This window comes from Streptomyces sp. NPDC059010 (assembly GCF_042740355.1).
Classification (GTDB): Bacteria; Actinomycetota; Actinomycetes; order Streptomycetales; family Streptomycetaceae; genus Streptomyces.
Genome location: NZ_JBHYJA010000047.1, coordinates 1 through 56,589, shown reverse-complemented (window position 1 = coordinate 56,589; position 56,589 = coordinate 1). Strand labels below are relative to the sequence as shown.

Sequence of the window (56,589 nt, the reverse complement as noted above, 5' to 3'; positions counted from 1 at the left end):
GGCGCCGCAAGTCCGACGGGGCGCCGCTGTCCGGGGGCACCGAGACGACCGAGATGGACCTGGAGAAGACCGACAAGGCAGGGAACCTGGTCGTCCCCATCAACGCCCACGCCCGCATCACCCGGCCCGACCAGAACGGCGGGGCGGCCATGCTCCGACGCCCGTTCTCGTACCACGACGGCATCGACACGGACGGCGTGCCCGACGCGGGCCTCCTCTTCATCTGCTGGCAGGCCGACCCGCTGCTCGGCTTCGTCACCGTGCAACGCAAGCTCGACCGGGGCGACGCCCTGTCGAAGTACATCCGGCACGAGGCGAGTGGGTTGTTCGCCGTGCCGGGTGGGGCGACGGAGGGGGAGTACGTGGGGCAGCGGTTGCTGGAGGGGTGAGCCGGCGAGCCGGGGCATCCCTTGCGGTGACCGGGTGAGATGCGTGCCCGCCGTTTCGCAAGGCCCATTAGGGTGAGGTCATGCCAGCGAGCTATGCCTATCTCGGCCCCGAGGGCACCTTCACCGAGGCCGCCCTGCGCACCCTTCCCGAGGCCGCGACCCGGGAGCTGATCCCCTACGTGTCCGTGCAGTCCGCGCTGGACGCGGTGCGCGTCGGCGAGGCCGAGGCCGCGTTCGTGCCGATCGAGAACTCCGTCGAGGGCGGCATCACGACCACGCTCGACGAGCTGGTCGCGGGCGCGCCGTTGATGATCTACCGCGAGGTGCTGCTGTCGATCACCTTCGCGCTGTTGGTCAGGCCGGGCACGAAGCTGTCGGACATCAAGACGGTCTCCGCCCACCCGGCCGCCCAGCCCCAGGTGCGCAACTGGCTCAAGAACAACCTCCCCGACGCCCACTGGGAGTCGGCCGCGTCGAACGCGGACGCCGCCCGTCTGGTCCAGGAGGGCCAGTACGACGCGGCCTTCGCGGGCGAGTTCGCCGCCGCGCTGTACGGCCTGGAGGCCCTGGAGACCGGGATCCACGACGCGGAGAACGCCCAGACCCGGTTCGTCCTGGTGGGCCGGCCCGCACGGCCCGCCGCTCCGTCCGGTGCCGACAAGACGTCCGTCGTGCTGTGGCAGCGCGACGACCATCCCGGCGGGCTGCGCGACCTCCTGGGTGAGTTCGCCACCCGCGGCATCAACCTGATGCTGCTCCAGTCCCGGCCGACCGGCGCGGGCATCGGCAACTACTGCTTCTGCATCGACGCCGAGGGCCATATCTCGGACCGCCGGGTGGCCGAGGCCCTGATGGGGCTGAAGCGGATCTGCCTGGAGGTGCGGTTCCTGGGCTCGTACCCGCGCGCGGACATGAAGCCGGGGGATATGCGGCCCCCGCGCACGGGGACGTCGGACGAGGAGTTCGTGTCGGCGGCGGACTGGGTGGCGCGGTGCCAGGACGGGCGGTTCTGAGTCGGCCCGGTGATGGTTTCGGCCGGTACTACCAGCCGATTATCGTTATCCACAGAGGTTATCCACAGGTCCTCATCTCGACCTGGGGACAAGTCGACAGGGAAGCATGAGTCTGTCGACAAATCGCCCTCCAGGCCCTTCCGGCGTCCACCGTCACGCAAGTCACCCTTCGTCCACTCTTTTCCTTTGAGCAATCCTTTGGAGCGACCGCTTTCCACCCGAAAGCAGGGATGGAGGCGGATTGTCCTGGGAATTCTCAACTTGATCACCGCATTGCGGAGTGATCAATTCCGACATCCACAGTCCATCCACACAGCCTGTGGATAACTCTTCGGGGCCTGGGGATACCTGTGGACAACCGTGACCCAAGTCCCGTTCTCCACAAGGGAATCGAGTCAACCGGCCGCCTCGCGCCTGCCTCGTTCCAGGGAGTGAGACGCCTTTTATTGACACCGCTCGCAATTACCTCATAACGGAACGTAAGCCGCGGCTCGGAATAGTGAGTCGTGGGCTGTCACCCCTCCCCGGTAGCCTTGAGCGTGTGATTGACCTTCGCCTGCTCCGTGAGGACCCCGACCGAGTGCGCGCCTCGCAGCGCGCCCGTGGAGAGGACGTCGCGCTCGTCGACTCCCTCCTGTCTGCCGACGAACGGCGCAGGTCGTCCGGCGTCCGCTTCGACGAGCTGCGTGCCGAGCAGAGGCAGCTCGGCAAGCTCATCCCCAAGGCCTCCGGGGAAGAGAAGGCCGAGCTCCTGAAGAAGGCCGGCCAGCTGGCCGCCGACGTCAAGGCCGCCGACGCCGAGCGCGACGCCGCCGTCGCCGAGACCCAGGAGCTGCTGGTCCAGCTCGGCAACCTCGTGCACCCGGACGTCCCGGTCGGCGGCGAGGAGGACTTCGTCACGCTGGAGACGCACGGCGAGATCCGCGACTTCGCGGCCGAGGGCTTCGAGCCGAAGGACCACCTGGAGCTCGGCGGCCTCCTCGGCGCCATCGACGTCGAGCGTGGCGCGAAGGTCTCCGGCTCCCGCTTCTACTTCCTCACCGGCGTCGGCGCCCTGCTGGAGCTGGCCCTGGTCAACGCCGCGATGGCGCAGGCCACGGCGGCCGGCTTCACCCCGATGCTGACCCCGGCGCTGGTCCGCCCCCAGTCGATGGCGGGCACCGGCTTCCTCGGACAGGCCGCGCAGGACGTCTACCACCTCGACAAGGACGACCTCTACCTGGTCGGCACCTCCGAGGTCGCGCTCGCCGCGTACCACATGGACGAGATCCTCGACGCCGACAAGCTGCCGCTGCGCTACGCGGGCTTCTCGCCCTGCTTCCGCCGCGAGGCCGGCTCGCACGGCAAGGACACCCGCGGCATCTTCCGCGTGCACCAGTTCGACAAGGTCGAGATGTTCTCCTACGTCGCTCCCGAGGACTCGCAGGCCGAGCACCAGCGCCTGCTGGAGTGGGAGAAGCAGTGGCTGACGTCGCTGGAGCTGCCGTTCCGCGTCATCGACGTGGCCTCCGGCGACCTGGGCTCCTCGGCCTCCCGCAAGTTCGACTGCGAGGCGTGGATCCCGACGCAGGGCAAGTACCGCGAGCTGACGTCGACCTCGGACTGCACCGAGTTCCAGTCCCGCCGCCTTTCGATCCGCGTCCGTGACGGCAAGCAGGTCAAGCCGCTGGCCACGCTCAACGGCACCCTGTGCGCCGTACCGCGCACCATCGTGGCGATCCTGGAGAACCACCAGCAGGCCGACGGCTCCGTCCGCGTCCCCGAGGTGCTGCGCCCGTACCTGGGCGGCCGGGAGGTCCTGGAGCCGGTCTCGAAGTGAGCGCCGCGTCTCCCGCTGCAGGGTTCCCCTACAGGCTGATCGCGACCGACCTCGACGGAACGCTCCTGCGCTCCGACGAGTCGGTCTCGCAGCGCACCCGTGACGCCCTCGTCGCGGCCACCGAGGCCGGTGCCGCGCACATCGTGGTGACCGGCCGCGCGGTCCCGTGGACCCGCCACATCCTCGACGACCTCGGCTATCAGGGTCTCGCGGTGTGCGGCCAGGGCGCGCAGGTCTACGACGCCGGAGAGCACCGTCTGCTGACCTCGGTCACTCTGGACCGGCAGCTCGCGGGCGTGGCGCTGGCGAAGATCGAGGCGGAGGTCGGCCCGCTGTTCCTGGCGGCGAGCCGCGACGGCCTGGACGGTGACATCCTGGTCGGCCCGGGCTACGCGGCCACGGGCAAGCTCCCGGCGACGCCGTTCACGGACGTGTCGGATCTGTGGGCCGCCCCGCTGAACAAGATCTACATACAGCACCCGGAGCTCTCGGACGACGAACTGGCAGAGGCCGCCCGCCAGGCCGCGGGCGGCTTCGTCACGGTGGCCATGGCGGGCGAGGGCATCGTGGAGCTCCTCCCCCTCGGCCTGTCCAAGGCCACGGGCCTGTCACTGGCGGCCCGCCGCCTGGGCATGAAGGCAGCGGACACGATCGCCTTCGGCGACATGCCCAACGACATCCCGATGTTCGCCTGGGCGGCGCGGGGCGTGGCCATGGCCAACGCCCACGAGGAGCTGAAGGCGGTGGCGGACGAGGTGACGGCCTCCAGCGAGGAGGACGGGATCGCGGTGGTGCTGGAGCGCTTGCTGGGCGCCTAACGGCGGCGGGCGGCAGCCATGCACCACGGCCGGCCCCGGTGGCAACGTCTTGCGGAGGATGCACGGATCGAACGTGCGCGGGCATTCCTGCCCGACCATGGCTTAGCAAGCCAGTGCCTTACCACTCGGCCAATCCTCCGGGTGGGCGGCCCACGCGAGAGCGACATCGCGTGCTCGAAGCGGCCGCCCCGGGCAGCTCCACGTGCGGAGCGGACTCGACGGTGGCGTAACTACACCGGAGCCCGCCGCAGGCTGCCCTGACGGGAGCTGGACGTACTGCCGTGCATGGACATCGTCCGACTCCTCTCCCAGAACGTGGCGCCGAACTCACCGTCCGGCGATGTGGACACAACCACTGTGCCTGTACGACGAGTTGGGCGCCACTGATTAAAACGCCCGGGAATGGCCGTGAACGCCCGCTACCGGCGCCGCCACTTACGTCGGCGCCCCTTGCTGAAGAACCACCCGGCAGGCGGCTCGTCCGAGCGCCACGGCTGCGGCTCGGGCTCCTCGCGGCGCCAGCGCTCGGCCAGCATCCGGGCCCGGGCGGACGGCTCGGACGTCTCGGCGGACCGTATGAAGTCCTCGTCCAGGACGAGGTCGTCCCAGTCGTCTGCCATCCCCGTCCTCCAGTTCGTGCAGTGCGTCCTGTTTGCCCAGTGTGCCCGGACAGAGGTGAAGCCATCGTCAAGAGCGGGCCCGCTCGGGGGCCCGCTCCTTCACCCCTCTTTACTCCTCACCGGCAAGCGTCAGCGACCGCAGCTTCTGTCCCGCGTACCAGGTCGCGAGGACGGTGACCACCGCCAGCAGCACCGTCGCCGTGGGCAGGGCGACGTCGGACGTCACCATGTCCCCGCCGGCGACCTTCTGCGCCACCGCCAGCGCCCACTGCTGGACGCTCAGCGTGCGCGCGCCGGACACCAGGGAGCCGAACAGGGCCTCCCAGACGAGTGCGTAGACCAGCCCGAAGACCACCGCGTGCCGGGACACCGTGCCCAGCAGCAGGAAGATCGCGGCGTAGGCGATGGAGGCGACCAGCGCGGCCACCGTGTAGGCGACGGCGATCTGCTGGCCGTTGCCGTTGAGGATGAGGCCCGCGATGAAGGTGGGCAGCGCCGAGAAGACCATCGTCACGGCGATCGCCACGATCAGCTTGGTGAAGATGATCGTCGGCCGTTTCACCGGCTTGGACAGCAGGTAGACCACCGAGCCGTCGTCGATCTCCGGCCCGATCGCGCCCGTGCCGGCGATGACGCCGATGATCGGCACCATCGTGGCGAGGGCGAGCCCGCCGAGCAGGTCGGACGCGGTCTGGTCGTCGGCTCCGGCGAGACCGCGCACCAGCGCGGCGATCACGATGAGCAGCAGCGGCAGAGCGCCCAGGATGAGGGCCCGACGGCGGCCGAGCAGGGCCCGGTAGGTGAGCCGGGCGACTGTGGGGTCGTACATCTTTGGCCTCCTACGCCGCGACGAGATACGAGAAGACGGACTCAAGGGACTCGTCGGACGGCGAGACGGTGAGCAGGCGGATGCCGTGGTCGCGCGCCACCCTCGGCAGCAGCGCGGTGAAGCGGCCGAAGTCGACGGCCTGGATGTGCAGCGCGCCTTCGGTCAGGTCGACCTCGATGCCGGACGTCGACGGGTCGGCGATCAGCGCGGCCGCGAGGGTGCGGTCGTCGCTGGAGCGCACCAGGTAGCGGTGCGGGCGGTCGGTCATCAGGCGGCGGATCTTGCGGAAGTCACCGCTGGCCGCGTGCCGCCCGGCGACCACGACCTCGATGTGCCAGGCGAGTTGCTCGACCTCTTCGAGGATGTGGGACGAGAACAGCACCGTGCGTCCCTCGTCGCCCATGCGGCGCAGCAGGTCCATGAGCTGCATGCGCTGGCGCGGGTCCATGCCGTTGAAGGGCTCGTCGAGCAGCAGGAGGGACGGGTTGTGCACCAGGGCGCTCGCCATCTTCACGCGCTGCCGCATGCCCTTGGAGTACGTCGAGATCTTGCGGTCCTGCGCGTACTCCATCTCGACCGTGGCCAGCGCCTTCTGTGCCGCCTTGGCGCCCAGGCCGTGCAACTCGGCGTTGGCGACGACGAATTCACGCCCGGTGAGGAAGTCGTACATCGCCTCGCGCTCGGGGACGATGCCGATGTGCTTGTAGATCGACTCGTTGCGCCACACCTGCTGGCCGTCGAGGGTGACGGTGCCGGTGGAGGGGGCCAGGAAGCCGGCCATCATGTTGATGAGGGTGGACTTTCCGGCGCCGTTGGGGCCGAGGAGGCCGGTGACGCCGGGGCCGATCGTCATGGTGATGTCGTTGACGGCGACCACGTTGCCGAACCAGCGGGAGACGTGGTCGATCTGGAGCGTGGTCACAGTCCCACCTTCTTGTAGCGGCGCAGCAGGAGGCCGTAGCCGGCGGCGATCAGGCCCAGGGTGACGAGGACGTAGACCACACCCACGCCGTTGCTCGGGCCCACCCCGCCGGGGAACGCGGAGCTCGCGCCCAGGAAGGCGGACTGCACCCCGTCGATGAGCGTGACGGGCGAGAAGAGGCCGATCCAGGCGATGGCGCCGCTGCTGCCCCCGCCGTCGCCGAGGGACTGCGCGTCGGCGATGGCCTGGAGCGTGGACACCGCGCCGTAGGAGATGGTCAGTACGGCGATCACGGCGGCGATGCCGAAGCCGCGGCGCGGGGTGATCGAAGCGATGACCAGGCCGATGCCGGCGAACAACAGTGAGAGCAGTGCGACGGACACGAGTCCCTGCGCGAATCCCTTGGTCTGGTCGGCGAAGTCGAGCTTGGCCAGCAGCGCGCCCACATAGAGCACGAGCAGCGGGGCTGCGGTGAGGATGAACAGCGCGGAGGCCAGCGCGGCGAACTTCGCCCTGACGTAGTCGGCGGTCTCGATCGGCCGCGAGAAGTACAGCGGCACGGTCTTGAAGCGCAGGTCGCGCGAGACGGACTGGGGTGCCTGCGAGGCGACGTACAGGCTGATCACGGCCTGCATGATGATCGCGTAGCGCGTGTAGTCGACGGGCAGGTCGTTGGCCTTGGTGGCGACCGCGACGGCGACCATGATGGCCGCGGGCACGCACATCACCACGAACAGCAGCATCGGCAGCACCTTGGACTTCACCGAGCGGCCGAGGCCGTAGGCGCCGCGCAGGGACTGCGAGTACAGCGACCGGGTCGCGTAGGAGCGGCCGAGGCGGGGGCCGTCGTAGGTGCGGTAGCCGATGTTGTGGATACGGGTCTGGTCACCCGACTGTGAGGCCGGTGTCCGCATGGGCTGCTCAACCGCCATGACCGACCGCCTCCTTCCGCTGTGCGTCGGCGCTCTGCTCGCCGTCGGTGAAGACCTCGGAGATGTGGTGCCGGCGCTGTTCCATGCGCACCAGGCCGAGGCCGAGGTCGGCGACCACGTCGCGTACGAGGTCGTAGGTCTCGTCGCCCTGTGCGGTCAGCAGCAGGATGTGTCCGGCGCCCGGGAGGCCACCGCTGCCGTCGAGAACTTCCACCCCGCGCGCGTGGAGCGCGTCGCGCACCGCGCGGGTGCCGTCCGGGTGGTCGTCGGTGTCGGTGACCTCGATGGCGAGGGTCGTCGTGGTCTGGGTGAAGTCGGTGGTGGAGCTGGAGCGCAGGAGCTTGCCGCCGTCGATGACGACGACGTGGTCGCAGGTGCGCTCCAGCTCACCCAGCAGGTGGGAGGTGACCAGGACCGAGATGCCGAAGTCGGTGTGGATACGGCGGATCAGGCCGAGCATGTCGTCGCGGCCGACCGGGTCGAGGCCGTTGGTCGGCTCGTCCAGGAAGACCAGCTGCGGGTCGTGGACGAGGGCCTGCGCCAGCTTCACCCGCTGCTTCATGCCGGTCGAGTAGCCGCCGATGGGGCGGTAGCGCTCCTCGTACAGACCGACGTGGCGCAGGGTGTCCGCGGTGCGCTCGCGGGCGGCGGCGGGCGGGAGGCCGGACATGCGGGCCATGTGCACGACGAACTCGGTGGCCGAGACATCGGGCGGCAGACAGTCGTGCTCCGGCATGTACCCGACCCGCTCGCGGATGGCGGCGCCCTTGGTGGCGACGTCGAGTCCGAGCACTTCGGCACGGCCCTCGGTGGCGGGAGACAGACCCAGCAGGATCTTGATCATGGTGGACTTGCCGGCTCCATTGGCTCCGACGAGTCCGGTCACCCCGGGCCCGATGTCCATGGTCAGCCGGTCAAGCGCGGTCACCCTGGGGAACCGCTTGCTCAGGCTTTCGGTCGCGATCACAGTCACGCTTCGAAGGTAGTGACGCGGACCACGCCGGTCGTCACCCCGCAGAGCTGTCTTGGGGTCAGACTCCAGGACTACGGGACCCTAGGGGTCACCCTGAAGTCGAACAACGGGGGCCTCGGTTTCCACATCGGCGAGGTTTTCCACAGCTCTCGACCGCCCTATTGACGCAGCCTCTAACAACTGTCACATTCACCAGTGTCAAGTTACGGGCACGTACCGCAGTCAGCGTGGACAAAGTGGGGCGGTGGCATGACTACGGCGGCGACAGGCGAACTCCGTACCGAATCCGCGGAATTGCAGGGGTTCAGAAGGGTCCAGCGGCTGGCGTACGAGTGCGCGGAGGCCGTCGCGGCACAGCTGGAGCCCGGCATCACCGAGCGCGAGGCGGCGCGCATGCAGCGCCAGTGGCTGCGTGAGCGCGGGGTGCGGGACTGGTTCCACCTGCCCTTCGCCTGGTTCGGGGACCGCACCGCGTTCGTGAACTTCCGCATCCCGCTGCAGTTCTTCCCCACCAACCGCAGGCTGGAGCCCGGGATGCCGTTCATCCTGGACATGGCCCCGGTGTACGACGGTTACACGGCCGACATCGGCTACTCGGGCTCGCTCGGCATCAACCCGGTGCAGGACAAGCTGATGGCCGATCTGGAGGCACACCGGGAGCTGATCCTGCGCGAAGTGCGCGAACGGCGGCCGCTGCGGGAGATCTACGAGGACGTGGACCGGCTCATGGTCCGCCAGGGCTACGCCAACCGGCACCGCGCCTACCCCTTCGGCGTGATCGCGCACAAGGTCGACCGGGTGGAGCAACACCGCTGGTCAACGCATGTCTTCGGGTTCGGCACCCAGTCCCTGAAGGGCCTGGCGAGCGACGCGCTGCACGGTCACCGCGAGGGCTGGTCCCCGCTGTGGTCGCCGTACCGCTTCTCCGACCACCCGCCGCAGCCGGGCCTGTGGGCGGTCGAACCCCACCTGGGTTTCCGGGGCACGGGCGCCAAGTTCGAGGAGATCCTGGTCGTCACCGACTCCGCGGACCCCGAGCAGAGCGCCTTCTGGCTGGACGACGATCTGCCGCACGTGCGGCGCTGGGCGGAGGAGAAGTGACGGTGCCGGTGACTCTTCAGGGCGCGCGCGAGCGCCTCGTCCGGACCGGCGGCGTCGAGCTGTGCGTCGCCGAGCTGGGCGACCCCGGGCAGCCCACGGTGCTCCTGGTGCACGGCTATCCGGACAGCAAGGAGGTGTGGTCCGAGGTCGCGCCGCGGCTCGCCGACCGCTTCCATGTCGTGCTGTACGACGTCCGGGGCCATGGCCGGTCGACGGCGCCGAAGCCGCTGCGGGGCGGGTTCACTCTGGAGAAGCTGACGGACGACTTCCTGGCCGTCGCGGACGCGGTCAGCCCGGACCGGCCCGTGCATCTGGTGGGGCACGACTGGGGCTCGGTGCAGTCCTGGGAGTTCGCCACGGTCAAGCGCACCGAGGGCCGGATCGCCTCCTTCACCTCGATGTCCGGCCCGTCCCTGGACCACTTCGGCCACTGGATCGACCAGCGCATCAAGCGCCCCACCCCGCGCCGCGTCGGCCAACTCCTCGGCCAGGGCGCCAAGTCCTGGTACGTCTACGCGCTGCACACGCCCGTGCTGCCCGAACTGGCCTGGCGCGGCCCCCTCGGCAAACGCTGGCCGAGGCTGCTGGAGCGCTTCGAGAAGGTGCCCGGCAACGGCTACCCGACGCCGTCACTGCCCACGGACGCGGCACACGGCGCGTGGCTGTACCGCGACAACGTCCGGTCCCGGCTGACCCGTCCGCGCACCGACGCGTACGCCCACGCGCCCGTGCAGCTCATCACGCCTCTGGAAGACGCGTTTCTCTCCGAGAAGCTCTACGACGAACTGGAACTGTGGGTGCCGCAGTTGACGCGGCGCACGCTTCCGGCGAAGCACTGGATACCGCGCACCCGCCCCGACCAACTGGCCTCCTGGATCACCGAGTTCGTCACGTCCGTCGAGGGCGGGCGCCCGGACCAGGTGACGGCGACCGGGAAGTACGCCGACCGCTTCGGCGGGCAGCTCGTCCTGGTCACCGGTGCCGGCAGCGGCATCGGACGGGCGACGGCGTACGCGTTCGCCGAGGCCGGCGCGCGCGTGGTGGCCGTCGACCGAGACGGCGAGGCCGCGGCCCGCACCGCCGAGATGTCCCGGCTGATCGGCGCGCCGGAGGCCTGGGCCGAGACGGTCGACGTCTCGGACGAGCAGGCCATGGAGAAGCTCGCCGCGAGGGTCGCCGCCGAGTACGGCGTGGTGGACGTCCTGGTGAACAACGCCGGGATCGGGCTGTCGGGCTCCTTCTTCGACACCACGCCCGAGGACTGGAAGAAAGTCCTCGACGTCAATCTGTGGGGCGTCATCCACGGCTGCCGGCTCTTCGGCAAGCAGATGGCCGAGCGTGGACAGGGCGGCCACATCGTCAACACCGCGTCGGCGGCGGCGTACCAGCCCTCCAAGGCACTGCCCGCCTACAGCACCTCGAAGGCGGCCGTACTGATGCTGAGCGAGTGCCTGCGCGCGGAGCTGGCCGGGCAGGGCATCGGCGTCACCGCGATCTGCCCGGGCATCGTCAACACCAACATCACCTCGACCGCGCACTTCGCCGGGGTCGACGCCGAGGAGCAGAAGCGGCGCCAGAAGAAGTCCGCGCGGCTGTACGGGCTGCGGAACTATCCTCCGGAGAAGGTCGCCGACGCCATTCTTCGGGCGGTGGTGCGCGGTGAGGCCGTCGTTCCGGTAACGCCGGAGGCACGCGGGGCGTACCTCATGGCGCGGTTCACACCGAAGGCGCTGCGCAGGGTCGCGCGGATGGACCCACCGCTGTGAGTGCGGCTCTCCTGCAGTGAGTTGAGAGTCACCTCCGTGAGTTGGGAGCCACCGCCATGAGCGAGGTCAGACGCTCGGTCGACCGGCGCGGTGAGGTCGGCCACGCGGCCGACGGGCCGGCCTCGTCCGCCTACCGGATCGAGGATCTCGCGCACCTCAGCGGCGCCACCGTCCGCACCATCCGCGCCTACCAGGACCGCGGCCTGCTCCCCCGCCCTGAGCGCCGGGGCCGTGCCAACGTCTACTCCGACGCCCACCTCGTCCGCCTGCGTCAGATCGCCGACCTCCTCGACCGCGGCTACACCCTGGCCTCCATAAAGGAGCTCCTGGAGGCCTGGGACGCCGGTCGCGGCCTCGGCGGGGTGCTCGGGCTGGTCGCCGAGGTGGACGGGCCGTGGACCGACGAGGAGGCGGTACGGATCTCGCGCGCCGAGCTGGACGAGCGCTTCGGCGGAACTCCGGACGACGCGGCGGTAGCCGAGGCCGTGGAACTCGGCGTACTGGAACCCGTCCCCGGCGACGCGGACACCTTCGTCGTGCCGAGCCCTCAAGAGCTCGCGGTGGCAGTCGAGTTGTACGCGGCGGGCGTGCCGCTGTCCGCGATCTCGGGCCACCTACGGGAGTTGAGAGGTCAGGTCGAGCACATCGCCGCCCGTTTCCTGGAGTTCACCACCGAACACGTCTTCGCCCGCTACCTCGACGGACCGCACCGTCCGACGGACTCAGACGCGGCCGAGGCGGCCTCTCTCGTGCGCCGACTGCGCCCGCTCGCGCAGCAGACGGTGGACGCCGAACTCGCTCGCGCAATGCGCCTGTTGGCGGTCCGCCATCTGCGGCAGCAGCTGGCCGGGAACGAGGATCCGGATCTTCGCGAAACCACCCGAAATATTGCGATCCCGACGAAGACAATGCAGGCCGTGGAGGCACTGGTTGGCCCGGAGCGGGCCGCCGAGTTCATCACGCTGGCCGCCGAACGCGAAGTGCGGGCACGTGCTTTGGACGAGCTGACCGCAAATCACAGCTCATCAGCTGATCTTGACGAAACCCTTTGAAGCGACGGCTCGTTGTCCACAGAATCGCCAATTCCCCTGTGGATAACCGCACTTGGTTGTGGACCAAACATCGATAGCGAAATCATTCGCGTGATTCGTGCCGCTCCCGGCAGTCTGATGGCATGGACGAAAGACGCACCGTGAAGGTGTCGAAGTACCTCTCGAAGCACCTGCGCCATCAGCCGGAGCGCATCGGGCTGATCCTCGACGAGGGCGGCTGGGTAGAGATCGACACACTGATCGCCGCCGCGACCGCACACGGATTCCGGTTCACCCGGGAAGAGCTGGACCACGTGGTTGCCGCGAACGACAAGAAGCGCTTCGCGATCGAGGGCACACGCATCCGCGCCAGCCAGGGCCACAGCATCGACGTCGATCTCGGACTGCCCCCGGCCACGCCACCGGCGTATCTCTACCACGGCACCGTGGCGCCCTACCTGGAGGCGATCCGCCGCGAGGGCCTCAGGCCCATGAACAGGCACGATGTGCATCTCTCAGCCGACCGCGAGACCGCGACACGGGTCGGCTCCCGGCGCGGCCGCCCGGTGGTGCTCTCCGTGGACGCCGGCGCCATGCACCGCGACGGCCATGTCTTCCACGTCAGCGCGAACGGGGTGTGGCTGGCAAAGGCGGTACCGCCGGAGTACCTGCGCTTTCCCGAGGCGCGTTGACCCGCCTTCGTCGGCTGTGATCCGAACCTCGGTGTGAGCCTCAGGCTTGATCGGCCTCGGCCTCCCTCTGTGGCTGGGCAGCCGCGTGCGGTGACTGTTTCACGTGAAACCCATTCGGCCGCATAGGCTCGAAACATGAGTCTGCGCCTGAGCACCGTGATCCTCCCGTACCGTCGCTGGTCAGAGGGGGGTCGTGAGACATGGCAGCGCGCCGAGCAGCTCGGCTTCCACGCCGCCTACACCTACGACCATCTGTCCTGGCGCACCTTCCGGGACGGCCCGTGGTTCGGTGCCGTGCCGACGCTGACCGCCGCCGCGGCCGTCACCGACGATCTGCGGCTGGGCACCCTGGTGACCTCGCCGAACTTCCGGCACCCGGTGCCTTTCGCCAAGGAGCTGATCTCCCTCGACGACGTCTCCGGTGGCCGTTTCACCCTCGGTGTCGGTGCCGGTGGCTCCGGGTTCGACGCCACCGTGCTCGGCCAGGACCCTTGGACGCCGCGTGAGCGGGCCGACCGGTTCGCCGAGTTCGTCCAGCTCCTGGACGGGCTGCTGACCGAGGACTCGGTGTCGTACGAGGGCGACTTCTACTCAGCGCACGAGGCGCGCAACATCCCCGGGTGTGTGCAGCGCCCCCGGCTGCCGTTCACGGTCGCCGCGACCGGGCCGCGCGGACTGCGGCTCGCGGCGCGCTACGGACAGGCGTGGGTGACCACGGGCGACCCCAAGCTGTACGAGAACGGCACTCCTGAACAGTCGGTTCAAGCCATTCGCGGGCAGGCCGAGAAACTGGCCGGCGCCTGCGCCGAGATCGGTCGGGACGTGTCCGGGATCGACAAGATCCTGCTCACCGGTTTCACCCCGGACCGCAGCCGTCCGCTGGAGTCGCTGGACGCCTTCGTGGACTTCGCCGGGCGCCACCAGGAGCTCGGTTTCACCGAGATCGTGGTCCACTGGCCGATTCCCGACTCGGACTTCGCGGCCGACGAGAAGATCTTCGAGCAGATCGCCATGGACGCGGTCACTCAGCTCCGATGAGACCGGCACGCACAACAGTCCTGGTGAGGTGGCTTTCGGCGGCGCCGACAGGGACGGTTTCTCCTCAGCTGCCGCCTCAGATGTGCGGACTCACGCACGGTCGTGCAGGCATATGCGGGAGAATGGGCCAGTGACCTCAGCGACTCGACAGCCCCAGACCCCGGCTACCCCCGAGTTCTCGGCCGCGCGGGGGCAGGGCGGTACACCCGCCGTCCGCCCGCGGCTCATCGCCACCGACCTGGACGGCACACTGCTGCGGGACGACAAGTCGGTCTCCCCGCGCACGGTCGCAGCGCTGGCCGCCGCCGAGGAGGCGGGCATCGAGGTGTTCTTCGTCACCGGCCGCCCGGCCCGCTGGATGGACGTCGTCAGCGATCACGTCCACGGTCACGGCCTGGCGATCTGCGGCAACGGCGCCGCGGTGGTCGACCTGCACGGCGGCCCCGGCGCCCACCAGTTCGTGAAGGTGCGCGAGCTGGCACGGGAGAACGCGCTGGACGCCGTACGACTGCTGCGGGACGCGGCGCCGGGCACGGTGTACGCGGTGGAGCAGACGTACGGCTTCCACCAGGAGCCGGACTATCCCAAGCTGCACATGGAGATACCGGACGAGCTCGCGCCGGCCGATGACCTCCTGGCGCCGGACGGCCCCGGTGCCGGCGAACCGGTGCTCAAGATCCTCGCCTACCACCCCACCCTCGACCCCGACGCCTTCCTCACCCTCGCCCGGCTCGCCATCGGCGACCGCGCCAATGTCACCCGCTCCAGCCCCAGCGCCCTGCTGGAGATCAGCGGCCCCGGCGTCTCCAAGGCCAGCACGCTGGCCCTGTGCTGCGCCGAGCGCGGCATCTCGCACGAGGAGGTCGTGGCCTTCGGGGACATGCCCAACGACGTCGAGATGCTGACCTGGGCCGGCCAGTCGTACGCGATGGGCAACGCGCACCCGGATGTCATCGCCGCCGCCTCGGGACGGACCGTCGCCAACAACGAGGACGGTGTGGCGGTCGTGATCGAACAGCTGCTGGCGGAGCGGGAGTAGCCCTAGCCGAGCCGCACTCCCCGCGCCGTCAGCCACGGCACGGGGTCCAGCGCCGAGCCCATCTCCGGGGTGATCCGCACCTCGAAGTGCAGATGAGGGCCGGTGGAGTTGCCGGAGGTGCCCGTCTGGCCGATCCACTGCCCAGTCTCGACCCGCTCGCCCTCGTCGACGGCGACTGCGGCGAGATGGGCGTACTGCGTGTAGTAGCCGTCCGTGTGCCGGAGGACCACCTCCATGCCGAAGGCGCCCCCGCACGACACCCTGACCACTTTCCCGCCCCCGACCGCGCGCACCGGCGTGCCGATCGGCACCGCGAAGTCCTGCCCGGTGTGCAGGTTCGCCCACCGCAGCCCGCCGCTGCCGAACGCCGCGGACAGTTCGTACGACTCCACCGGCGTGACCCACTCGGTCGTGCGGTCCGTCTTCGGCTGGTCGAGCCGGACGGCACCGCGGCAGGAACCGGCGGCCACGGAGGCGTCGGCCCGCCCCTGCAACTGCCAGCGCGCCTCTTCGAGCTTCTGCTCGACGCCCTTCTTCAGTTCGGCGAGTTCGGCGTTGCGGTTCTCCAGGCTCTGCCAGGACGCCGCGGCCTTGGCCTCGTCCTTGCTGAGCCGGGCCTCGGCGCGCCGGCTCTTCTCGACGGCGTTGCCGACGACCAGGTTCGTCTGTGAGAAGACACGCTGGCCTCGCATCAGCTGGTCGGGACTCTTCGCGAGGATGATCTGCGCGGTCAGCGGCATCCCGCCGCTCGTGCGGTACTGGGCACGCGCGATCCGGCCCAGATCCTCGTGCAGGACACCGATCTCCCGACGCTCACGCTCCAGCAGCGCCTCCATCCGCTGTGCCTTGGCCCGCTGCACGTCGGCCTCCCGCCGCCCCGCCTCGTACCGCTGCGTCGCCAGGGCCGCGTCCGCGTACAGCTGCACCACCTGCGTACTGAGGACGGAGTCGCCACCGGTCCCGGTGCCGTTGCGACCGGTCCCCTTCCCGTCGCCCGAGCCGGCGGCGGGCCCGGCCGCCAGCGAGGCGAGCGCGCACAGCAGCGCCGGAACGAGCAGGAGACGGCGACGGTATGAGCGCATGTCAGCGATGGTGACCTGTGGACCGGGAGATGACCCTGTTCAAGTCGTACGCCCGGGGGACGTGTTGCTGCGGACGGGTCAGTACTGATGTTGACGCGGGCGCTACCGCGCCCCCACCAGCAGGTCCGCCGCCTCCTCCCGCGCCACCATCTCCCGCAGCGGCCCCTGCGCCGCGGCCAGCTCCGCGAACGTGCCCCGCTGCACCACCCGCCCCTGGTCCAGGACGACCACCTCGTCCACGGCCTCCAGCCCGGCCAGCCGGTGGGTGATCAGCAGGGTCGTACGGCCCTCGGTGGCGGCCAGGAGATCGGCGGTGAGGGCGTCGGCGGTGGGCAGGTCCAGGTGCTCGGCGGGCTCGTCGAGGACGAGGACGGGGAAATCGGCGAGCAGGGCGCGGGCCAGCGCGAGCCGCTGCCGCTGGCCGCCGGACAGCCGCGCCCCGTGCTCGCCCACGAGCGTGTCGAGGCCGTCGGGCAGCCCGTCGGCCCAGTCGAGCAGCCGGGCGCGCTTCAGGGCGTCACGCAGTTCGTCCTCGGTGGCGTCCTTCTTGGCGAGGAGCAGGTTCTCGCGCACGGAGCTGTCGAAGAGGTGCGCGTCCTGCGCGCACAGCCCGACCAGGCGCCGTACGTCGTCGCCGTCCAGCGCGTACGCGTCCACTCCGCCCAGCGTGTACGAGCCCGCCGCCGGGTCCAGGAAGCGCAGCAGCACCTGCGCCAGTGTGGTCTTGCCGGACCCGGAGGGCCCGACGACGGCGATCCGGCGCCCCTCCTCCAGGCTCAGGTCGAAACCGGCGAGCGCATCCCGGTCCTGCCCTGTGTGGCGGGCGGTCAGGCCCCTGACGGCGACCGGGAACGGCGACGCGGGCGCCTGCCCGGGCCGCTCCGGTTCCCGTACGGGTTCGGGGGCGTCCAGCACCTCGTGGACGCGCTCGGCGCTCTTGCGCACCCGCTGCCGGTACTGCACGGCGAGCGGCAGCCCCAGGACGGCCTCGAACGCGGCCAGCGGGGTCAGGACGACGACGGCCATCGTCACGCCGCCCAGTCGGCCGTCGACGACCGCCTGGGCGCCCACGAGAGCGGTGGCGGCCACGGTGAGCCCCGAGACCAGCGCGGTGAGTCCGTCGCCGAGCGCGGTGGCGGCGGCGGCCCGCGAGGCGATCCGGGTGAGCGCCCCGTCGGCCCGCCGCGCCTCGGCCGTACGGCCGGGCAGGGCGCCGGCGACGGTCAGCTCGGCAGTGCCGCTGAGCAGATCCGTCACGCGCGTCGCGAGCACGCCCCGGGCGGGGGCCAGCCTGCGCTCGGCACGGCGGGCGACGGTACCCGTGACGAGCGGGACCCCGGCGCCGGCCGCGAGCAGCCCGACGGCGAGCACGGCACCGGCCTCGGGCAGCAGCCAGGCGGTGAAGCCGACGGCCCCCGCGGACACCAGGCCCGCGGCAGCCGCGGGCAACAGCCACCGCAGCCAGTAGTCCTGCAACGCGTCCACATCCGCGACGAGCCTCGACAGCAGATCGCCCCGGCGCGTGCGGCGCAGCCCGGCGGGGGCCAGCCGCTCCAGCCGCCGGTAGACGGCGACCCGGGTGTCGGCCAGCATCCTCAGCACCGCGTCGTGCGACACCAGCCGCTCGGCGTAGCGGAACACGGCCCGCCCGATACCGAAGGCGCGCGTCGCCGTCACGGCCACCATCAGATACAGCACGGGCGGCTGCTGCGAGGCCCGCGAGATGAGCCACCCGGACGTGGCCATGAGCCCCACCGCACTGCCGAGCGCGAGACTCCCGAGCGCCAGCGCGAGGGCGAGGCGGCCACGTCGCGGGCCGGACATGGCACGGACGCGGGCGAGGACACCCCGCGCGTCCGCCGCGCGCGGCACAGCCTCGGCCTCGGCGGGAGCAGCCCCGTCGAACGCCTCGCCGCCCTCGCCCGAACGGGCGACGGACGCCACGGCCGACTTCCGGTACGCCCCTTCGGCCGACTCCTCGGCCAGCTCCTTGGCAGACTCCTCGGCCGACTCCTTGGGCAGGGCCTCCGCCCCATCAGGCACCGCGGCCTCGGCGAGCCGCACCACCCGGTCCGCCACCCCCAGCAACGCCGGCCGGTGCACGACCAGCAGCACCGTCCGCCCCGCCGACAACCTCCGTACGGCCTCCACGACCGCGGCCTCGGTGGCCCCGTCGAGCGCGGCCGTCGGCTCGTCCAGCAGCAGCACAGGCCGGTCCGCGAGGAACGCCCGGGCCAGCGCGAGCCGCTGCCGCTGCCCCGCCGACAGCCCGGCCCCGTCCTCACCCAGCACGGTGTCGACGCCCTGCGGCAGCGCGTCCACGAACTCCAGCGCCCCGGCGTCCCCCAGCGCCCGTCCTACGGCGGCGTCGTCCGCGTCGGGACGCGCCAGCCGTACGTTCTCGGCGATCGTCCCGGCGTACAGGTGCGGTCGCTGCGGCACCCAGGCGATCTGCGAGCGCCACTCCGCCAGATCCAGCCCGGCGAGATCGGCTCCGCCGACGAGCACCCGCCCCTCGGCGGGCCGCACGAACCCCAACAGCACGTTCAGCAGGGTCGACTTGCCCGCGCCGCTCGGCCCGACGAGGGCGACTGTCTCGCCGGGTTCGACGGCGAAGGACGCGCCCGTCACGGCGTCGGCGGTCCGTCCGGGGTAGCGGACCGAGACTCCGTCGAACTCGAACGACACCGTCCCCATCGGCACTGCCGCGGTCCCGGAGGCCGGCACCGGAGTCTCCAGCACCTCGAAGATCTCCTCGGCCGCGGACAGTCCCTCGGCCGCCGCGTGGTACTGCGCGCCCACCTGGCGCAGCGGCAGATAAGCCTCGGGGGCCAGCACGAGGATGACCAGGCCGTCGTACAGATGCATCTCGCCGTGGACGAGGCGCATGCCGATCGTGACGGCGACCAGGGCCACCGAGAGCGTCGAGAGCAGCTCCAGCGCGAAGGACGAGATGAAGGCGATCCGCAGGGTCCGCATGGTCGCTCTGCGGTACTCACCGGTGATCCGCCGGATCGACTCGGCCTGCGCCTTGGCCCGTCCGAACACCTTCAGGGTCGGCAGCCCGGCAACGACGTCCAGGAAGTGCCCGGACAGCCGGGACAGCAGCCGCCACTGACGGTCCATCCGGGACTGCGTGGCCCATCCGATCAGCATCATGAAGATCGGGATGAGCGGCAGGGTACCGACGATGATGGCCGCCGAGACCCAGTCCTCGGTCACGATCCGCGCCAGCACGGCCACCGGTACGACGACCGCGAGCCCCAGCTGCGGCAGATAGCGCGAGAAGTAGTCGTCGAGGGCGTCGACGCCTCGTGTGGCGAGGGCGACGAGCGACCCGGTCCGCTGTCCGCTCAGCCAGCCGGGACCCAGCTCGGCCGCCCGCTCCAGCAGCCTCCCCCGCAGCTCCGACTTCACCGCCGCGCTGGCACGGTGCGCGGCGAGCTCGGTGAGCCACGCGACCACCGCCCGGCCGACCGCGACAGCCGCCAACAGCAGCAGGGGAGTGCGCAGTTCAGCGGCGGACATCCCCTGCTGGAACGCACCCACGACCGCCTCGGCGATGAGCATCGCCTGCGCGATGACCAGCCCCGCGCCGACGACACCCAGGCCGACGACTGCGATCAGGAAGAGGCGCGTGGTGCGGGCGTACCGCAGGAGACGCGGGTCGATTGGTTTCACGTGAAACACACCTCAGTGCACGGTTTCAGCGATGTGCTGCGTTCCGATCCGCTTACGGAAGACCCAGTAGGTCCAGCCCTGGTAGAGCATCACGATCGGCGTGGCGATCACCGCGCACCAGGTCATGATCTTCAGGGTGTAAGGGCTCGACGAGGCATTGGTGACCGTGAGGCTCCAGTCCTCATTGAGCGAGGACGGCATGACGTTCGGGAAGAGCGTCAGGAAGAGCATCGCCACGGCGGCCACGATGGTGACACCGGAGAAGGCGAACGACCATCCCTCGCGCCCCGCCTGGTTCGCCGCCAGAGCCGCGACCAGCGCCACAACGGCCACGACGAGAGCAACCAGGCTCTGGCCGTCACCGTTCTCGACCTGCGTCCAGAGCAGGAAGATCACGGCCAGGACGGCCGTCGCGAGGCCGACCCACAGGGCCAGCTTCCGCGCCCGCTCCCGGATCTCGCCGACGGTCTTCAGCGCGGTGAACACCGCACCGTGGAAGGTGAACAGCGTCAGCGTCACCAGACCGCCGAGGAGGGCGTACGGGTTGAGCAGGTCCAGGACGTTGCCGACGTACTCATGGCTTTGGTCGAGCTTCACGCCCCGCACGATGTTGGCGAAGGCCACGCCCCACAGGAACGCCGGGAGCAGCGAGCACCAGAAGATGGCCTGCTCCCAGTTGCGCTGCCAGCTCTCCTCGGGTCGCTTCGCCCGGTACTCGAAGGCGACACCCCGGACGATCAGGCAGACCAGGATGAGCAGCAGGGGCAGATAGAAACCGGAGAAGAGCGTGGCGTACCACTCGGGGAAGGCGGCGAAGGTGGCACCGCCCGCCGAGAGCAGCCACACCTCGTTGCCGTCCCAGACGGGGCCGATGGTGTTGATCAGCACCCGCCGCTCGGGCCGGTTGCGGGCGAGCAGCTTGGTGAGGACGCCGACCCCGAAGTCGAACCCCTCCAGGAAGAAGTAGCCGATCCACAGGACGGCGATCAGGACGAACCAGACGTCGTGAAGTTCCATGACTGTGCAGCTCCCTCGGCCTAGTACGAGAAGGCCATCGGCTTGTCGGCGTCAGGGGAGTCGCCGCCGATCTTCGTGGGCGGGTTCAGGTCGGCTTCCGTCAGCTCGGGCGGGCCGGCCTTGACGTACTTCGCGAGGAGCTTGACCTCGACGACGGCCAGGATGGCGTAGAGCGTGGTGAAGACGATCATCGAGGTGAGGACCTCGCCCTGGGAGACACCGGGGGAGACCGCGTCACGGGTGCGCAGGACGCCGTAGACGACCCAGGGCTGGCGGCCCATCTCGGTGAAGATCCAGCCCCAGGAGTTGGCGATCAGCGGGAAGGCCAGGGTCCAGATCGCGATGCGCCAGTACCACTTGGTCAGCTTCGGGCCGAGCGCCTTCTTCGGGAGCAGCACCAGATGCGGCACCTCGTCGTCACCGACCCTCAGATGCTGCGGCAGCATGAACTTCTTGCGGGTCAGCCAGAGTCCGACCAGACCGATGGTGAACGACGCCATACCGAAGCCGATCATCCAGCGGAAGCCCCAGTAGGCGACCGGGATGTTGGGCCGGTAGTCACCGGGTCCGTACTTCTCCTGCTCGGCCTTGTTGACGTCGTTGATGCCGGGGACGTACGAGGTGAAGTCGTCCTTGGCCAGGAAGGACAGCAGGCCGGGGATCTCGATGGCGACCTTGTTGTGGCCCTTGTCGACGTCGCCGACGGCGAAGATCGAGAAGGGCGCCGGCTTCTCGCCGTCCCAGAGCGCCTCGGCCGCGGCCATCTTCATCGGCTGCTGCTCGTACATGATCTTGCCGAGCGTGTCACCGCTGACAGCGGTGAGCAGGCCACCGACGGCGACCGTGACCAGGCCGAGCCGCAGCGAGGTCTTCATCTCGCGGATGTGCTTCTTGCGCAGCAGATGGAAGGCGGAGATGCCGACCATGAACGCGCCACCGGTGAGGAAGGCCGCGGAGAGGGTGTGGAAGGCCTGGGCGAGGGCGGTGTTCTGGGTCAGCACGAGCCAGAAGTCCGTGAGCTCGGCGCGCCCCTTCGCCTCGTTGATCCGGTAGCCGACGGGGTGCTGCATCCACGAGTTGGCCGCGAGGATGAAGTACGCCGACAGGATCGTGCCGATGGAGACCATCCACATACAGGCCAGGTGGATCTTCTTCGGCAGCTTGTCCCATCCGAAGATCCACAGCCCGATGAAGGTGGACTCGAAGAAGAAGGCGATCAGCGCCTCGAAGGCGAGCGGGGCGCCGAAGACGTCACCGACGAAGCGCGAGTAGTCGGACCAGTTCATGCCGAACTGGAACTCCTGCACGATGCCGGTGACCACACCCATCGCGATGTTGATCAGGAAGAGCTTGCCCCAGAACTTCGTCGCTCTGAGGTACTTCTCCTTCTCCGTGCGCACCCAGGCGGTCTGCAGCCCGGCCGTCAGGGCGGCCAGCGAGATCGTCAGAGGGACGAACAGAAAGTGGTAGACGGTGGTGATACCGAACTGCCAGCGCGCCAGAGTCTCCGGCGCCAAAGCCAGGTCCACGTCGCCGCTCCTTACCTACGCTTGTGAAAGCGTTCACATTCACAAGCAATTATGCAGCACGGTCCATTCCGGCCACGAAGGGGGGTCCCTCGTTCAGACCAACCCCTTGGCGCGAACTTCAACATATTGTTGAATCTCCTGCATGCCGACTCAGACACCGCTCCATATACGGATCTCCTGGCCTGCCGGACACCTCAACGCTGTCCTGGACGACACCCCGACCACACAGACCCTCACCAAGACCCTGCCGCTCGTCTCAACCGCCCGCACCTGGGGCGAGGAGGTGTACTTCGACACAGGTGTATCCGTTTCACGTGAAACGGATGCCCGGCAGGTCGTGGAGCCGGGCACGGTCGCCTTCTGGACCGATGGCGACGCGCTTGCGCTCCCCTATGGCCCCACGCCGATCTCGCTAGGCGACGAGTGCCGCCTAGCGAGCCCGTGCAATGTCCTGGGCCGCATCGACGGCGACCCCCGCCTGCTGTCCACGGTCCGCGACGGCGACCCCATACGCGTGGAACTCATGGACGTCTGAGCGCACTTGAGCGCTCAGGCGCTTGTCACTTGAGCGTGCCCGCGGAGCCCTACAGCTCCTTTCGGAACCCTTCCGCCACCTTCAGGAAGATGTCGTTCGCCTCGACCTCTCCGACCGTCACGCGCACACCCTCGCCCGGGAACGGTCGGACCACCACGCCGGCCTGCTCACACGCCTGCGCGAAGGCGACCGTACGCTCCCCCAGCCGCAGCCACACGAAGTTGGCCTGGGTCTCCGGCACCGTCCAGCCCTGGGCGCGCAGCCCGTCGACCACACGGGCGCGCTCACACACCAACGAGCCGACCCGGCCGAGCAGTTCGTCCTCCGCACGCAGCGAGGCGATGGCCGCTTCCTGCGCGAGCTGGCTCACTCCGAAGGGCACGGCCGTCTTGCGCAGCGCCGCCGCGACCGGCTCATGGGCGATCGCGAAACCGACCCGGAGACCGGCGAGGCCGTACGCCTTGGAGAACGTCCGCAGGACACAGACGTTCGGCCGCTCGCGGTAGATCTCCACACCGTCCGGCACCTCGGCATCGCGGATGAACTCGCGGTACGCCTCGTCCAGCACCACCAGGACGTCGTTCGGCACCCGGTCGAGGAACCGCTCCAGCTCGGCCCGCTTCACCACCGTGCCCGTCGGGTTGTTGGGGTTGCAGACGAAGATCAGCCTGGTCCGCTCGGTGATGGCGGCGGCCATCGCGTCCAGGTCGTGCACATCCCCCGGCGTCAGCGGCACCCGCACCGAGGTGGCGCCGCTGATCTGCGTGATGATCGGGTACGCCTCGAAGGACCGCCAGGCGTAGATGACCTCATCGCCCGGGCCGGAGGTGGCCTGCAGCAGCTGCTGGGCGACCCCGACCGAGCCGGTGCCGGTGGCCAGGTGGGAGACCGGGACGCCGAAGCGCTCGGACAGCTCGTTCATCAGCCCCGTGCACATCATGTCCGGGTAGCGGTTGAAGGACGAGGCGGCGGCCGTCACGGACTCCATCACGCCGGGCAGCGGCGGATAGGGGTTCTCGTTGGAGGAGAGCTTGTAGGCCACCGGGCCACCGGCCGCGGCAGGCTTGCCCGGCTTGTAGGTGGGGATACCCTCCAGCTCGGCGCGCAGCTTGGGGCTCGTCTCGCTCACCGCAGTCCTCCTCACGACCACCGGCGGCCCATCATCAGCGCCGGCTCCAATACTTCTCACCTTATGAGGATTCCGCGCCGATGCGTACTGGTGCGGCGCCCTCGACTGCAGACCTCTTCCGTCACATCTGCATCAGGGGCATCAGCGCACGAAGGCGTACGAATCGAGGGGGGCGCCACACATATATCTACGCGCCGGTGGCTCACGCCGTGGCGCGCATCCCTCGTGAAGGTGAGTTGAGACCTCTTCGAAACATCGCGCACTTGGCAGGCCCATGCGTGCCGACAAGTCAGGTCTTACCATTGGATCGTTCAACTCCCTTGATTTCCAAGGCATTTGACGCCTGATGACCTTGCAGAAACGTGCCTGTCAACGGGTGCATATGCGTCCGCACTACCCCACCGCATGAGCCCTACTATCGGCTCGCCATGACAGCAGCAGGGAAGCACCAGGTGAGCCGCGCGGAAACCTCACGCCGAGGCAGTCGGCCCGGACGGGCGGGGATCAGAGATGTGGCCGCCGCTGCCGGAGTCTCCATCACTACCGTCTCCGACGCCCTCAACGGCAAGGGCAGGCTCCCCGACGCCACCCGACGCCATGTCCGCGAGGTCGCCGACCGGCTGGGCTACCGGCCCTCGGCCGCCGCTCGCACGCTCCGTACCGGCAAATCGGGCCTGATCGGCCTGACCGTGACGACGTACGGGGATGAACCTTTCACCTTCACCGAGTTCGCGTACTTCGCGGAGATGGCCCGCGCGGCCACGTCGGCCGCGCTCGCCCGCGGCTACGCCCTCGTGATCCTCCCCGCGACCTCGCGCCACGACGTCTGGTCGAACGTCGCCCTCGACGGCACGGTCGTCATCGACCCGTCCGACCACGACCCGGTCGTCAGCGAGCTGGTCAGACAGGGGCTGCCGGTCGTCTCCGACGGACGCCCGGCCGGCTCGCTCCCGGTCACCGCCTGGGTCGACAACGACCACGAGGCCGCCGTACTCGGCATCCTCGACCATCTGGCCGACGCGGGCGCCCGCCGGATCGGTCTGCTGACGGGCACCACGACGGACACGTACACCCATCTGTCGACCACCGCCTATCTGCGCTGGTGCGAGCGGGTCGGCCAGGACCCGGTCTACGAGGCCTACCCGGCGCACGACCCGTGCGCCGGCGCCGTCGCCGCTGACCGGCTGCTCGCCCGCCCCGACCGCCCCGACGCCGTCTACGGCCTGTTCGACCCGAACGGCACCGACCTGCTCGCCGCCGCCCGTCGCTACGGCCTGCGCGTACCGGACGACCTCCTTCTGGTCTGCTGCAGCGAATCCACCGTGTACGCCACCACCGAGCCGCCCATCACCACGCTCTCCCTGAAGCCGCGACGCATCGGCACGGCCGTGGTCCAGCTCCTCATCGACGCGATCGAGGGGCTGGAGTCGGACCAGCCGCTGCAGCAGGTGATACCGACCGAACTGATCGTGCGTACCTCGTCCCAGCGACGACCGCCGCGTACGACAGTCAGCCCGCCCCGGTCGCCCGAGGACCGTTAGAAGCAGGTCGGGGGAGACGACAGCGGCAGGTCGGCGGAGGGCCGGGAGCAGCTCCGGGAGCGTCGAAAACAGGTCGAGGGACGACGAGGAGCACGGTCGTCGGACGGCCTAAGCCCGGCTCAATCGGGGCGAAAGCCGCGGTGAACAGGAGTCCTGCTCCGATTCACCACCCCTGGGTCATCACATGGCGCGATCGGCATTCCTATGATGGGCCCACGACACCCACGGGCCGCTGCGACCAGGCAGTCCGATGCGGTGCAGCTGCGGCGCGATGGTGGAGGGGTCTGATGACTCAGGGGGCCGGTCAGGGACCCGAGGTGGAGCGGACGGCGACGTTGCGCGACTTCCGGGTGCCCGCGTACGTCCATGAGACCGGTCCGTACGCCCACAGCATGCTCCCGGGCGAGGTCGCCCCGCCGGTCGCCCCGCCCCTCGCCGAGACGTATCCGGAGGGGTACACGCCGACGGAGCGCGATCTGCCCGTCATCAACCGCGGTGACACGGTTCAGGTGCATGTCGACCCCGCCGCCGTGCCGGTCCCGCAGTCGACGGACGCTCCCGGCCCGCTGTTCGTGGTCGGCGACGTCCACGGCTACCTCGACGAGTTGGTGGCCGCCCTCCAGGAAAAGGGCCTGATCGACTCGGCGGGGAACTGGTGCGCGGGCACCGCCCGGCTGTGGTTCCTCGGCGACTTCACCGACCGCGGCCCGGACGGCATCGGCGTCATCGACCTCGTGATGCGGCTGTCCGCGGAGGCCGCCGCGGCAGGCGGCTACTGCAAGGCCCTCATGGGCAACCACGAGCTGCTGCTGATCGGTGCCAAGCGGTTCGGCGACACCCCCGTCAACTCCGGCGCGGGCACCGCCACCTTCCAGGCGGCCTGGCTGCTCAACGGCGGGCAGAAGACCGACATGGACCGTCTCCAGGACCACCACATGCAGTGGATGGCGCGGCTGGACGCCATGGAAGAGGTCGACGGGCATCTGCTCGTGCACTCGGACACCACCGCCTATCTCGACTACGGCGACTCGATCGAGGCCGTCAACGACACCGTCCGCGAGACGCTCACCCGCAACGACGCCGACGAAGTCTGGGATCTCTTCCGCAAGTTCACCAGGCGCTTCTCCTTCCGCGACGAGGGCGGCGCCGACCATGTGCGTTCCCTGCTCGATACGTACGGCGGCACCCGCATCGTTCACGGCCACAGCCCTATTCCGTACCTGCTGGGCGAGGTCGGCTCCGAGGAGACCGAGGACAGCACCGGGCCCCTGATCGAGGGACCGCACGTCTACGCCGAAGGCCTCGCCATCGCCATGGACGGCGGCGTGACCATGGCCGGAAAGCTGCTGGTCCAGCAACTCCCCCTGGATATCTGAACGTTCACCGGGCAGACGTCCCTCCATCACCCAGCGACGGAGGACGGCGCAGGCCAGGGCCCAATTTTGGCAAACCCCCTGTCACCGTGTGCCGTCACCGCTCTACCATCGGCTTATCCGTAGCAGGCTCCCCTCCGTTTCTGCCCGACGGCTCGTTGCCATGCGAGCCCCAAGCCCTACGGAGCATCGGGGGATGCACATGAACAGCGTTCCGCAGCACCTGCTCAGCGAGGACCGCCAGGATTACGAGCGGATCCTCGACGAGGCGCTGCGCTCCGCACCACACCGCCCGGAACTGACCGCTGTCGGACAGCGACTCAACCCCGAACAGCTGCGCACCATGGCGCTCAACGCCACCGCACTCATCACGGCGGCCGCGGCGACCGAGTACCAGCACTATGTGAAGGTCCGCGAGGAACTGCGCCAGCCGGCGCCGTCCACCCCGTCGTCCGCCAGCGAGTCCGGCTCCACCGAGTCGGGCACGGGCGCGATGGGGCTCGCCGCCACCATGGGAGAGGTCGCCGAGACCGCCGGCCCCGGCGTCATCGCCGTGGTCGCCGTCCTGGCCCCTGTCCTCGCCGGCACCGCAGCGGCGATCTTCCTGCTCGTCGGTTACATCCTGAGGATGCTCAACCCCGAGCCGGCATTCGCCCAGACGATGCTCACCACCGGATGGGTCTTCGGCGCCGTCGCAGCGGCCGCGATCCTGGTCGCCGCCGTCGGACTTCTGCTCACCGCCCTGCGCAACCAGCCCGCGTTCGTCAGCGGACCGTACGGCGAACTGAGCGAGGAGGTGGCCCGGGCCAGGGAAGCCTGGCGCGAGGCACTGCTGGAGCGCGGCATCCTGCCCTTCCTGCGGGAGGCACTCGCCGATCCCGGCACGGCATCGGCCCTGCACCGCATGCCACCGTCGACGCCGGCCGGCCGCATCCCGGCTCTCGGATACGACCGCCCGGGTTTCAGCAGCCCGGGCGACGGACCCACCTCCGGCCCGCGACCGAGCTTCTCCAGCCCGGACTACACGAGCCCGGACTTCGGAGGGCCGGACCACCAGCCGGAGTAGCCCCTCGGCTTGCGCCCCCGCCGTAGGAGAGCCCCCAGCAGGGGACCCTCCGCCTCGACGGACCCCCGGGGAAACCTCCTCGGGGAGGCGCAAGCCGAACGTCTGGCAGCGCGCCGGGGCATTGCACCCCGGGTCAGGACGTCGACGTCAGTCCGCGATCGGCAGGTACACCCGGTTGCCCGCCGCCGCGAACTCCTTCGACTTCTGAGCCATGCCGTCCTCGATCTCTTCCTGGGATCCACCGTGTTGGCGACGGATGTCCTGGGAGATCTTCATCGAGCAGAACTTCGGCCCGCACATGGAGCAGAAGTGGGCCGTCTTGGCGGGCTCGGCCGGCAGCGTCTCGTCGTGGAACTCCCGTGCCGTGTCCGGGTCGAGAGCCAGGTTGAACTGGTCCTCCCACCGGAACTCGAAGCGGGCGTCGGACAACGCGTCGTCCCACTCCTGTGCGCCGGGGTGTCCCTTGGCGAGGTCGGCCGCATGGGCGGCGATCTTGTAGGTGATCACGCCCGTCTTGACGTCGTCACGGTTGGGCAGGCCCAGGTGCTCCTTGGGCGTCACATAGCAGAGCATGGCCGTGCCCCACCAGGCGATCATCGCGGCGCCGATGCCGGAGGTGATGTGGTCGTACGCCGGCGCGACGTCCGTGGTCAGCGGGCCGAGCGTATAGAACGGAGCTTCATCACAGATCTCCTGCTGAAGGTCGATGTTCTCCTTGATCTTGTGCATCGGGACATGTCCCGGGCCCTCGATCATGGTCTGAACATTGAAACGCTTCGCGATCCGGTTGAGTTCCCCGAGAGTGCGCAGTTCCGCGAACTGCGCCTCGTCGTTGGCGTCCGCGATCGAGCCCGGCCTGAGGCCGTCGCCCAGCGAGTACGTGACGTCGTACGCCGCGAGGATCTCGCAGAGTTCCTCGAAGTTCTCGTACAGGAACGACTCCTTGTGATGCGCCAGGCACCACGCGGCCATGATCGAGCCGCCGCGCGAGACGATGCCCGTCTTGCGGTTGGCGGTGAGCGGCACGTACGGCAGGCGCACACCCGCGTGGACGGTCATGTAGTCCACGCCCTGCTCGGCCTGCTCGATGACCGTGTCCTTGTAGATCTCCCAGGTCAGCTCCTCGGCACGGCCGTCGACCTTCTCCAGCGCCTGGTAGAGCGGCACCGTGCCGATGGGCACGGGGGAGTTGCGCAGCACCCACTCACGGGTGGTGTGGATGTTGCGGCCGGTCGACAGGTCCATGACCGTGTCGGCGCCCCAGCGGGTCGCCCAGGTCATCTTCTCGACCTCTTCCTCGATGGAAGAGGTGACCGCGGAGTTGCCGATGTTGGCGTTGACCTTCACCAGGAACCGCTTGCCGATGATCATCGGCTCGATTTCCGGGTGGTTGACGTTGGCGGGCAGCACCGCCCGGCCCGCGGCGATCTCGTCGCGGACCACTTCGGGGGAGACGTTCTCCCGGATGGCCACGTACTCCATCTCGGGCGTGATCTCGCCGCGTCGCGCGTAGGCGAGCTGGGTGACCGCCTTGCCGTCACGGCCGCGACGAGGCTGGCGCGGCCGTCCGGGGAAGACGGCGTCGAGGTTGCGCAGACCACCGCGCGGCGAGGTGTGCTTGATCCCGTCGTCCTCGGGACGAACAGGACGACCCGCGTACTCCTCGGTGTCACCGCGGGCGATGATCCAGTTCTCCCGTAGCGGGGACAACCCCCTGCGGACGTCGGTATCGGTCAGTGGATCGGTGTACGGGCCCGACGTGTCGTACAGCGTGACCGACTGCCCGTTGGTGAGGTGCACCTGGCGGACCGGCACCCGCAGGTCGGGGCGCGAACCCTCGACATACGCCTTGTGCCAGCCGATGGACTTCCCGGCCTCCGGGGACGTTTCACCCTGAGTGGGCTGTTCGTCCTGGCTGGAGGCAGGCGTGCGCGTGTCCTTGATGGTCATGAGACCTACTCCCTACGCCGGCATTACCCGGTAACAGGTTCGGCGGTCGACGCAGCGGTATCCGTCTGCCGACGTTTCGTGTGAAACATCACTCGTGGTGAGTGATGTTTCATGTGAAACATCGCTGGGACGGAGGTCAGCGCCCTCTCAGCCCGGTGCTCCGAGCTCCCGCGTGTACAAAGGTGGCACCACGCTAGCGTCAATTCGGGCGCGGTGAACAGAGGGCCTCGGTCGTTCTTGCGATGATCGGGCGGTGACCTCGACGCATGAACCTCCGTACCCACCGCCCGAGCGGCCCCGTGGATCCGGCGCCGGAAACGGCCCCGTACGGGGCAACGACCGTACAGACGGCCGGGGTTCAGGGGTCGCCGGAGCGAGATACGACGGCGGATACGGCCGGGGTCCCGGGGGCGGCGGTCACGAAGGTCAGTTGGCCGGCGATCAAACGGCTGGCGATCACATGACGGGGACCGGCGGCTGGCACCAGCACGGTCCCGGGGCCGGTGGCCTGCATGAGCACGGACCCAGAGCCGGGGGCATGCATGAGCACGGTCCGGGATCCAGCGGCTCACCAGGGCGCGGGCCCGGCCCGGATGACGAGCGCGGGCATGATTCCGGTGCTGGTCATGGGCACGGAGCTGGCTACGACGGCTCGCGCGGCGGTGGTGGCGGCGGCCGTGGCGGTGGCGGTGGCGGTGGCGGGGACGATCGCGGTCATGGGCATGGGCACTCGCACAGTCACGCCCACGGTCCTGCGGCGCCCGTCTCCCGGCATCTGCGCAAGGTCATCGCGGCGATCCTGATCCCGTTCGCCGCGGCGGTGGTGGTGGGGCTCGCGGTGCTGTGGCCGGGCGGTGCCCCGCCGCACGAGCGCACGGGGGTCGGCTTCGACCGACAGACACAGCAGGCCACGGTCACCAAGGTGGTCGAGCTGAGCTGCAAGGACGTGGGCGCCTCTGGCGTGCCGCCGACCGGTGACACCTCCACCGCCGAGGGTTCCTCCGCCGCGCAGCAGGAGAAGGGCACCTGCAAGAAGGCGACGATTCGCGTCGACACGGGCAACGACAAGGGCCGTACGTTCACCGAGATCGTGCAGCCCGACCAGTCACGGCAGTTGCACGAGGGCCAGGAGGTCGTGGTCGCCTACGAGCCCTCCGCGCCCAAGGACCTGCAGTACTCGGTCACCGACGTGAACCGTGAGTTCCCGATGATGCTGCTCGCCGGCATCTTCGCGCTCGCCGTCGTGGTGGTGGGCCGGATGCGCGGCGTCATGGCGCTGGTCGCGCTGGCCATCAGCTTCATGGTGCTTACCTTCTTCATCCTGCCGGCGATCCTGCAGGGCTCGAACCCGCTGGTGGTGGCGGTGGTGGGGGCGAGCGCCATCATGCTGATCGCCCTCTACATGTGCCACGGCCTGTCGGCCCGTACATCCGTCGCGGTGCTCGGCACGCTGCTCTCGCTGCTCCTGATCGGCCTGCTGGGCTCGGGGTTCATCGACTGGGCCGCGCTCACCGGCAACACGGACGACAACACCGGGCTGATCCACGGGCTGTACCCGTCGATCGACATGAGTGGTCTGCTGCTGGCCGGCGTCATCATCGGTTCGCTCGGTGTCCTCGACGATGTGACGGTCACCCAGACCTCGGCGGTCTGGGAGCTGCACGAGGCCAACCCGACGATGGGCTGGCGCGGGCTGTACCGCGCGGGCATCCGGATCGGCCGCGACCACATCGCGTCCGTGGTCAACACACTCGTCCTCGCCTACGCGGGCGCCGCCCTGCCATTGCTGCTGCTCTTCTCGATCGCGCAGAGCGGCGTCGGCACGGTCGCCAACAGTGAGCTGGTGGCCGAGGAGATCGTGCGCACGCTGGTCGGCTCCATCGGCTTGGTCGCCTCGGTGCCGGTCACCACGGCCCTCGCGGCCCTGGTGGTCTCGGCCGACCGGCCGGAGAAGGCGGCGGCGCCGACGGGCTCCCAGCCGGCTCCGGCGGGCTCCAGGCCGGCCCCGGCAGGCGCACAGGCGGCTTCCGGGCGCGGCGGGCGAGGGCGCCGACGGAAGCGGTGACAACAACGGCGCGGTGGCGACAGCGGCGCGGTGACGACTACGGCCTAGCCGGGTCGTTCGGTCCCGCCCGTCCGGCGGAGCGCGAAGTACATCCGGCGTTGAGGAAGCGCTCCCACGCGCCCCTTGTGCGCCGCTGAAGCGTTACGCCACCGCCACCCTCACCGGTGCGACACGTCAGCCGGCACTCTGCTCCTCCGCCAGGATGCGGTCCAGGGCCTCGTCGAGGTGGGCGTCGAAGTCGGCGAGCGCGCCCTCCTGCCCGAGCGGCACCAGCTTGTCGGTGCGGTCCAGGAAGGCCACGAGCGGCGCCACCGAGGAGCGGAACAGCGCCTGGTCGGCGCCGACCTGAAGGCGGATCAGAACGTCACCCAGCGTCTCGGAACCCGCCGGAGAGACCCGCACATCGCCCTCCCCGCACGGCCGCCCCACCCCGTCGACCAGCAGCTCACGCCCGAATGCCCAGGTCACCGGGGCATCGCCGGGCAGATGGAAGGTCAGACGTACGGCATAGGGATCACAGGTCTCGTAGCGCAGCTCCACCGGGATGCGGAAGGAAAGCTCCTCCGAGACGAGAAAGCTCATCATGACCTCTGCCTGTACGGACTCGCGCATCGCCTACCCCGTCGTTTGCCTTCGACTGGCCGGGAACGGAACCCGACACTGGTGGAATCTTGCTGAACGTACACGAGAGATCACAAGGAGTGAGTTTTCACATACTGATAGAGATCGAGAGTGACCCCAGGAGCCGCCCGACCTCGTCCTGCAACTGCCGCGCCGCCGGCAGCAGCCGGTCGGCCTGGTGGGCCGGCAGGGAAATGGCCATCGTCGCGGCCGTTGTGCCCACGGTGATCGGGATCGCCGCGCACACCGTGCCCAGCGCGTACTCCTGGCGCTCGGTCACCGTCTCCATCCGCCGGATCCGTTCGAGGCGGCGCAGCAGGGTGCGGCTGTCGCGCACCGTGTACGGGGTGATGGCCTGCACGGGATGGCGCGCGAGGTGGTCCCGGCGGGCGTCTTCGTCCAGCTGGGACAGCAGGCATTGACCGATGGCGTGCGCGTGGCCCGTCTCACGGAAGTCTGCCCACTCCTCGACCGCCGGAGTGCCCGGGCTGTCGGAGACGCACATGACCTCGATCTCGCCGTCGCGGTAGAGGGCGTAGTACACGGGGACGCCGATGGCGTCCCGGCACTGGGCGAGCGCCTCGGCGACCGTGCTGCGACGTTTCTGCTGGGCTCCACTGCTGCCCAGCCGCACAGCGGCCTCGCCGAGGAAGAACAGCCCTTTGTCGCGGCGCAGATAGCCCTCGTGCACCAGGGTGCGCAACAGGTGGTACGCGGTGGGCAGCGCCAGCCCGGTCTCGCGGGCGAGTTGCTTGGCGGGAGCGCCGTACTCGTGCTCGGCGACGCATTCCAGCAGGCGCATCGCGCGCTGGACGGATCCGATGAGCGTCGCGGAGTGTGGCTGCTCGGGGGGTGTCGGTGGGGGTGTCGGGGACGCCTGTCGCGGTACCTGGGGCACGGAGGGCGGCGGTCGTCGTACGGGTGTGTGGGGTTCTGAAGGTGCGGTGTCAACCGTGGCCAAGGGTTACTCCCGAAGCGCGAGGGGGGAGCCCGTGCTGGGAAACACGGGAGGGGTGCACGCCGCTCACGGGGTCGTCCCCCGCGTCGATTTCCGGACTCTATTCGTCCGTCAGCGCGCGCTGATGCCCTGCTCGGGAAACTTCCCTCGCCCGAGGGAACCGGTGATTCCTGTTACCGCCTCCCGGTTCCCACGGCTCTCACGGCCCTCACCAGTCGCTGCGCGACGACGAGCTCGACGTGAACTTCCGTACGACGTAGATCAGTCCACCGACCAGGGCCACGAACACCAGCACCTTGAAGAGCAGTCCGATGACGAACCCGACGACGCTGGCTATCAGCCCGCCGAACACGACCAGAGCGATGACCGGCACCGCGATCCACTTCACCCACCACGGCAGTCCTGCGAAGATCTCACGCATCGCCCTCGTCCTTACCTCTCCGCCCGTCCAAGCCGGGTCCTGATTCTGCGAATCTGCTGATTCCCTGCACTCGATGCTAGGGCGGGCAGGTGCCCCGGCGGGGGCCTCGCAGCCCTTGTCCTCCCCTGATCGATCCCCTAGGGAACCCCGAGACCGAGGGTCAGCTCTCAGGCGGAGAGAACACCACGAGCACCCTCAGGTCCTCGCTGATGTGGTGGAACTTGTGGGCGACCCCGGCCGGCACGTACACCACGCTGCCCCGCGCCACGTGCGTGGTCTCCATGCCGACGGTGATCTGGGCGCGGCCGCTCACAACGAAGTAGACCTCGTCCTGATTGTGCGGCTTCTGTGGATCGTGCTCGCCGGCGTTGAGCGCGTACAGACCGACCGACATGTTCCGCTCCCGCAGAAACTGCAGGTAGGCGCCCTCGTTGGCGGCGCGCTCCGCCTCCAGTTCATCCAGCCGGAATGCCTTCATCGCAGTCGTCCGCCCTCATCCCCGTGCTCATGGCCGATTTCGTCTGCCACGATCAGACACATGAAGAATTTCGTAGTCAAGACGATCGCCAACGCGGGCGCCCTGGCGGTCGCCGTCTGGCTGCTCGACAAGATCACCCTCACCGGTGACAGCACGGGCAAGAAGATCGGCACCCTGGTCCTCGTCGCGCTGATCTTCGGCGTGGTGAACTTCCTGGTGAAGCCGATAGTCAAGCTCCTCAGCCTGCCGCTGCTCATCCTGACGCTCGGTCTGTTCACACTGATCGTCAACGCGCTGATGCTGCTGCTGACCTCGTGGTTCGCCGACAAGCTCGACCTGAGTTTCCATGTCGAGGGCTTCTGGACGGCCGTGCTCGGCGGCCTGATCATCTCGATCGTCTCCTGGGCGCTCAACCTCGCCCTGCCCGACGGGGACTGAGCATCCGATGACCTACCGCGTCTGCTTCGTCTGCACCGGCAACATCTGCCGCTCCCCGATGGCCGAGTCCGTCTTCCGCGCCCGTGTCGAAGAGGCCGGGCTCGGCGGGCTCGTCGAGGTCGACAGCGCCGGCACGGGCGGCTGGCACGAGGGCGACCCGGCCGACCCGCGTACCGTCTCCGTCCTCGAAGAGCACGGCTACGACAGCGACCACGCGGCCCGGCAGTTCCAGCAGTCCTGGTTCGCCCGCCTCGACCTCGTCATCGCGCTCGACACCGGCCACCTCAAGGCCCTGCGCCGCCTCGCGCCCTCACCGGAGGACGCGGCGAAGGTGCGCCTGCTGCGTTCCTACGACCCCGCTGCCGGCGACGATCCGGACGTGCCGGACCCGTACTACGGCGGCCTGGACGGCTTCGAGGAGTGCTTGGAGATGGTGGAGGCGGCAAGCACGGACCTCCTCGCGGCGGTCCGCGAGCAGGTGGAGGGACGGGCGGCATGAGCGACGCACGGGCGCAGGGGCTGCCGTACGGCGGCGGAGACGGCACGCGCGCGGTGCGGGCCGGGCTGCCGGAGCCCGCCAAGTACGAGCCCACTCTGCCGGGCCCCGTGTTCGCCGCCCACTACCACCTGCCCGGCGAGCCCACGGGGCCGTACACCTACGGCCGCGACGACAATCCGACCTGGACCCATCTGGAGCGCGCCATCGGCGAGTTGGAGGCGCCGGGGGAGGACGACGTCGAGACGCTGGTCTTCGCGTCGGGCATGGCCGCCATCTCGTCGGTGCTCTTCTCCCGGCTGCGCGCCGGGGACGCGGTCGTCCTGCCCAGCGACGGCTATCAGGCGCTGCCTCTGGTGCGCGGGCAGCTGGAGGCGTACGGCATCGAGGTGCGCACGGCGCCGACCGGCGGGGACGCACAGCTCGGTGTCCTGGACGGCGCGAAGCTGCTGTGGATCGAGACGCCGTCCAACCCCGGTCTCGACGTGTGCGACATCCGACGGCTGGTCTCGGAGGCACACGCGCGTGGCGCCCTCGTCGCCGTCGACAACACGCTCGCGACGCCGCTCGGGCAGCGTCCGCTGGAGCTCGGTGCCGACTTCTCGGTGGCCAGCGGCACCAAGCAGCTGACCGGACATGGTGACCTGCTGCTGGGATACGTCACCGGCCGCGACGCCGAGGCCATGGGCGCCGTACGGCGCTGGCGCAAGATCGTCGGGGCGATTCCGGGGCCCATGGAGGCCTGGCTCGCGCACCGTTCCCTCGCCACGCTCCAGCTGCGTGTGGAGCGGCAGAACGCCACTGCCCTGGCGGTCGCCGAGGCGCTGCGGGACTGGCCGGAGGAGCTCGGGGTGCGCTATCCGGGGCTGCCCGGCGACGCCTCGCACGCGATCGCCTCGCAGCAGATGCGGGGTTACGGCTGCGTGGTCTCCTTCACGCTGCCCACGCGCCCGCGTGCCGAGCGTTTCCTGGACGCCCTGAAGCTCGTCGACGACGCGACCAGCTTCGGCGGGGTGCGGTCCACGGCCGAGCGGCGCGGACGCTGGGGCGGCGACGCCGTACCGGACGGTTTCGTCCGTATGTCGGTCGGCGCGGAAGATCCCGAGGACCTGGTGGCTGATGTGCTGCATGCACTGGACGAATCGGGGCACTGACCCGGGGTGCCCCGCGTCCGCCGGTGTCCGGCTACGTAGAACGGACGGTCCGAGCCTCCCCCCTCGTGGCTCGGACCGCCCTCGGTTCTGCGCGCGAAGAACCGCGCGAACAAGGCTAGTTGACTCTCTGTCAGTGTCCAATCACAGTAGCGACAGCGACCTATCGACTTATTTATAGTTGGGCCCTGCCCTGGGGGCTGGGGAGAAGGGCGGGGACAGGGAGGGGGTCGCATGGATCTGGCCTTGTTGCGCACCTTTGTGACCGTGCACCGGGCCGGCTCCTTCACCCGCGCCGCCGCACTGCTCGGACTGTCACAGCCGGCCGTGACGTCACAGATCCGCACCCTGGAACGACAGTTGGGCCGCCCCCTGTTTCTGCGGCAGGCCCGCGGGGTGACACCGACGACCATCGGCGACGAACTCGCCCACAAGGCGGCCCCGCACCTCGACGCCCTGGTGGAGATCGCCGAGACAGGCCTCGACGACGAGTCCTCCTTACGGTCCCTGCACCTCGCCGGCCCTCCTGAGTTCACCGCAGAGCGGGCGCTGCCCGCGCTCACCGCGCTGACCAGCGAGGACGGCCAGGGCTTCGCGCTGCGTGCGTCCTTCGGCAACGCCGAGGAGGTCCTCGAAGGACTCGCTGCCGGGCATCATGATCTGGCCATCAGTACGGCCCGTCCGCGCGGCGCTCTGCTCACCGCGACTCCGCTCTGCGACGAGGAACACGTCCTGGTCGCCGCTCCCCGTTGGGCCGACGGTATCGGCGCGGGCGTGCTGCGCAGCAAGGGTGCGCACGCCCTGGAGGACATCCCGGTGGTGGAGGTGCACGAGTCCCTGCCCTTCGTCTCCCGTTACTGGGCTTCGGTCTACGACTCCCGTCCCGCCGCTCCGGGCACCGTGATCGTCCCCGACCTGCGCGCGGTCCTCGCCTGTACGACCGCGGGGGCCGGGCTTGCGGTGTTGCCCCGCTATCTGTGCTCGACCGCCCTGGAGCGCGGCCACGTCGTCGCGCTGCACGAACCGCCGGTGCCGCCCCTGCGGACGTACTTTCTGGTGGTCCGCACCGGCACGCTGGCGATGTCGCACATCGCTCGGGCCCACGAGTGGCTGCTGCGAGCGGCTTCGGACTGGGCTTGAGCTGCGGTTTCCAACGGGCGTGAGCCGCTGCTCCCACCGGGCTTGAGCAGGGATTTCGGGGCCGTCACGCCGTGAGCTCGACCGGTGACGTTTCGCGATGTTTCACGTGGAACCTGCCGGGCCACATTTCTCCCATGACCGTCCGACCCGTGGTCAAGCGCACCGCCCGCGCCGTTCTGCTGGACGGTGACGACCTGATCCTGATCAAGCGCACCAAGCCCGGCATGGATCCCTACTGGCTCACACCCGGTGGCGGGGTCGAGCCGACGGACACGACTGTCGTCGACGCCCTGCACCGTGAGGTGTACGAGGAACTCGGTGCCAAGATCATCGATGTGGTGCCCTGTTTCGTCGACACCGTCGAGCACATCGGCGAGGACGGTGGGGCGACCGGGGTGAAGGTCCAGCACTTCTTCGTCTGCAGACTGGAGTCGATGGACCCGTCCTTGCGGCACGGGCCCGAGGTGGACGAGCCCATCGGCGAGTACGAGATCGTGCGGGTGCCGTTCACCCGGGTCGGGATCGCCTCTGTCCATCTCGTACCGCTGTCACTACGGCACTACCTGGACGGGAACATCGAGGGCGTCCGCGCCATGCACGCACCCGACCTGGGCTGATACCGCCGGTCGGCTGCGACGGTGGCAGCGGCTCGTCAGCTCCCGATGGCGACGAGTTCCTCCACCGAGTCATGGCGTATGCGATCGGTCGGGACGCCGATGTCCCTCAGCGCGTCCACCCCGCTGCGGATCATGCCGGGCGGTCCGGAGACATAGACGTCGTACTCGTTCCAGGGCCCGAACTCCCGTATGGCGTGCGGAAGCTGGAGCAGTCCGTGCCGGTCCACCACGGGACGGACCTCCAGCCACGGGTGGGACTGCTGGAGCCTGAGCATCGTGTCGATGTCGTACAGGTCCTGGTTGGTGCGGGCACCGTAGAAGACCTCGACCGGCCGCCGTTCGCCGTGCTCGGCGACGTCCTCGACCAGTGCCTTGATGGGCGCTATGCCGGTGCCTCCGCCCAGGCAGAGCAGACCGCTGTCCGTGGTGTGGTCCACGGTCATCGAACCGGCCGGCGGGCCGAGCCGGACGATGTCCCCCGGCCGGGCCCGGTGCACCAGCGCGTTGGAGACCCAGCCCGCGGGCACGGCCTTCACATGGAACGTCAGCAGGCCGTCGGAGCGGGGCGCGGAGGCGAAGGAGTAGTGCCGCCAGATCCTGGGCCACCAGGGCGTCTCCAGGCTCGTGTACTGCCCGGCGAGGAAGGGGTAGGGCTGGTCGGGGCGCACGGTGAGGACGGCGATGTCCGAGGTCCTGAGATCGTGCGACACGACCTCCGCGTACCACCAGGCGGGGGCGCGCAGTTCGTCGGCCGCGGCCGCGTCGATCATGACCTGCGAGATCGTCGTGTACGCCCGGACCCAGGCGGCTTCCATCTCCGCGTCCCAGACGCCGGCGGCGTACTTGCTCAGCGAGCCGATGAGGCATTCACCGACGGCCGGGTAGTGCTCGGCCCGGGTGCCGTACTTGCGGTGGCCGCGGCCGAGGTTCTGCAGGTACTCGACGAGGACGGGCTTGTTGTCGATGTGCTCGGCGGCGGTGAGCAGGGCCTTGAGCAGCCGGTCGCGCTGGGTGTCCATCGCGGCCGGGAACAGGGAGCGCAGGTCGGGGTGGCGCACGAAGAGCAGCGCGTAGAAGTACGAGGTGACCTTGTCGGCCACGGGGCCGACCTCGGCCATCGTCCGGCGGATCAGGACGGCGTCCGGGGAGGCGGGTTGGGCCGGAGCGGGGCGCTGCGTCGGAACGCTCAGTTGGGGGGACGGCGGGGGCATCGAGGCGAGACCCGACATCGAGGGGCGCGCGGTGGTGGCCTGAGCTGTGGCCCGGGCCGTGGCCAGAGGCTCCTGGCTTGGTATCTGCGTGAAGGCGGGAGGCTCTTGGGCTGGAGCGGGGGTGGGGGCCGATGGGGGCGCCATGTGGCTTGAAACGGGCGGGGCGGGGGCCGGCGGTGGAGCCATGCGGCTTGGGGCGGGCGGGGCGGGAGCCGGCGGTGGAGCCATATGACTCGGGGCGGGCGGGGCCGGCGTCGATATCGCGGCCGGTGCGCCTGGTTCCGGGGCGGGGTGGGCGCCGGGATGCGATATGCCGCCGGGGCCGGAGCCGTCGTCCGCGAGGTTCGCCTCTGGTGGGCCGTCCGTCGTGGCGCTCTGTGTGCTGTCGTCCTGGGTCGACGGCGCCGTGCCGGTGCCCGTCGCTGCCCTGCCTACCGGGCGCATCGCGGCCAGGCGGCGGCCCTCGGCCGTCTCCTGTTCGGTGCCCGGAGTGGTGGTCGCCGGCTGCTTGCGCGGGGTGAACCAGCCGCCCCCGCCGCCGGAAGTGCCGTTGTCGGCCGACGTGGTGGTCGGAGCGTCCATGGTGTGCCTCGCCTCGAACATCTTTCGGTCGGTCTGCGCACTTCCTCAGTCGGAAGGTGCCTGCTTCCCCCGCGTGGCTTGCTTTCCCCGTTCGTTGCCGTGGCCAAGGAGGCCACATTCAACCCGCATTCGCCCTCAGTACGGACAAGTAAGGCGAGAGTGTGACATTGGCCGCAGTACTCTCACCGCAGCATCCCACCGCGCATGGGCGCCCCGGCCCCATACCCGAGAATGCGGGTCTTCGATCTCTCCGTCCCGTTAGGCTGCGTTGCCTTGCGCTCGCTCCACGCCAGGAGCCTGCATCACAGCTCGGACACGAACCGGAGTCGACCCTACCGGCCGACGCCCCGATCACAAGTCCCCCCTGGCTCTCTCACGAATTGGTCGAGGAGACGAACGGGTAATTCCTTCAATTACCGACTACTGCGCACCAATTCATAGGCTTCCCATAGATCCATCCCCATGTAAGAGTGGGTCGCGAGTCCGGCCAGATGACGGTCCGCGTTGACCGCGACGGAAACGGGGACGGCACCGAACAGGTCCTTGTCCGACAGCGAGTCGCCATAGGCAACACAGTCGGCACGGGTCACTCCGAACTCGTCGCAGAGCCGGTCGGCGATGCGGACCTTGGCCGCGGCACTGAGCACTCCTGCCGGGTCGACGGGCTCCGTGAACGGCACGGCTGGAAAGCGGGAACCGTATGCCGCATGCGCGCCCCAGGCCGTCAGCCGCTCCACGAAGAAGGAGGGCGAGAGCGATACGACGGCGCAGTACTCGCCCTGTCCCCTGATCTGCGCCCAGACCTCACGGATCCGGGCCAGCCATGGAGCGCCCTCGAAAGCCGTCGCCACATGGTCCTCGGTGAGATCCACCCAGAGTGCGTGCACCCGCGCCGCATACTCCGGTGGCCCGATCAACCCCGCCGAGATCTCCCGTTCGAGCACCATGGTCTCCGCTTCCAGCCCGAGTTGCCGTGATATCTCCATGGGAGCGGATGTTCCGTGCAGGAGGGTGCCGTCGAGGTCGAAGAGATGAAGTCTCGCCATGAGGAATGAGGCTAATGCGAGGCGCTGTCGCTCCCTTGGGTGGAGATCGGGAACAACTCGGCCGGGCGGCGATGGGAGGAGAGTCGGCTAACGTCCACCGAACCCCCTGGGCGGCCACCGATGGACGCTCTCCTGACGGACGCCCGCCGTTCGTCCATGTTTCACGTGAAACACCCGGCGTCAGCCGGCGCGCTGTGCGGTCGGCCATGACATGGCCAAAAGCTCGTACGTCTCCCCGGAAACAGCTGGACGACCAGGGCAGTCGTCAGACAGCCTGACCTGCGTGCCGACTCCTTCCCTCGCCGCTCTGCCCATCCGCCGTCTGACGCTTCGCGACCTCACCGCCTGCGCCGACTTGTCCGAGGACCGGGGTTGGCCCCGCGAGGAACACAAGTGGGGATTCCTCCTCACCGCCGGGAAGGGCTACGGCATCGACGACCCCGACGGCGGCCTCGTCAGCGCCTGCGTTGTCACGACCTATGGGCCGCTGGAGCGACCCGACCTCGGGGCCATCGGCATGGTCCTGGTGGCCGAGCGGCATGCCCGCCGAGGGATCGGACGCCGGCTGATGCGTCACGTCATCTCCGCGATGGGGACGACCCCGCTGACACTGCATGCAACGCCGAAGGGCCGACCGCTCTACGAGGAACTCGGCTTCAAGCCCACCGGCCGGGCGGAGATGCTGAGCGGGCACTTCAGGCCCGGCGCGTCGGCGCCCGAGGTTGCCACGCGGGCAGCGACCGCCGAGGACCTCACCGCGATCCTCCGGCTGGACGAAGAGGTGTTCGGCGCCGAGCGCACGCACATCATCACGCGGTTGCCCGCGTTCACCGACCAGCTGCGCGTCGCCGAGGAGAACGGCAGGATCATCGGATACGCGGGTGCCTGGCCCAACATGAGTACCCAGGTCGTGGGCCCGCTGATCGCCCGTGACACGGAGACCGCGAAAGCCCTCATCACCTCCCTCGCCGCCCACACAGACAGCCCGTTGCGCACCGACATCGACGTGCGCCATGAGGAGCTTCTCGCCTGGGCGAAGGCGCGAGGCCTGGATTCCGTCGCCTTCAACACGGTCATGACGTCCGGCATCTCGGAACTGCCCGGCGACTGGACCCGGCGTTTCGCCCCGCTGACGGTGGCGGCCGGCTGAGGCACGCGGCCACGGGTCGCGACACCCATGGGAAACGCCGGTCCCCCTTTGGGAACCGGCGTTTCGTCATCGATACGACGGTGCCGTCAGACGAGAGCCTCGATCGCGGCCGTCGCGAACCGGTGATCCTGCTCGGGCGCGCCACCGCCGACCCCGATCGCCCCGATCAGTCGACCGTCCCGGTGGATCGGCACGCCCCCTGCGATGAAGAGCAGCGGGCGGTCGAGCGCGGTGGGCAGGGTGTGGAAGAGGCCCCCGGGCTGTACGGCGTCGACGAGCTCGGCGGTGGGGGCATCGAGCTGGAGTGCCGTGTAGGCCTTGCGGGTGCTGGTCTCCCCGGCGATCAGGACGGCGCGGTCGTCACGCCGGAAGGCGAGCAGATGACCTCCGGCATCCAGGACCGTGACACTGACGGTCACTCCTGCGGCCTCGGCGGTCCGGTGGGCAGCTGCGACGAGAACGTCGGCGTCCTGGGTGGTCAGCGGGGCGACGGCGTTGGTGGTGCTCATGAGGGGCGGTCTCCTTGCGGTGTGGTTCCGAGGCAAACGGCGTGGTGCTGAGACGGGCTGTCGCGGAGCGGGATGTGCGGGGGCGGCCCTGCCCCCCCACCAGGGTTGGCTCAGTGGTGTACGGCGGCTCGGTGCTCAACGGACGCTGTGCCCGTGACGACGGTGCCGGAGGCTGCTCCGTCGCGGCGCTCCAGTGCGGCCGACAGGACCGCGAGCAGCAGCGCGGCCGCGGCGAGGGCGGCGCCGACCCAGTTGGGGGACGTGTAGCCGAAGCCGGCCGCGATGACGAGGCCGCCGAGCCAGGCCGAGAGGGCGTTGCCCAGGTTGAAGGCGCCGATGTTCACGGCCGAGGCCAGCGTCGGGGCGCCGTGTGCCTGGTCGAGGACGCGCTTCTGCAGTGGAGGGACGGTGGCGAAGCCCAGGGCGCCGATCAGCGCGATCGTGACGGCCGCGAGGAGCTTGTTGTGCGCGGTGAACGTGAAGAGCACGAGCACGACGGCGAGGGCGCCCAGGGAGACGTACAGCATGGGCATCAGCGCGCGGTCGGCGTACTTGCCGCCGATCAGGTTGCCGCCGACCATGCCGAGCCCGAAGAGGACCAGCAGCCAGGTCACGGAGCCGTCGGCGAAGCCGGCGACATGGGTCATCATCGGCGCGATGTAGGTGATGGCCGCGAAGACGCCGCCGAAGCCGAGGACTGTCATCGCCATGGCGAGCAGGACCTGGGCGTTCTTGAACGCGGCCAGCTCATGGCGCAGGCGTACGCCCTCAGCCTTGGGCATGTCGGGGACGAGCTTGGCGATGCCGACCAGGCCGACGACGCCGAGGGCGGCGACGATGCCGAAGGTGACGCGCCAGCCGGCGGACTGCCCGACGAACGTGCCCAGCGGGACGCCGACGACATTGGCGACGGTCAGCCCGGTGAACATCATCGCGATGGCCCCGGCCTTCTTGTCCGGGGCGACCAGGTCGGCCGCCACGACCGAGCCGATGCCGAAGAAGGCACCGTGGGCAAGCGAGGCGACGACGCGGCCGATCAGCATGGCGGCGAAGGTGGGGGCGAGGGCGGACAGCAGGTTGCCGACGATGAAGAGTCCCATCAGCAGCATCAGCATCCGCTTGCGGGACACCTTGGTGCCGAGCACGGTCATCAGGGGTGCGCCGAGGACCACGCCGAGCGCGTAGCCGGTCACGAGCAGCCCGGCGGTGGGGATGGAGACGCCGAAATCGCCCGCGACCTCGGGCAGCAGGCCCATGATCACAAACTCGGTCGTTCCGATTCCGAAGGCCCCGATCGCGAGGGCCAGAAGCGCGAGAGGCATGGAGGGTGACACCTTCCAGAAGATTGCAGGAGCGCTTTACATTCGAAGACAATACTTGCAGACGCGTCATACTTGCAAGCGCAGACTATTGCGACCCTGCTCTACCCTGACTTCAGCCGCTCCGGGACAGAGGAAACGCCATGACAGCGACGGACCCCGCGCTCACCGCCCTCGCGCAGGGCTGGTGCGCCCTCTCCCTGCTGCACGGGAGGATCGAGGCGCACATCGAGCGCGCCCTGCAGGCCGGGCACGACCTGAGCGTGCGCGAGTACTCGCTGCTGGACGTGCTCAGCCGCCAGCACGACGGCGAGGGCGGCCACCTGCAGATGAAGCAGGTCGCCGACGCGGTCGTCCTCAGCCAGAGCGCCACCACCCGGCTCGTCACCCGCCTGGAGGACCGCGGCCTGCTCGCCCGCTACCTCTGCCCCACCGACCGCCGCGGCATCTACACCAACGTCACCGAAGCAGGCCTCAAGCTCCTCGCAGAGGCACGCCCCACCAACGACACGGCCCTGCGCGAGGCCCTCGACACGGCAGCCAGGAGTCCGGAGCTGGCCCCATTGGTACGGGTCGTGGAGTCGCTTCCGGCGCCCCCATAGAGTGCCGACATGGGAGATCTTGAGATACGACCCGCCGTCGCCGATGACATCCCCGCGATCGTCGCCATGCTCGCGGACGACCCCTTGGGCGCACAGCGTGAGTCACTGAACGACCTGACCCCGTATCTGGCCGCTTTCCAGCGGCTCAGCAGCGACCCGAACCAGCACCTGGTCGTCGCCGTCCGCGAGGGCCGCGTCGTCGGCACACTCCAGCTCACGGTCATTCCCGGGCTGTCCCGACAGGGCTCCACCAGGTCGATCATCGAGGCCGTACGCATCCACGCGGACGAGCGCGGCAGCGGGCTCGGTACCCAGCTCATCGAGTGGGCGGTCGCCGAATCCAAGCGCCAGAACTGCCAGTTGGTGCAGCTGACCTCCGACAAGACACGTACGGATGCCCACCGCTTCTATGAGCGGCTCGGCTTCACGGCCTCGCACATGGGCTTCAAGCTCTCGCTGTGACACAGAGGGCGCTGTTTCACGTGAAACAGCGCCCGCCGCACCGTCAGAACGAACCGCTGCCCCGCCACCCGCCGGGATCCACACCGCCAGGCACAGCAGCCCCCTCGTCGTACGGCTGACGCGTGAAGACGAACGACCCGAGGTCCAGATGGTCCACGGCTCCGTCGGGCCGTCGTACGGCCTTCAGGAGCTCGCCAGCGTAGTAGCCCTCCAGGCCGGTCCATGTGCCGTCGCCATTGGCTCGGAACCGCGAGCGGCGCCCCTTCCCGGACAACGGCTCCAGCGAGACGAGTCCATCAGCGGTCAGCCGCAGGGCGAATGCGTGCGTCCCCCAGTACCACTGGCCCGCCAGCTCAAGGACCGCCGTGTCGACTTCGGTCATCGGTCGCCAGGGTTCGGGGATCCGCGGCTCGGCCTCCGCGACGATACGGACGAGGTCGGCGGCGACGAGGGAGACCAGCGGACCGGAGGTGCAGTTGGCCAGCACGACGGCGGCCACATCGTCCTCCACGCTGATGGTCAGACTCGCCAGGAAGCCCGGCAACGACCCACCGTGCCCCACGAGGAGCCGTCCGTCCCGGCGCTGGACCTGCATGCCGAGGCCGTACGACGCGCCCTCCACCACATCGGCCGCCTCGGGCGGCGCCGCAGGTGTGCGCATCTCCAGTACGGTTGCCGGACTCAGCACCCGGTCGTCCCCCTTCGCCAGGAAGACGGCGAACCGCGCCAAGTCATCTGTCGTCGACCACAGTTGACCAGCCGGCGCCATTAGTCCGAGGTCCTCGACCGGCTCGGGGAGCATCGCATCCGCCCAGGGATGCACCGCCCAGCCTCCGGCGTGCGGCGCCTGCGGTCGTGAACTCGTACGCTTCAGGCCCAGGGGTTCGAGCACTTCACGCCGGAGTACGTCCTCCCACGGAGCCCCGCGCAGCCTCTCCACCAGCGCGCCCAGCAGGGTGTAAGCAGGGTTCGAGTAATGGAAGCGCCGACCGGAGGGATGCAGGAAGGGCTGGTCGCCCAGTACATCGGAGAGCTCGGGCCGCAGTGACGCGGGGCTCCGTTCCCACCACGGCGCGGGCGACTCCGCCGCCAACCCACTGGTGTGCGCGAGCAGTTCGGCGATGGTGGCCTCCCCCACGCCGGTCCCCGGCAGATGCTTCTCCAGCGGGTCACCGAGGTCGAGCAGGCCCTCGTCCCGCAGCCGCAGGACGAGAACGGCGGTGAAGGTCTTGGTGATCGAGCCGATCCGGTACTGCACATGCTCGTCCGGCCCATGCCCGTCCACCGAAGTGCGCGAGCCGTGCCACACGGCCCGCCCGCCCCGCACGACCGCGGCGACCAGCGAAGGCGCGCGCCCTTCGGCCTGGGCCACGGCGATCCGGTGCAGCAATGCCCGGCGTGTGGTGGGAAGCAGCTCATCCTGAGATGTCGTCATGCCCCCCAGTCCACCCCGGCGGCCTCTCAGGAGTCGAGCACATATCCCCGAGGAGGCGGATCAGGTCTGCGCCATGTCCACGAACCGTGAGTAGTGGCCCTGGAAGGCGACCGTGATCGTGGCCGTCGGGCCGTTACGGTGCTTGCCCACGATGATGTCCGCCTCGCCCGCGCGGGGCGACTCCTTCTCGTAGGCGTCTTCGCGGTGCAGCAGGATGACCATGTCGGCGTCCTGCTCGATGGAGCCGGACTCACGCAGGTCGGACACCATCGGCTTCTTGTCCGTACGCTGCTCGGGACCACGGTTGAGCTGCGAAAGCGCGATCACCGGGACCTCCAGCTCCTTCGCCAGAAGCTTGAGGTTACGGGACATGTCCGAGACTTCCTGCTGACGGCTCTCGGAACGCTTCGAACCACCGGCCTGCATCAGCTGCAGATAGTCGATGATCACGAGCTTGATGTCATTGCGCTGCTTCAGCCGACGGCATTTCGCTCGGATCTCCATCATGGACAGGTTCGGGGAGTCGTCGATGTAGAGCGGCGCCGCCGAGACCTCGGGCATCCGCCGCGCCAGACGCGTCCAGTCCTCGTCCGTCATGGTGCCGGAACGCATGTGGTGCAGGGCCACGCGCGCCTCGGCCGACAGCAGACGCATCGCGATCTCGTTGCGCCCCATTTCCAGGGAGAAGATGACGCTCGCCAGGTTGTTCTTGATCGACGCCGCCCGCGCGAAGTCCAGTGCGAGGGTGGACTTACCCATGGCGGGACGGGCCGCGATGACGATCATCTGGCCCGGGTGCAGACCGTTGGTGAGCGAGTCGAGGTCCGTGAATCCGGTGGGCACACCGGTCATCTCGCCGGTGCGCGAGCCAATCGCCTCGATCTCGTCGAGCGCGCCCTCCATGATGTCGCCGAGCGGCAGATAGTCCTCGCTGGTGCGCTGCTCGGTGACCGCGTAGATCTCGGCCTGGGCGCGGTTGACAATCTCGTCGACGTCGTCGTCGGCCGCGTATCCCATCTGTGTGATGCGGGTGCCGGCCTCGACCAGGCGGCGCAGCACGGCCCGCTCATGGACGATCTCGGCGTAGTACTCGGCGTTCGCCGCCGTCGGCACCGTCTGGACGAGGGTGTGGAGATACGAGGCGCCGCCGACCTTGTTGATCTCGCCGCGCTTGGTCAGCTCGGCGGCGATGGTGATGGGGTCGGCCGGCTCGCCCTTGGCGTAGACGTCCAGGATCGCCTGGAAGATCGTCTCGTGCGCGGGCTTGTAGAAGTCGTGGCCCTTGATGACCTCGACGACATCGGCGATAGCGTCCTTGGACAGCAGCATGCCGCCGAGTACGGACTGCTCGGCGTCGAGGTCCTGCGGCGGCACCCGCTCGAAGGCCGAGCCGCCGCCTTCCCACTCCCCGTTGTCCCGGCCGCGATCATGCTGCTCGTCACGGCCCCGGCCACCGTCGCCACGTCGGCGGGAGGCAGGCAGACGATCACTGGGCCCGCTGTCGGCCCACGGGTCGTCCAAGGGCTCGGAAATGCTCACCGAGCCACCTCCTCCCGTCCGCCGAGCGGACCTTCGCCGTGCCCCTCAGTTCTACGGCACGCCACTGACAAATAAGAGGCCCAACTCCGGTTCTGGCACGTCGGCTTTGTGACGCTTTCACGGCCGACGGACGGAGTGGGCGCCGGACCACGGTAGGCCCGCCGGCACCGTCAGCCAATCTGGTTATCCACAGGCCATGTGGACGACGGCCCCGATGCTGTGGAGAACTCCGCAAAACCTGTGCACGACACGGTGGACAGCCCTGTGAACAAGCCTCACGCGATTCGCGAACACCGCCTTTGACCTGCACATCTACCATCCACCGGCTGTGCAGAAGAAAAACTTCCCCAGTCGGACCAAGATCGCTTCGAACGGTGCGCAGAAGCACACACCAAGAGACGACAGGTAAGGGTCACAACTCAATTGCATCTCTTACCTGTGGACGATTAGATTGGTGGCCATGACACAGGCTCCCGCGACCCCCAAGGCCGCCCGACGACAGCACGACCGAGAGATCGTCGCACTGGCCGTCCCGGCCTTCGGCGCACTCGTCGCCGAGCCACTCTTCGTCATGGCCGACAGCGCCATCGTCGGCCACCTCGGCACCGCACAGCTCGCCGGTCTCGGAGTCGCCTCGGCCCTCCTCATGACGGCCGTGAGCGTCTTCGTCTTCCTCGCCTACGCCACCACGGCAGCCGTCGCCCGCCGCGTCGGTGCCGGAGACCTCCCGGCCGCCATCCGCCAAGGCATGGACGGCATCTGGCTGGCCCTCCTCCTCGGCGCCACCGTCGTAGCGGTCGTCCTGCCCACAGCACCGTCCCTCGTCGAACTCTTCGGCGCCTCGGACACCGCCGCCCCGTACGCAACCACCTATTTGCGGATCTCGGCGCTCGGCATACCGGCCATGCTCATCGTGCTCGCCGCCACCGGCGTTCTTCGCGGCCTGCAGGACACCAAGACACCTCTCTATGTCGCCATCGCCGGCTTCATCGCCAACGCCGTCCTCAACGTGGGTCTCGTCTACGGTGCCGACCTCGGGATCGCGGGTTCCGCCTGGGGCACCGTCATCGCCCAGTGCGGCATGGCTGCGATCTATCTCGTGGTCGTCGTCCGCGGCGCCCGAAAGCACGGTGCCTCCCTGCGCCCTGACGCTGCCGGGATAAGGGCCTCGGCACAGGCCGGAGTGCCTCTGCTGGTCCGCACCCTCTCGCTGCGGGCGATCCTGATGATCGCCACGGCCGTCGCGGCGCGCCTCGGGGACGCCGACATCGCCGCACACCAGATCATCCTGTCGCTGTGGAGCCTGCTCGCCTTCGCACTGGACGCCATCGCCATCGCTGGGCAGGCCATCATCGGCAGATATCTCGGTGCCGACGACGCCGAGGGCGCCCGAGCGGCCTGCCGCCGCATGGTGGAGTGGGGTATCGCGGCCGGCGTCGTACTCGGCCTGCTCGTAGTGATCGCCCGGCCCCTCTTCCTGCCGCTGTTCACCAGCGATTCCGTCGTCAAGGATGCTGCCCTCCCCGCCCTCCTTGTGGTGGCACTCTCCCAGCCGATCTGCGGCGTCGTCTTCGTCCTGGACGGCGTCCTGATGGGAGCGGGCGATGGTCCCTACCTTGCCTGGGCAATGGTCCTCACCCTGGCAGTGTTCACTCCGGTCGCGCTGCTCGTCCCCGTGTTCGGCGGCGGCCTCACTGCAATCTGGGCGGCCATGACACTGATGATGGCGGTGCGCATGCTGACGCTCTGGCTGCGCTCTCGCTCGGGCCGCTGGATTGTCACGGGCGCGACGCGCTGACTGTTTCACGTGAAACACGCTGTTTCACGTGAAACGGACGCGATCCGTCTCTGCACAGGTTGCACAGGCCCACAGCGAAGGGGCCGTACCTCAGCGGTACGGCCCCTTCGTTCAGCTGTTCAGCCGAGCGCGGCGATCAGGCCGCGATGACCTCGATGTTGACCTTGGCGGCAACCTCGGGGTGCAGACGCACGGACGTCTCGTGGGCGCCCAGGGTCTTGATCGGCGTACCGAGCTCGATGCGGCGCTTGTCGACCTCGGGGCCACCGGCAGCCTTGATCGCGGAAGCGATGTCGGCCGGGGTGACGGAACCGAAGAGGCGACCGGCGTCGCCGGAGCGGACGGCCAGACGGACCTTCACACCCTCAAGCTGGGCCTTGACAGCATTGGCCTGCTCGATGGTCTGGATCTCGTGGATCTTGCGAGCACGACGGATCTGCTCGACGTCCTTCTCGCCACCCTTGGTCCAGCGGATAGCGAACTTCCGCGGGATGAGGTAGTTGCGAGCGTAACCGTCCTTGACGTCCACGACGTCGCCCGCGGCACCGAGGCCGGAGACCTCGTGGGTGAGGATGATCTTCATTTTTCGGTCACCCTTCCCTTAGCGCGCGGTGGAGGTGTAGGGCAGCAGCGCCATCTCACGGCTGTTCTTGACGGCCGTGGCGACGTCACGCTGGTGCTGCGTGCAGTTGCCGGTCACGCGGCGGGCACGGATCTTGCCGCGGTCGGAAATGAACTTCCGCAGCATGTTCGTGTCCTTGTAGTCCACGTACGTGACCTTGTCCTTGCAGAAAGCGCAGACCTTCTTCTTCGGCTTGCGCACAGGCGGCTTCGCCATGGTGTTTCTCCTGTGTGATCAAGAAGTTTGGGTACGAACCCGCCCCTAGAAGGGGGGCTCGTCCGAGTAGCCGCCGCCACCGCCGCCGCCGGAGTTTCCACCCCAGCCGCCGCCACCGCCACCGCCGCCGCCCTGCTGGCCACCGGCAGGAGCGCCGGTCGCCCACGGGTCGTCGGCGGGAGCACCGCCGCCCTGCTGGCCGCCGCCGGAGTTTCCACCCCAGCCGCTGCCACCCTGGGCGCCGCCACCGCTACCGCCGTAACCGCCCTGGCCACCGCGGCCGGCGGTCTTGGTGACCTTGGCCGTGGCGTTGCGCAGGCTGGCGCCGACTTCCTCGACGTCCAGCTCGTAGACCGTGCGCTTGACACCCTCACGGTCCTCGTAGGACCGCTGCTTCAGCCGGCCCTGCACGATGACGCGCATGCCTCGCTGGAGCGACTCGGCGACGTTCTCCGCCGCCTGACGCCAGACCGAGCAGGTCAGGAACAGGCTCTCGCCGTCCTTCCACTCATTCGTCTGGCGGTCGAAGGTGCGGGGAGTGGACGCGACACGGAACTTCGCGACCGCCGCACCGGAGGGGGTGAAGCGCAGCTCGGGGTCGTCGACAAGATTGCCGACGACCGTGATGACGGTCTCGCCTGCCATGGGGAACCTCTCGGCGGGTTTGCTCTGGCTGCTTGGTTGCTGCTACTCGAATCCCGAGATCAGCTGAGCGGAAGAGCTCAGTGGGTCTCGGGGCGGAGGACCTTGGTCCGGAGGACCGACTCGTTCAGGTTCATCTGGCGGTCGAGCTCCTTGACGACCGCAGGCTCGGCCTGCAGGTCGATGACCGAGTAGATGCCCTCAGGCTTCTTCTTGATCTCGTACGAGAGACGACGACGGCCCCAGGTGTCGACCTTCTCGACCTTGCCGTTGCCCTCACGGACGACGGAGAGGAAGTTCTCGATCAGGGGGGCGACAGCGCGCTCCTCCAGATCGGGGTCGAGGATGACCATCACCTCGTAGTGACGCATGTGGAACCCACCTCCTTTGGACTCAGCGGCCACGGTCGTTCCGTGGCAGGAGGGTCGTGATGCGTACGCAACGGTATCGGCCGCCACTGACAATCGGGGGCCGGCTAGCGGTTCCCCCGCGTTGGACTGGGCAGACACCGGTGCAGACGGTACAGAGTACCTGCACACGTGCTTCCGGTTGAAATCAGCCCAGGGAGCCCGTCAATCTGTACACATCGGGTGTGTATGGCGCTACGATGCGCCGCTTTTCGCAGGAGGTGCCCTATGGCACAGGCATTGCGACCCAACACCGTCGGAGGCCTCTTCGCCACGGACGGAAAGCCCCACCCTCTCCAGGACACCCTGCTCGCGGTGACCCTGGTGCTGGGCATCACATCTTTCGTCACGGCGATGTTCCACAGCCTGCATCTGCTCAGCTCCTGGACCGGCCTGGTGGGCATCCTCACCGGCGCGTACGGCCAGTGGATCTCGGAGACGACCCGCGAGCGCTTCGGACTGATCATCGGTCTCGGCGCCTCGGCGGTCGGCTTCTTCCTGGGCATGGCGCACGGCGGTCTCTTCGGCGGGGTCTTCTGACGCCAAGGGCACCGGCCTCACCGAGCCGGCCTCGGAGGCTGTCCTCCGAACACCGGTAGAACAGCACAGAGAACACCGTCGAACGCCTCGGCGGCCCACAGGCCGGGGCGAAGCTGCCGTGCGCCCAGCCGGAGCGCTCCCACGGCGCAGTAGGCTTCGGCGCGAGAGCCGGAGCCCCTGTACCCATGGGGACACACCAGCCCGAGGAGCGCCCCGAATGAGCCTGACCCTGAGGACGATCAGTCGCGAGCAGCATCTGGCGTACATCCAGAGCCTGCCAGCGGCGAGCCACATGCAGGTTCCGGCCTGGGCCGACGTGAAGGCGGAGTGGCGCTCGGAGAGCCTCGGTTGGTTCGACAAGTCGGGTGAGCTGGTCGGCGCGGGTCTCGTCCTCTACCGGCAGCTTCCCAAGATCAAGCGCTATCTCGCCTATCTGCCCGAGGGCCCGGTCATCAACTGGTTCGCGCCGAACCTGACCGACTGGCTGGAACCGATGCTGGCGCATCTGAAGCACCAGGGCGCCTTCTCCGTGAAGATGGGTCCGCCGGTGATCATCCGGCGCTGGGAGGCCACCTCCATCAAGGCGGGCATCCAGAACCCGGACGTGAAGCGACTGCGCGACGTCGAGGCCGACTTCATCGAACCGCGCGCCTTCGAGGTCGCCGACAAGCTGCGCCGGATGGGCTGGCAGCAGGGCGAGGACGGGGGCGCCGGCTTCGGCGACGTCCAGCCGCGCTACGTCTACCAGGTGCCGCTGGCGAACCGGTCCCTGGAAGAGGTCCACAAGAACTTCAACCAGCTGTGGCGCCGCAACATCAAGAAGGCCGAGAAGGCCGGCGTCGAGGTCGTCCAGGGCGGCTACCAGGACCTTGAGGAGTGGCAGCGGCTGTACGAGATCACGGCCGTGCGCGACCACTTCCGGCCGCGCCCCCTGTCGTACTTCCAGCGCATGTGGACAGCCCTCAACAACGAGGACCCCAACCGCATGCGGCTGTACTTCGCCCGCCATGAGGGTGTGAACCTGTCGGCGGCGACGATGCTGATCGTCGGCGGCCATGTCTGGTACTCCTACGGCGCTTCCGACAACATCGGCCGTGAGGTCCGGCCCTCGAACGCGATGCAGTGGCGCATGCTGCGCGACGCGTACGCGCTCGGCGCGACCGTGTACGACCTGCGCGGTATCTCCGACTCGCTGGACGAGTCGGACCACCTCTTCGGTCTGATCCAGTTCAAGGTGGGCACGGGCGGGCAGGCTGCCGAGTACCTCGGGGAGTGGGACTTCCCGCTGAACAAGCTGCTCCACAAGGCGCTCGACCTCTACATGTCGTATCGCTGACCTCGCGTTCTCCGCTTCGGTACCGTCAACAGCTGCACCGGCGATAGCTTCCATACCTCTGATACACCGCAGCCACGAGAAAGGTTCCAGGTCCGGCCATGGCGCTCACGCTCTACGTCGACACCGCGCGCTGGCGGGCGCACCACAAGCACGTGCAGGAGCAGTTCCCGGGACTCGTCCCGGTCTGCAAGGGCAACGGCTACGGGTTCGGGCACGAGCGGCTGGCGGAAGAGGCCACGCGGCTGGGCTCGGACGTCCTCGCCGTCGGCACGACGTACGAGGCCGCACGCATCAAGGACTACTTCGGCGGTGACCTGCTGGTGCTGACGCCGTACCGGCGCGGCGAGGAACCGGTACCGCTGCCCGATCGCGTCATCCGCTCGGTGTCATCGGTGGACGGCGTGTACGGCCTCGTCGGCGCCCGTGTCGTCATCGAGGTGATGTCCTCGATGAAGCGGCACGGCGTGAGCGAGCGCGACCTGCCCCAGCTGCACGCCGCCATAGAGAATGTCCGGCTGGAGGGCTTCGCCATCCACCTGCCGCTGGACCGCACCGACGGCTCGGACGCCGTCGAGGAGGTCATCGGCTGGATGGACCGGCTGCGTGCGGCCCGGCTGCCGCTGCACACGATGTTCGTCAGCCACCTCAAGGCAGAGGAACTCGCCCGCCTGCAGCAGCAGTTCCCGCAGACCCGCTTCCGTGCCCGCATCGGCACCCGGCTGTGGCTGGGGGACCACGAGGCCACCGAGTACCGCGGCGCGGTCCTGGACGTCACGCGCGTCTCCAAGGGCGACCGCTTCGGCTACCGGCAGCAGAAGGCGGCCTCGGACGGCTTCCTGGTGGTCGTCGCGGGCGGTACGTCGCACGGGGTGGGCCTGGAGGCTCCCAAGGCCCTGCACGGCGTCATGCCGCGTGCCAAGGGCGTCGCCCGGGCCGGCCTCGCCACGGTCAACCGGAACCTTTCTCCGTTCGTCTGGGGCGGCAAGCAGCGCTGGTTCGCGGAGCCCCCGCACATGCAGGTCTCGATCCTGTTCGTCCCGTCGGACGCCCCGGAGCCGAAGGTCGGCGACGAGCTGGTCGCCCATCTGCGGCACACCACCACGCAGTTCGACCGCATCGTCGACCGCTGAACCGCTGCCCCTCGGCAGCTGAAGAACCACCGCTCGGCAACGCCTCAGCCGTAAAAGGCCGTACACGGAAGGATCCGTGTACGGCCTTTTACGTACGCTTTCTACGCCCTGTTCGCTCAGAGCGAACTGTCGCTCGCCTCCTGCTTGCCCCACGCCACCTGCGGTCCGTCGAAGTGGGCCGCGTGCCGCGGTGGATGGGCCGCGGAGCCGAACACGAACACGTCCTCCGCCCCGTCGAGGACCCCGCCCGAGGGGTCGTCGTCGCCGGCCCTGCGCACCGGATCCCGGTCCGGCATGAGGATGTCCCGTACGACGACGGCGCACAGGTACAGCGTCCCCAGCAGGTGCACGCCGATGGCCCAGTGGTAGCCGTCGGGCGGCAGTCCCTTGTGGGCGTCCCCGCTGGTCGTGTACGCGAGGTACAACCAGATGCCCAGGAAGTACGCCACCTCGCACGCCTGCCAGATGAGGAAGTCCCGCCAGCGCGGCCGGGCCAGCGCGACCAGGGGCACCAGCCACAGGACGTACTGCGGCGAGTAGACCTTGTTGGTGAGGATGAACGCCGCGACGATCAGGAAGGCCAGCTGGGCGAAGCGCGGACGCCGCGGCGCGGTGAGCGTGAGTGCGGCGATGCCGGCACAGCACAGCAGCATCAGCAGCGTGGCCAGTGTATTGACGGTCTCCGTGCTCAGCGGGTCGGTGGAGTTCTGGGTCAGGATCAGCCAGAAGGATCCGAAGTCGACGCCCCGCTCCTGACTGAACCGGTAGAACTGCGACCACCCGTCCCAGGCCAGCAGCATCACCGGAAGGTTCACGACCAGCCAGGCGAGTACGGTGCCGCCCAGTGCCTTGCCGAAGTCCCGCCACTTGCCCGCGCGCCAGCACAGCACGAACAGCGGGCCGAGCAGAAAGACGGGATAGAGCTTCGCGGCCGTGGCCAGCCCCAGCAGGACACCGAAGGCGGCCGAACGGCCGCGCGACCACATCAGCATCGCCGCGGCCGTCAGGGCGACGGCCAACAGGTCCCAGTTAATGGTCGCAGTCAGCGCGACGGCGGGGGCCAGGGCCACCAGCAGGCCGTCCCAGGGACGCCTGGCGTGCGTACGGGACACACAGACGGCGATGACGGCCGCGCACACCATCAGCATCCCGGCATTGACCATCCAGTACCACTGCTCCTGGTCCTGGATGCTGCCGCTGCCCGGTGTGAGCCAGGAGGCGACCTCCATGAACACACCGGTCAGCACCGGATATTCGAGGTACTCCATGTCACCGGAGAGCTTGTCGAAGTACGGCACGAGCCCATCAGCGAAGCCACGCCCCTGATAGAGGTGCGGAATGTCCGAGTAACAGGCATGCGTGTACTGCGAGCTGGCGCCGAAGAACCAGGCACCGTTGTAGCAGGGCGCCTTCTGAACCAGACCGAGGGCGAACATGCCGATCGCCACGAGCGCGACGATGCGCACAGGGGTCCACCAGGACGTGCCGAGCAGGGCGCGCCGTCCGATGGGACCACCGATCAGCTCACTCCCGCTCGCAGCGACCTCGTCGTCCTTGGTCGGCCGCACCGGGTCCGGCTCGTGCACGCTCGTGGGCGTCGTCTCTGCACTGGGCATGAGGCACATCCTGCCGTACGTGTCTGAGAACGGTGCCAGGACGAGGTGACTGCGACGGCTGTGTGTTTCACGTGAATAACCCGCTTTAACCGTAAAAAACCACCCGGGTCCATTTAAAAAAAAAGATCGCCCCCCTGAGCAATATAATATGGTTTTG

The 56,589-nt window shown here is 69.0% G+C and carries 53 protein-coding genes, 1 tRNA gene and 1 riboswitch (1 of these 55 only partly in view); of the genes, 27 read left to right on the top strand and 27 right to left on the bottom strand.

What is annotated here, in order from left to right; translation table 11 throughout:
* The 4 genes from efeB to ACFWYS_RS37185 form a co-directional block, all read left to right on the top strand.
* A protein-coding gene (gene efeB / locus ACFWYS_RS37200) for an iron uptake transporter deferrochelatase/peroxidase subunit (protein ID WP_384778887.1) crosses the window boundary here: on the top strand, positions 1-389 show its end. The gene continues 997 nt to the left of window position 1, outside the view; 389 of the gene's 1,386 nt are visible here — the last part of the coding sequence; its start codon lies off the left edge, out of view; it ends in the stop codon at positions 387-389.
* Positions 390-469: 80 nt separating this feature from the next.
* Positions 470-1,402, top strand: coding sequence for a prephenate dehydratase (gene pheA, locus ACFWYS_RS37195; protein ID WP_384778884.1), 933 nt, complete (start codon positions 470-472; stop codon positions 1,400-1,402).
* A 541-nt stretch (positions 1,403-1,943) separates the two neighbouring features.
* A complete protein-coding gene (serS, locus tag ACFWYS_RS37190) occupies positions 1,944-3,221 on the top strand; it encodes a serine--tRNA ligase (RefSeq protein ID WP_384778881.1) in 1,278 nt (425 codons plus the stop codon).
* On the top strand, positions 3,218-4,039 hold the full coding sequence (locus ACFWYS_RS37185; protein WP_384778878.1) for an HAD family hydrolase: 822 nt from the start codon (positions 3,218-3,220) through the stop codon (positions 4,037-4,039). The genes serS and ACFWYS_RS37185 overlap by 4 nt, the downstream gene beginning before the upstream one ends.
* A gap of 52 nt (positions 4,040-4,091) precedes the next feature.
* On the opposite strand, the gene ACFWYS_RS37180 is transcribed toward ACFWYS_RS37185, so the two are convergent.
* The 6 genes from ACFWYS_RS37180 to ACFWYS_RS37155 all read right to left on the bottom strand — a co-directional run bounded on the left by ACFWYS_RS37180 (position 4,092) and on the right by ACFWYS_RS37155 (position 8,309).
* Positions 4,092-4,178 (bottom strand) — tRNA-Ser (locus tag ACFWYS_RS37180).
* A gap of 280 nt (positions 4,179-4,458) precedes the next feature.
* Positions 4,459-4,659 (bottom strand): hypothetical protein, encoded by a 201-nt coding sequence (locus ACFWYS_RS37175; protein WP_272115523.1) that lies wholly within the window; start codon positions 4,657-4,659, stop codon positions 4,459-4,461.
* Between the two features lie 109 nt (positions 4,660-4,768).
* A complete protein-coding gene (locus ACFWYS_RS37170) occupies positions 4,769-5,488 on the bottom strand; it encodes an ABC transporter permease subunit (protein ID WP_272115525.1) in 720 nt (239 codons plus the stop codon).
* Between the two features lie 10 nt (positions 5,489-5,498).
* Positions 5,499-6,410 (bottom strand): ABC transporter ATP-binding protein, encoded by a 912-nt coding sequence (locus tag ACFWYS_RS37165; RefSeq protein ID WP_384778875.1) that lies wholly within the window; start codon positions 6,408-6,410, stop codon positions 5,499-5,501.
* A complete protein-coding gene (locus ACFWYS_RS37160) occupies positions 6,407-7,342 on the bottom strand; it encodes an ABC transporter permease (protein WP_384778872.1) in 936 nt (311 codons plus the stop codon). Before ACFWYS_RS37160 ends, ACFWYS_RS37165 begins: the two co-directional genes overlap by 4 nt.
* A complete protein-coding gene (locus ACFWYS_RS37155; protein WP_384778951.1) occupies positions 7,332-8,309 on the bottom strand; it encodes an ABC transporter ATP-binding protein in 978 nt (325 codons plus the stop codon). Before ACFWYS_RS37155 ends, ACFWYS_RS37160 begins: the two co-directional genes overlap by 11 nt.
* A 255-nt stretch (positions 8,310-8,564) precedes the next feature.
* Here ACFWYS_RS37155 and ACFWYS_RS37150 point away from each other — a divergent pair, with 255 nt between their 5' ends.
* The 6 genes from ACFWYS_RS37150 to ACFWYS_RS37125 all read left to right on the top strand — a co-directional run bounded on the left by ACFWYS_RS37150 (position 8,565) and on the right by ACFWYS_RS37125 (position 14,982).
* Positions 8,565-9,416: a M24 family metallopeptidase gene (locus ACFWYS_RS37150; RefSeq protein ID WP_384778869.1), complete on the top strand. Its 852-nt coding sequence runs from the start codon at positions 8,565-8,567 to the stop codon at positions 9,414-9,416.
* An 8-nt stretch (positions 9,417-9,424) separates the two neighbouring features.
* Positions 9,425-11,182 carry an SDR family oxidoreductase gene (locus ACFWYS_RS37145; RefSeq protein WP_384778948.1) on the top strand — a complete coding sequence of 586 codons (1,758 nt, stop codon included), beginning with the start codon at positions 9,425-9,427 and terminating at the stop codon, positions 11,180-11,182.
* 56 nt (positions 11,183-11,238) lie between these two features.
* Positions 11,239-12,234, top strand: coding sequence for a MerR family transcriptional regulator (locus ACFWYS_RS37140; protein ID WP_384778865.1), 996 nt, complete (start codon positions 11,239-11,241; stop codon positions 12,232-12,234).
* 122 nt (positions 12,235-12,356) lie between these two features.
* Positions 12,357-12,905 carry an RNA 2'-phosphotransferase gene (locus tag ACFWYS_RS37135; RefSeq protein WP_384778862.1) on the top strand — a complete coding sequence of 183 codons (549 nt, stop codon included), beginning with the start codon at positions 12,357-12,359 and terminating at the stop codon, positions 12,903-12,905.
* A gap of 135 nt (positions 12,906-13,040) precedes the next feature.
* A complete protein-coding gene (locus tag ACFWYS_RS37130) occupies positions 13,041-13,943 on the top strand; it encodes an LLM class flavin-dependent oxidoreductase (RefSeq protein ID WP_384778859.1) in 903 nt (300 codons plus the stop codon).
* A 130-nt stretch (positions 13,944-14,073) separates the two neighbouring features.
* Positions 14,074-14,982, top strand: coding sequence for a Cof-type HAD-IIB family hydrolase (locus ACFWYS_RS37125; protein WP_384778856.1), 909 nt, complete (start codon positions 14,074-14,076; stop codon positions 14,980-14,982).
* 2 nt (positions 14,983-14,984) lie between these two features.
* On the opposite strand, the gene ACFWYS_RS37120 is transcribed toward ACFWYS_RS37125, so the two are convergent.
* From ACFWYS_RS37120 to ACFWYS_RS37105, 4 genes are all read right to left on the bottom strand, one after another.
* Entirely contained in the window at positions 14,985-16,064 is a 1,080-nt protein-coding gene (locus ACFWYS_RS37120; protein WP_384778853.1) for a peptidoglycan DD-metalloendopeptidase family protein, read from the bottom strand.
* Between the two features lie 102 nt (positions 16,065-16,166).
* Positions 16,167-19,745: a thiol reductant ABC exporter subunit CydD gene (gene cydD / locus ACFWYS_RS37115; protein ID WP_384778850.1), complete on the bottom strand. Its 3,579-nt coding sequence runs from the start codon at positions 19,743-19,745 to the stop codon at positions 16,167-16,169.
* A 12-nt stretch (positions 19,746-19,757) separates the two neighbouring features.
* Positions 19,758-20,762, bottom strand: a complete 1,005-nt coding sequence (cydB, locus tag ACFWYS_RS37110) for a cytochrome d ubiquinol oxidase subunit II (RefSeq protein WP_384778847.1) — start codon at positions 20,760-20,762, stop codon at positions 19,758-19,760.
* A gap of 20 nt (positions 20,763-20,782) precedes the next feature.
* Complete coding sequence (locus ACFWYS_RS37105; protein WP_384778844.1) at positions 20,783-22,291, bottom strand: cytochrome ubiquinol oxidase subunit I; 1,509 nt, start codon at positions 22,289-22,291, stop codon at positions 20,783-20,785.
* Positions 22,292-22,433: 142 nt separating this feature from the next.
* Here ACFWYS_RS37105 and ACFWYS_RS37100 point away from each other — a divergent pair, with 142 nt between their 5' ends.
* On the top strand, positions 22,434-22,826 hold the full coding sequence (locus tag ACFWYS_RS37100; RefSeq protein ID WP_384778841.1) for a cyclophilin-like fold protein: 393 nt from the start codon (positions 22,434-22,436) through the stop codon (positions 22,824-22,826).
* 49 nt (positions 22,827-22,875) lie between these two features.
* Here ACFWYS_RS37100 and hisC read toward each other — a convergent pair whose 3' ends face one another.
* A complete protein-coding gene (gene hisC / locus ACFWYS_RS37095; RefSeq protein ID WP_384778838.1) occupies positions 22,876-23,955 on the bottom strand; it encodes a histidinol-phosphate transaminase in 1,080 nt (359 codons plus the stop codon).
* Between the two features lie 428 nt (positions 23,956-24,383).
* On the opposite strand from hisC, the gene ACFWYS_RS37090 reads away from it, so the two are divergent.
* From ACFWYS_RS37090 to ACFWYS_RS37080, 3 genes are all read left to right on the top strand, one after another.
* A complete protein-coding gene (locus ACFWYS_RS37090; protein ID WP_384778835.1) occupies positions 24,384-25,496 on the top strand; it encodes a LacI family DNA-binding transcriptional regulator in 1,113 nt (370 codons plus the stop codon).
* Positions 25,497-25,783: 287 nt separating this feature from the next.
* Positions 25,784-26,872 carry a metallophosphoesterase gene (locus tag ACFWYS_RS37085; RefSeq protein WP_384778832.1) on the top strand — a complete coding sequence of 363 codons (1,089 nt, stop codon included), beginning with the start codon at positions 25,784-25,786 and terminating at the stop codon, positions 26,870-26,872.
* A 193-nt stretch (positions 26,873-27,065) separates the two neighbouring features.
* Entirely contained in the window at positions 27,066-27,935 is an 870-nt protein-coding gene (locus tag ACFWYS_RS37080) for a hypothetical protein (RefSeq protein ID WP_384778829.1), read from the top strand.
* Between the two features lie 147 nt (positions 27,936-28,082).
* Here the strand turns inward: ACFWYS_RS37080 and thiC are convergent, their stop codons facing one another.
* Positions 28,083-29,885: a phosphomethylpyrimidine synthase ThiC gene (gene thiC, locus ACFWYS_RS37075; protein WP_384778826.1), complete on the bottom strand. Its 1,803-nt coding sequence runs from the start codon at positions 29,883-29,885 to the stop codon at positions 28,083-28,085.
* Positions 29,878-30,067, bottom strand: a riboswitch (TPP riboswitch). It overlaps the preceding gene by 8 nt.
* Before the next feature lie 356 nt (positions 30,068-30,423).
* Between thiC and ACFWYS_RS37070 the strand changes: the two genes are divergently transcribed.
* Positions 30,424-31,950, top strand: coding sequence for a YibE/F family protein (locus ACFWYS_RS37070; RefSeq protein ID WP_384778823.1), 1,527 nt, complete (start codon positions 30,424-30,426; stop codon positions 31,948-31,950).
* Positions 31,951-32,124: 174 nt separating this feature from the next.
* Here ACFWYS_RS37070 and ACFWYS_RS37065 read toward each other — a convergent pair whose 3' ends face one another.
* The 4 genes from ACFWYS_RS37065 to ACFWYS_RS37050 all read right to left on the bottom strand — a co-directional run bounded on the left by ACFWYS_RS37065 (position 32,125) and on the right by ACFWYS_RS37050 (position 34,428).
* On the bottom strand, positions 32,125-32,562 hold the full coding sequence (locus ACFWYS_RS37065) for an SsgA family sporulation/cell division regulator (RefSeq protein ID WP_062707976.1): 438 nt from the start codon (positions 32,560-32,562) through the stop codon (positions 32,125-32,127).
* Positions 32,563-32,659: 97 nt separating this feature from the next.
* Positions 32,660-33,532: an IclR family transcriptional regulator gene (locus ACFWYS_RS37060; protein ID WP_384778819.1), complete on the bottom strand. Its 873-nt coding sequence runs from the start codon at positions 33,530-33,532 to the stop codon at positions 32,660-32,662.
* A gap of 205 nt (positions 33,533-33,737) precedes the next feature.
* Complete coding sequence (locus ACFWYS_RS37055) at positions 33,738-33,950, bottom strand: DUF5326 family protein (protein ID WP_030048440.1); 213 nt, start codon at positions 33,948-33,950, stop codon at positions 33,738-33,740.
* Positions 33,951-34,110: 160 nt separating this feature from the next.
* Positions 34,111-34,428 carry a cupin domain-containing protein gene (locus tag ACFWYS_RS37050; protein WP_274240896.1) on the bottom strand — a complete coding sequence of 106 codons (318 nt, stop codon included), beginning with the start codon at positions 34,426-34,428 and terminating at the stop codon, positions 34,111-34,113.
* Between the two features lie 60 nt (positions 34,429-34,488).
* Here ACFWYS_RS37050 and ACFWYS_RS37045 point away from each other — a divergent pair, with 60 nt between their 5' ends.
* The 5 genes from ACFWYS_RS37045 to ACFWYS_RS37025 all read left to right on the top strand — a co-directional run bounded on the left by ACFWYS_RS37045 (position 34,489) and on the right by ACFWYS_RS37025 (position 38,270).
* A complete protein-coding gene (locus ACFWYS_RS37045) occupies positions 34,489-34,866 on the top strand; it encodes a phage holin family protein (RefSeq protein WP_384778815.1) in 378 nt (125 codons plus the stop codon).
* Positions 34,867-34,873: 7 nt separating this feature from the next.
* Positions 34,874-35,365, top strand: a complete 492-nt coding sequence (locus tag ACFWYS_RS37040) for a low molecular weight protein-tyrosine-phosphatase (protein WP_384778812.1) — start codon at positions 34,874-34,876, stop codon at positions 35,363-35,365.
* On the top strand, positions 35,362-36,516 hold the full coding sequence (locus ACFWYS_RS37035) for a cystathionine gamma-lyase (RefSeq protein WP_384778810.1): 1,155 nt from the start codon (positions 35,362-35,364) through the stop codon (positions 36,514-36,516). The genes ACFWYS_RS37040 and ACFWYS_RS37035 overlap by 4 nt, the downstream gene beginning before the upstream one ends.
* A gap of 231 nt (positions 36,517-36,747) precedes the next feature.
* Positions 36,748-37,653 carry a LysR family transcriptional regulator gene (locus ACFWYS_RS37030; RefSeq protein ID WP_384778807.1) on the top strand — a complete coding sequence of 302 codons (906 nt, stop codon included), beginning with the start codon at positions 36,748-36,750 and terminating at the stop codon, positions 37,651-37,653.
* A gap of 134 nt (positions 37,654-37,787) precedes the next feature.
* The gene (locus ACFWYS_RS37025) at positions 37,788-38,270 is read left to right on the top strand and encodes an NUDIX domain-containing protein (protein WP_384778804.1); all 483 of its coding nucleotides are present in this window, start codon (positions 37,788-37,790) and stop codon (positions 38,268-38,270) included.
* Between the two features lie 35 nt (positions 38,271-38,305).
* On the opposite strand, the gene ACFWYS_RS37020 is transcribed toward ACFWYS_RS37025, so the two are convergent.
* Complete coding sequence (locus tag ACFWYS_RS37020; protein WP_384778801.1) at positions 38,306-40,084, bottom strand: globin domain-containing protein; 1,779 nt, start codon at positions 40,082-40,084, stop codon at positions 38,306-38,308.
* 392 nt (positions 40,085-40,476) lie between these two features.
* Positions 40,477-41,109 carry an HAD family hydrolase gene (locus ACFWYS_RS37015; protein ID WP_384778798.1) on the bottom strand — a complete coding sequence of 211 codons (633 nt, stop codon included), beginning with the start codon at positions 41,107-41,109 and terminating at the stop codon, positions 40,477-40,479.
* 283 nt (positions 41,110-41,392) lie between these two features.
* Here ACFWYS_RS37015 and ACFWYS_RS37010 point away from each other — a divergent pair, with 283 nt between their 5' ends.
* On the top strand, positions 41,393-42,259 hold the full coding sequence (locus tag ACFWYS_RS37010; RefSeq protein WP_384778795.1) for a GNAT family N-acetyltransferase: 867 nt from the start codon (positions 41,393-41,395) through the stop codon (positions 42,257-42,259).
* Positions 42,260-42,345: 86 nt separating this feature from the next.
* On the opposite strand, the gene ACFWYS_RS37005 is transcribed toward ACFWYS_RS37010, so the two are convergent.
* Complete coding sequence (locus ACFWYS_RS37005; protein ID WP_384778792.1) at positions 42,346-42,768, bottom strand: heme-binding protein; 423 nt, start codon at positions 42,766-42,768, stop codon at positions 42,346-42,348.
* Positions 42,769-42,878: 110 nt separating this feature from the next.
* Positions 42,879-44,090, bottom strand: coding sequence for an MFS transporter (locus ACFWYS_RS37000; RefSeq protein WP_384778789.1), 1,212 nt, complete (start codon positions 44,088-44,090; stop codon positions 42,879-42,881).
* A gap of 140 nt (positions 44,091-44,230) precedes the next feature.
* Here ACFWYS_RS37000 and ACFWYS_RS36995 point away from each other — a divergent pair, with 140 nt between their 5' ends.
* The gene (locus ACFWYS_RS36995) at positions 44,231-44,689 is read left to right on the top strand and encodes a MarR family winged helix-turn-helix transcriptional regulator (RefSeq protein ID WP_384778786.1); all 459 of its coding nucleotides are present in this window, start codon (positions 44,231-44,233) and stop codon (positions 44,687-44,689) included.
* A gap of 9 nt (positions 44,690-44,698) precedes the next feature.
* A complete protein-coding gene (locus ACFWYS_RS36990) occupies positions 44,699-45,151 on the top strand; it encodes a GNAT family N-acetyltransferase (protein ID WP_384778783.1) in 453 nt (150 codons plus the stop codon).
* 43 nt (positions 45,152-45,194) lie between these two features.
* Here ACFWYS_RS36990 and ACFWYS_RS36985 read toward each other — a convergent pair whose 3' ends face one another.
* Both ACFWYS_RS36985 and dnaB read right to left on the bottom strand, forming a co-directional pair.
* Positions 45,195-46,586 (bottom strand): serine hydrolase domain-containing protein, encoded by a 1,392-nt coding sequence (locus tag ACFWYS_RS36985; protein ID WP_384778780.1) that lies wholly within the window; start codon positions 46,584-46,586, stop codon positions 45,195-45,197.
* Positions 46,587-46,646: 60 nt separating this feature from the next.
* Complete coding sequence (dnaB, locus tag ACFWYS_RS36980) at positions 46,647-48,125, bottom strand: replicative DNA helicase (RefSeq protein ID WP_384778777.1); 1,479 nt, start codon at positions 48,123-48,125, stop codon at positions 46,647-46,649.
* A gap of 460 nt (positions 48,126-48,585) precedes the next feature.
* Here dnaB and ACFWYS_RS36975 point away from each other — a divergent pair, with 460 nt between their 5' ends.
* Positions 48,586-49,923, top strand: a complete 1,338-nt coding sequence (locus tag ACFWYS_RS36975; protein ID WP_384778774.1) for an MATE family efflux transporter — start codon at positions 48,586-48,588, stop codon at positions 49,921-49,923.
* Positions 49,924-50,059: 136 nt separating this feature from the next.
* Here the strand turns inward: ACFWYS_RS36975 and rplI are convergent, their stop codons facing one another.
* The 4 genes from rplI to rpsF form a co-directional block, all read right to left on the bottom strand.
* Entirely contained in the window at positions 50,060-50,506 is a 447-nt protein-coding gene (gene rplI, locus ACFWYS_RS36970; RefSeq protein ID WP_272115611.1) for a 50S ribosomal protein L9, read from the bottom strand.
* Between the two features lie 18 nt (positions 50,507-50,524).
* Positions 50,525-50,761: a 30S ribosomal protein S18 gene (gene rpsR / locus ACFWYS_RS36965; RefSeq protein ID WP_003949403.1), complete on the bottom strand. Its 237-nt coding sequence runs from the start codon at positions 50,759-50,761 to the stop codon at positions 50,525-50,527.
* A 45-nt stretch (positions 50,762-50,806) separates the two neighbouring features.
* The gene (locus tag ACFWYS_RS36960) at positions 50,807-51,406 is read right to left on the bottom strand and encodes a single-stranded DNA-binding protein (protein WP_384778770.1); all 600 of its coding nucleotides are present in this window, start codon (positions 51,404-51,406) and stop codon (positions 50,807-50,809) included.
* 77 nt (positions 51,407-51,483) lie between these two features.
* A complete protein-coding gene (gene rpsF / locus ACFWYS_RS36955; RefSeq protein WP_005482942.1) occupies positions 51,484-51,774 on the bottom strand; it encodes a 30S ribosomal protein S6 in 291 nt (96 codons plus the stop codon).
* Positions 51,775-52,038: 264 nt separating this feature from the next.
* On the opposite strand from rpsF, the gene ACFWYS_RS36950 reads away from it, so the two are divergent.
* The 3 genes from ACFWYS_RS36950 to ACFWYS_RS36940 all read left to right on the top strand — a co-directional run bounded on the left by ACFWYS_RS36950 (position 52,039) and on the right by ACFWYS_RS36940 (position 54,816).
* Positions 52,039-52,350, top strand: coding sequence for a hypothetical protein (locus ACFWYS_RS36950; protein ID WP_272115749.1), 312 nt, complete (start codon positions 52,039-52,041; stop codon positions 52,348-52,350).
* A 217-nt stretch (positions 52,351-52,567) separates the two neighbouring features.
* Entirely contained in the window at positions 52,568-53,686 is a 1,119-nt protein-coding gene (gene femX, locus ACFWYS_RS36945; RefSeq protein ID WP_384778766.1) for a peptidoglycan bridge formation glycyltransferase FemX, read from the top strand.
* Between the two features lie 98 nt (positions 53,687-53,784).
* Positions 53,785-54,816, top strand: coding sequence for an alanine racemase (locus ACFWYS_RS36940; RefSeq protein ID WP_384778763.1), 1,032 nt, complete (start codon positions 53,785-53,787; stop codon positions 54,814-54,816).
* Positions 54,817-54,932: 116 nt separating this feature from the next.
* Here the strand turns inward: ACFWYS_RS36940 and ACFWYS_RS36935 are convergent, their stop codons facing one another.
* Entirely contained in the window at positions 54,933-56,432 is a 1,500-nt protein-coding gene (locus ACFWYS_RS36935; protein ID WP_384778760.1) for a glycosyltransferase family 87 protein, read from the bottom strand.
* Positions 56,433-56,589 lie beyond the last annotated feature (157 nt).

Coding starts and splice junctions, on each gene's coding strand:
- ACFWYS_RS37170 (WP_272115525.1), bottom strand. CDS start 5,488: ATGTACGACCCCACAGTCGCCCGGCTCACCTACCGGGCCCTGCTCGGC.
- ACFWYS_RS37005 (WP_384778792.1), bottom strand. CDS start 42,768: ATGAGCACCACCAACGCCGTCGCCCCGCTGACCACCCAGGACGCCGAC.
- ACFWYS_RS37140 (WP_384778865.1), top strand. CDS start 11,239: ATGAGCGAGGTCAGACGCTCGGTCGACCGGCGCGGTGAGGTCGGCCAC.
- ACFWYS_RS37035 (WP_384778810.1), top strand. CDS start 35,362: ATGAGCGACGCACGGGCGCAGGGGCTGCCGTACGGCGGCGGAGACGGC.
- thiC (WP_384778826.1), bottom strand. CDS start 29,885: ATGACCATCAAGGACACGCGCACGCCTGCCTCCAGCCAGGACGAACAG.
- rpsF (WP_005482942.1), bottom strand. CDS start 51,774: ATGCGTCACTACGAGGTGATGGTCATCCTCGACCCCGATCTGGAGGAG.
- ACFWYS_RS36950 (WP_272115749.1), top strand. CDS start 52,039: ATGGCACAGGCATTGCGACCCAACACCGTCGGAGGCCTCTTCGCCACG.
- ACFWYS_RS37045 (WP_384778815.1), top strand. CDS start 34,489: ATGAAGAATTTCGTAGTCAAGACGATCGCCAACGCGGGCGCCCTGGCG.
- ACFWYS_RS37070 (WP_384778823.1), top strand. CDS start 30,424: ATGCATGAGCACGGTCCGGGATCCAGCGGCTCACCAGGGCGCGGGCCC.
- ACFWYS_RS37135 (WP_384778862.1), top strand. CDS start 12,357: ATGGACGAAAGACGCACCGTGAAGGTGTCGAAGTACCTCTCGAAGCAC.
- ACFWYS_RS37040 (WP_384778812.1), top strand. CDS start 34,874: ATGACCTACCGCGTCTGCTTCGTCTGCACCGGCAACATCTGCCGCTCC.
- rplI (WP_272115611.1), bottom strand. CDS start 50,506: ATGAAGATCATCCTCACCCACGAGGTCTCCGGCCTCGGTGCCGCGGGC.
- ACFWYS_RS37130 (WP_384778859.1), top strand. CDS start 13,041: ATGAGTCTGCGCCTGAGCACCGTGATCCTCCCGTACCGTCGCTGGTCA.
- rpsR (WP_003949403.1), bottom strand. CDS start 50,761: ATGGCGAAGCCGCCTGTGCGCAAGCCGAAGAAGAAGGTCTGCGCTTTC.
- ACFWYS_RS36935 (WP_384778760.1), bottom strand. CDS start 56,432: ATGCCCAGTGCAGAGACGACGCCCACGAGCGTGCACGAGCCGGACCCG.
- ACFWYS_RS37160 (WP_384778872.1), bottom strand. CDS start 7,342: ATGGCGGTTGAGCAGCCCATGCGGACACCGGCCTCACAGTCGGGTGAC.
- ACFWYS_RS36940 (WP_384778763.1), top strand. CDS start 53,785: ATGGCGCTCACGCTCTACGTCGACACCGCGCGCTGGCGGGCGCACCAC.
- cydB (WP_384778847.1), bottom strand. CDS start 20,762: ATGGAACTTCACGACGTCTGGTTCGTCCTGATCGCCGTCCTGTGGATC.
- ACFWYS_RS36975 (WP_384778774.1), top strand. CDS start 48,586: ATGACACAGGCTCCCGCGACCCCCAAGGCCGCCCGACGACAGCACGAC.
- ACFWYS_RS37085 (WP_384778832.1), top strand. CDS start 25,784: ATGACTCAGGGGGCCGGTCAGGGACCCGAGGTGGAGCGGACGGCGACG.
- ACFWYS_RS37175 (WP_272115523.1), bottom strand. CDS start 4,659: ATGGCAGACGACTGGGACGACCTCGTCCTGGACGAGGACTTCATACGG.
- ACFWYS_RS37050 (WP_274240896.1), bottom strand. CDS start 34,428: ATGAAGGCATTCCGGCTGGATGAACTGGAGGCGGAGCGCGCCGCCAAC.
- ACFWYS_RS37025 (WP_384778804.1), top strand. CDS start 37,788: ATGACCGTCCGACCCGTGGTCAAGCGCACCGCCCGCGCCGTTCTGCTG.
- ACFWYS_RS36960 (WP_384778770.1), bottom strand. CDS start 51,406: ATGGCAGGCGAGACCGTCATCACGGTCGTCGGCAATCTTGTCGACGAC.
- ACFWYS_RS36985 (WP_384778780.1), bottom strand. CDS start 46,586: ATGACGACATCTCAGGATGAGCTGCTTCCCACCACACGCCGGGCATTG.
- ACFWYS_RS37065 (WP_062707976.1), bottom strand. CDS start 32,562: ATGCGCGAGTCCGTACAGGCAGAGGTCATGATGAGCTTTCTCGTCTCG.
- ACFWYS_RS37020 (WP_384778801.1), bottom strand. CDS start 40,084: ATGTTCGAGGCGAGGCACACCATGGACGCTCCGACCACCACGTCGGCC.
- ACFWYS_RS36995 (WP_384778786.1), top strand. CDS start 44,231: ATGACAGCGACGGACCCCGCGCTCACCGCCCTCGCGCAGGGCTGGTGC.
- ACFWYS_RS37100 (WP_384778841.1), top strand. CDS start 22,434: ATGCCGACTCAGACACCGCTCCATATACGGATCTCCTGGCCTGCCGGA.
- ACFWYS_RS37120 (WP_384778853.1), bottom strand. CDS start 16,064: ATGCGCTCATACCGTCGCCGTCTCCTGCTCGTTCCGGCGCTGCTGTGC.
- ACFWYS_RS37080 (WP_384778829.1), top strand. CDS start 27,066: ATGCACATGAACAGCGTTCCGCAGCACCTGCTCAGCGAGGACCGCCAG.
- femX (WP_384778766.1), top strand. CDS start 52,568: ATGAGCCTGACCCTGAGGACGATCAGTCGCGAGCAGCATCTGGCGTAC.
- ACFWYS_RS37030 (WP_384778807.1), top strand. CDS start 36,748: ATGGATCTGGCCTTGTTGCGCACCTTTGTGACCGTGCACCGGGCCGGC.
- ACFWYS_RS37000 (WP_384778789.1), bottom strand. CDS start 44,090: ATGCCTCTCGCGCTTCTGGCCCTCGCGATCGGGGCCTTCGGAATCGGA.
- ACFWYS_RS37150 (WP_384778869.1), top strand. CDS start 8,565: ATGACTACGGCGGCGACAGGCGAACTCCGTACCGAATCCGCGGAATTG.
- ACFWYS_RS37055 (WP_030048440.1), bottom strand. CDS start 33,950: ATGCGTGAGATCTTCGCAGGACTGCCGTGGTGGGTGAAGTGGATCGCG.
- ACFWYS_RS37015 (WP_384778798.1), bottom strand. CDS start 41,109: ATGGCGAGACTTCATCTCTTCGACCTCGACGGCACCCTCCTGCACGGA.
- pheA (WP_384778884.1), top strand. CDS start 470: ATGCCAGCGAGCTATGCCTATCTCGGCCCCGAGGGCACCTTCACCGAG.
- ACFWYS_RS37090 (WP_384778835.1), top strand. CDS start 24,384: ATGACAGCAGCAGGGAAGCACCAGGTGAGCCGCGCGGAAACCTCACGC.
- ACFWYS_RS36990 (WP_384778783.1), top strand. CDS start 44,699: ATGGGAGATCTTGAGATACGACCCGCCGTCGCCGATGACATCCCCGCG.